Raw genomic sequence first — 57131 nt, 5'->3', positions numbered from 1 at the left:
TATTTTACTATTGTGCCAAAGCATGGTCGCAAAAAAAGAAAGAAGAAAAAATCGTCATAATATTATTCTAATTGCTTAAGTTTATGCTCTATTAGCGGGTCGTCAGGCACAATTTGCTGTGCGACCTCCAATAACTGAATCGCATCATTGGGGTGATCATCTTGATGCTTAAGCGCTACATCAATTAATGGTTGAATATCAATTTTGGCCTGATGCTCCTGCACGTGCACTTCTTTTTCATCGGCTAAAATTTTATGTGCGGTACTTAACAATGTTAAGCGGTGAGGAGAGCTTGCATTAGCCTTATTTAGGCTCTGATAATACTCTTCTTTTAAACGCAGTGTTTTGGTTTGCAGGCGAAACTGCGCAATATCAATTTGCTGGTGGCGAATAAAATCAACGGCCACTTGTTTATAAAAACCAAATTTACTCAAATAAGTAGCATGAGTACCGTGCCCCATACCAAATACACGCAAATGAGTCAGCTGCGGGTAACGCTTAGCATGTAAGCGGTCTATTTTATTGGTAGGGTCATAAATTATATACCCTTTAGCGTGGCCTAAATCGAGGTCATTATACTCACTTTGCCAATCAAACTGTTGTGCAAGCGCAGTGCTTGAGCGGTTATCCCAAGGGACTATTACGGTATTTTTGGTACTGACAGGGTGAAAGAATAGCACCTGATCGAGCTTTAATAATTTAGCAAATGCACCCACAGCAAAACCACCGCGGCTTAAGCCATAACCTAAGCGACATTTAAATGGTTCAAGTAACGTTGCTAGCTGCTCTAAAAAGAAAATCAAATTACGGCTTCTAAACCAATTACTTGTACCTAAGTGCTGAAATGAAATTACATTAACGTTTTGTTTTTGTGCTAAATGAAAACCCCAAGGGGCAAAGTTATCGGTCAGATCTTGCTCTTGTACGTTGGTACCTGCGGGGGAGAATGTAAAAAGCAGGGGCTTATTTATATCAACAAAGTCATATTTTACGTACACATCACCGAGTAAGTCACCGCCGTTTATAGGCAGCTTAGTTTGTTGTTCATCACGACAAAGCGTTAACCATTCATCTAACCAATACAGTAATTTCATTAATCCCCCAATTATATCTTAGCGGGGATCGTATCAAACCCAGCTAAAAGAGGTCAAACATAGCCAGGTTGTAAGCTAGGTAAGTGTTTTTAATTGCTCATGGCAATTATTTCGTTCCAATCGTTTTTGGTAACTGGCATAACTGAAAGGCGACCAGCTTTTTTAAGCGCAAGCTCGGTTATAGCATTGTTAGCTTTTATATCTTTTAAGCTAGCTCGTTTATTTAAATGGCTCTTATATGTTACTTCAACAACAAACCAACGTGGTTTATCATTAGTGGCCTTTGCATCGTAATAATCGCTACTTAAATCAAATTGTGTTGGATCTGGATAGGCCTCACATGTCACTGTAGCTATACCTACAACCCCTACAAGTTTGCAGCTTGAATGGTAAATCATTACTTGGTCGCCCAGTTTTATATCATCACGCATAAAATTACGCGCTTGATAATTACGTACACCTTCCCAAAGTGTCGTTTGGTTTGGTGCGTTTTTTAAATCATCAATTGAAAATGCATCGGGTTCTGTTTTAAACAACCAATAAGACATAGTGTCATTCCTAACAAAGATTTACATAGTTGTAGTCTATAGTATCATTAACTTATCAGGGGATTGAGGAAGAAATGATGAGCCAAGTATTAGATGATTTATTGTCGTTGTTAACGCTTGAAGAAATTGAGCAAGGTTTATATCGCGGACAAAGCCAAGATTTAGGTTTTGGTGCTGTATTTGGCGGTCAGGTTATGGGGCAGGCGCTTTCTGCTGCAAAAGAAACATTACCTGAAGGGCGCATAGTTCACTCATTACATTCTTACTTTTTACGCCCAGGTGATGCAGCTAAGCCCATTGTCTACGATGTAGAAACCATACGTGATGGAAAAAGCTTTAGTACGCGCCGTGTAAAAGCGATTCAATACGGTAAGCCTATTTTTTACATGACAGCGTCTTTTCAAGGTGAAGAAGAGGGTTTATCGCATCAGGCAACTATGCCAAATGTGCCGCCACCAGAAGAGCTGCGTTCATCACTTGAATTTTACCAAGAAAATGCTGCACATATTCCAGAGGTAATTCGTAATAAGTTTATTCGCGAAATGCCAATTGAAATGCGTCCGGTGACTTTTCATAACCCATTTAAGCCTGAAGCAATAGAGCCTGTAAAACATATTTGGTTTAAAGCCAATGGTGAAATGCCGGACGATCAGCGCATTCATAATTACTTACTTGCTTATGCTTCAGATTTTGAGTTTTTGCCTACTGCGCTTCAGCCACACGGCGTATCGTTTATGCAACCAAATATGCAAGTCGCGACAATTGACCACGCTATGTGGTTTCATCGCTCGTTTAGATTAGATGATTGGATTTTATATACAATCGACAGCCCAAGCGCTAGCTCAGGCCGAGGATTAGTTAGAGGGCAGTTTTTTGACCGACAGGGCAACTTAGTTGCCTCAACAATACAAGAAGGGGTTATGCGCCAGCGCTAACCTTTACACAGCGATAAAGTGCTAGTTACACTGACCTTGCACTATATCGCTGATTGATTGCCAAATACGAGCTGGCAATAACGTTTTAAGGTGCATGTAAGTTTCACAAAGTTGCGTGCTACCCACTAAACCGTTTTCACCTTCTGTTATTAAAAACTCACCGCGTAAGTTATCAATAAAGCCAACTAACACTTTTTTGTCAAAAAACTCAGGTGTTTTAATACCATGAAGAGTCCCTAAGCGCTCTGCAAGTACTTGGCTTTCACGTTCTAGTTCAGCCTTTTCTATACCATTGCTGGTTTGGATAAAGCCAATAACAATAGCGTAGCGTTGCAGCGTAAAGCTAAGTGCTCTGCCTAGCATTTCTAGTTTGGCTAAACAGTCATTTGTGTTGGTGATGTGAATATTATCCCCATCAATTTCTATTAAGTTTTGATCTGCAAAGTTAGCTAAAATGCGCGTAATGTAGTTTTCATCCAGCTTTTGCAAGTACCACTCTTTAGCAAATAAAGGATAAAACGCTTTTACTAATTGCTCGCATTGTTGAATGGTTGTGGTGTGTTGCTTAAATAAATGCAGTGCAAGTAAGCTTGGTACGGCAAACAAGTGTAAAATGTTATTACGATAGTAGTTGAATAAGATTTTTTCTTTTTCACTAATCGCAATGATTTCACCAAATTCATCGCTAATCACTTCAAACTTATTAAGCTTTAAAGCATGCGTTAATAGCTGCTCAGGTGATTCATCCGGTGCGGTTACTTTTTCGCTATAGCTGGCATCGCGTTGTAGGCGTAAATAAAAATCTAGCTGAGCTAAAAGCTTTGGTTTACTCAGTGCGTGCTTATCGTTAACTAGTAATATCATTGCTAGCAAGTTAACGGCATTAAGTGCAGCTGCATTGTTTATTTTAACCATTACCTGATCGGCAAGGGCGGCTACTTGTGGGCCTAACCATTGTGGTTTTTGTACATCAGTTGGATGGATTGCATCGCGCCAATCTGGTTGGTTCTCATTTAAATATTGGTTTACAGAAATTGGATCGCCAAAGTTTAAATAACCACGCCCATAGTTTTTAAGATTTTTAATGGCTTTAAATATGCCAAAAATAGACTCACCTTTTTTGTCTTTACCGGCCAGCTCTTTAAGGTATGTATTTATTTCCATTACGTGCTCGTAGCCAATGTAAACAGGTACAATAGAAACAGGGCGGTCTATGCCACGTAACATAGCTTGTAGAGTCATAGCGAGCATGCCAGTTTTAGGCGGAAGTAGTCGCCCAGTTCGGCTGCGTCCACCCTCAGTGTAAAACTTAACTGAGTAGCCTTTAATAAATAGCTGACTTAAATATTCTTTAAATACGGCCGAATATAGTTTATTACCAGCAAACGAACGGCGAATAAAAAATGCTCCCGAGCGACGAAAAATCCCCCCGGCAGGGAAAAAGTTAAGATTAATACCCGCTGCAATGTGAGGTGGCACTAAACCTTGATGGTAAATCGCATAAGTAAGAAGCAGATAATCCATGTGGCTGCGGTGGCACGGCATATAAATAATTTCGTGGCCTTTATTAGTTAGCTCGTGGATTTGCTCTGTGTATTTTACGTCAATACCATTATATAGCTTGTTCCATAACCATGTTAAAAAGCGCTCTGCCACACGTATCATTGCTTCAGAGTAATTTGCGGCTATTTCATCAAGTAACTTAAGTGCATTTTGGCGCGCTTCTGTTTGGCTTATATTTTTAGATTTAGCTTCATCTTGAATGGCTTTTTTTATTGTTGGTGAAGCAAGAAGAGAGTTAAATAATTGCTCGCGAGAAGGCATTTTAGGGCCAGTTGCCGCCAGTTTCTGGCGCTTAAAATGTACGCGTGCAACACGCAGTAGTTTATGTGGCAGCTCACTTACGTCAGCTTTTTCATTAACTAATAATGATAAATCGAGTGGTTGGCTAAATTTAATAAAGTTATCTCGTCCAGAAAACAACACGACAAAAAACTTTCTAAACCAACTTGGTGTAAGTGAGTGTGTTATTAATGTACGCAGCCCTGGCTTTTCCTTACCTGGATCGCGCCCCCACAAAATAGTAACAGGCACTACTTGCACATTCTTTTGCCCACTATTTAATAAGTGCTCAACAATCTCTTTGCCTTGTGCAAGCGCATTGGTTGGTTTTGCTTCGTCACCAAATAATGGCGGTGGATTTTTAATGCCAATAAAACGATCGAGCTGTTTATTACCTAACACCTGCTCTTCGGTTGGACTAGGTAAACCATGTTTTTTACACACACGTGCAAGTGCCGCTAAATCAAAACGTGAATTTAGTCGCACTATATAAAATGTAGGATATTGAGGATTTAGCTCATACTGCTCAATCGGGTTCTCAGGAAGCACTTTGCTTTTAACTAGTAAGCGGCTTACTCCAGCAGAAAGAACATTTAAACAATAATTAAAAATACGCATCGCCTCACCATATTGAGAGTATTAAAAGCAAAATAAGCCCATAGGATACCATAATATCTGCTAAATCCGTTATTTTGCGTAATTGGTTATAAGCTAATAATTGACTGCATGCGGCAGTATAGGTTCAAGTATAGTTATTTATTATCTAGCACATAACGGGCTGTAGCTTATTTAATCGAATACTCGACTTTAATTCTTTTCTAATTAGTTGTTGCATTTATCACCAATATCACTATAATACGCAGGCTTTCAAAATTCCCCCGGGAACTTGGAAGGATAAATTAAGCTTGGATTTCAAGCTAATAAACAGGAGTTCCGATTTGGAACTCAACGTAGATATAGATTAACAACCGGCATCTTAATTATTAAGATTGTTTCGGTCGTTTTTTTATGCTCTTTAAATGCTCTTTATATTGAGGTTTAAGAATGTCAAATCAACGCATTCGTATTCGCCTAAAAGCTTTTGACCACCGTTTGATTGACCAATCAACGGCGGAAATCGTGGAAACTGCGAAACGCACTGGCGCACAAGTACGTGGTCCAATTCCACTACCTACACGCTTTGAACGTTTTACTGTACTTACATCACCGCACGTTAATAAAGACGCGCGTGATCAGTACGAGATCCGCACCCATAAACGTCTGATCGACATCGTAGAACCAACTGACAAGACTGTAGACGCTCTAATGCGTTTAGACCTTGCTGCTGGTGTTGATGTTCAAATCAGCCTGGGTTAATCGAAAGATTAGAGAGGTTATAGGAAAATGGCATTAGGTCTAGTCGGTCGTAAAGTGGGTATGACACGTATCTTCACTGAAGATGGTGTATCTATCCCTGTGACAGTTATTGAAGCGACTCCTAACCGCATTGCTCAGATCAAATCTGACGCAACAGACGGTTATAACGCGCTTCAAGTAACCGCAGGCACTAAAAAAGCAAGCCGTGTAAACAAAGCTTCAGCGGGTCATTTCGCTAAAGCTGGTGTTGAAGCGGGTCGCGGTCTGTGGGAATTCCGCCTAAATGGTGGTGAAGGCGATTTTGAAGTAGGCGCAGAGCTTACTGTTGAATTATTCAACGAAATCAACAAAGTTGACGTAACCGGTACTTCTAAAGGTAAAGGTTTCCAAGGTGGTGTTAAGCGCTGGAATTTCAGCATGCAAGACGCTACACATGGTAACTCTCTATCTCACCGTGCTCCTGGTTCAATCGGTCAAAACCAATCACCTGGTAAGGTGTTTAAAGGTAAGAAAATGGCCGGTCATATGGGTGCTGAGCGTGTAACGACTCAAAACTTAGAACTAGTTCGCGTTGACGCTGAGCGTAACTTGCTATTAGTTAAAGGTGCTGTACCTGGAGCTATCGGCGGTGACGTTATCGTTAAACCAGCTGTTAAAGCATAAGTCCTGGAGATTTAGTGATGGAATTAGCAATTAAAGACGCTTCTGGCGCTCTTGAAGTTTCTGAAGCTACTTTTGGACGTGAGTTTAACGAAGCATTAGTACATCAAGTAGTTGTTGCATACGCAGCAGGTGCTCGTCAAGGTACTCGTGCTCAGAAGACACGTTCTGAAGTAAGCGGTGGTGGTAAAAAACCATGGGCTCAAAAAGGTACTGGCCGTGCACGTGCTGGTACAATCCGTAGTCCAATTTGGCGTTCAGGTGGCGTTAGCTTCGCAGCTAAACCACAAGACCACAGCCAAAAAGTAAACCGTAAAATGTACCGCGGTGCGATCAAAAGCATCTTATCTGAATTAGTTCGTCAAGAGCGTTTAATCGTTGTTGAAAGCTTTGGTTTAGAAGCACCAAAGACAAAAGAATTAGTTTCTAAGCTTAAAGAACTTGAGCTTAAAGATGTTCTTATCGTGACTGAAGAAGTAGATGAAAATCTTTTCTTATCGGCACGTAACCTTTATAAGGTTGACACGCGTGATGTAGCTGGTATCGACCCTGTAAGCTTAATTGCTTTCGACAAGGTACTTATTACAGCCGCTGCTGTTAAGCAACTTGAGGAGGCGCTAGCATGATCCGTGAAGAACGTCTTTTAAAAGTGATCCTTGCTCCACATATCTCTGAAAAAAGCACAATTGCTGCTGAAGAAAACAACACGATTGTTTTTAAAGTAGTAAATGACGCAACTAAAGCTGAAGTTAAAGCAGCAGTTGAGAAGCTTTTTGAAGTAGAAGTAACGGGTGTTCGCACACTTAACGTTAAGGGTAAAACAAAACGTACTGGCGCACGTTTCGGTCGTCGTAGCGACTGGAAAAAAGCTTACGTTACTCTTAAAGAAGGCAGCGAGCTAGACTTTGTCGGCGGCGCCGAGTAATAAGGGGATAGAATTATGGCACTTCAAAAGTGTAAGCCTACTTCTGCGGGCCGTCGTCACCTAGTTAAAGTGGTTAACCCAGATCTACATAAGGGTAAGCCATACGCACCACTTTTAGAGAAAAACTCTAAATCAGGTGGTCGTAATAACAATGGTCGTATTACGGTTCGTCATATCGGTGGTGGTCATAAGCAGCATTACCGTTTAATCGATTTTAAACGTACTAAAGATGGCATTCCAGCCACTGTTGAGCGTTTAGAATATGATCCAAATCGTAGCGCAAACATCGCTCTTGTATTATATGCAGACGGTGAGCGTCGTTACATTATCGCACCTAAAGGCTTAAAAGCTGGTGATGCAATCCAGTCTGGTGTTGATGCACCAATCAAACCTGGTAATGCATTACCTATGCGCAATATGCCTGTAGGTTCGACTGTTCACAACGTAGAATTAAAACCAGGTAAAGGTGCTCAAATCGCACGTTCTGCTGGTGCATACGTTCAAATCCTTGCTCGTGATGGTCAATATGTAACATTACGTCTTCGTTCAGGCGAAGTTCGTAAAGTTGAATCTGATTGTCGTGCGACTCTAGGTGAAGTAGGCAATGCTGAGCATATGCTTCGTTCACTTGGTAAAGCAGGTGCAAATCGCTGGCGTGGTATTCGTCCGACAGTTCGTGGTGTTGCCATGAACCCGGTTGATCACCCACACGGTGGTGGTGAAGGTCGTACATCTGGTGGTCGTCATCCTGTGTCTCCATGGGGTAAACCGACTAAGGGTGCGAAGACGCGTAAGAACAAGCGTACGGATAAATTTATAGTACGTCGTCGTACTAAGTAATATTGAGGAATAGCCATGCCACGCTCTCTCAAGAAGGGTCCTTTTATAGACCTACACTTGCTGAAGAAGGTAGAGAAAGCTTTGGAAAGCGGTGAAAAGAAGCCAATTAAAACTTGGAGCCGTCGTTCAATGATCATACCTAACATGATCGGATTGACCATTGCTGTCCATAATGGTCGCCAGCACGTGCCAGTTTTCGTTTCTGACGAAATGATTGGTCACAAACTAGGTGAATTTGCACCAACTCGCACTTACCGTGGCCATGCTGCGGATAAGAAAGCGAAGAAACGATAAGAGGGGAAGATAAATGCAAGCATTAGCTAAACATAAATTCGCCTCTGGTTCGGCGCAAAAAGCTCGTCTAGTTGCAGACCAAATTCGCGGACTACCTGTAGACCGCGCATTAGAAATCCTGGCGTACAGCCCTAAAAAAGCGGCTGTATTAGTTAAGAAAGTACTTGAGTCTGCTATTGCTAACGCAGAGCATAACGAAGGTGCTGACATTGATGAGCTTCGTGTAACTACGATTTTTGTGGACGATGGTCCAACAATGAAACGTATTATGCCACGTGCTAAAGGACGCGCAGACCGCATCCTTAAGCGTACAAGCCACATCACTGTTGTGGTTTCAGATAGCTAGGAGTATAAGTAATGGGACAAAAAGTTCATCCTACTGGTATTCGCCTAGGTATATCTAAACCTTGGGTTTCTACCTGGTACGCGAGTTCAAAAGATTTCTCTGATCAGCTTTTTGGCGATCACAAAGTACGTACTTTCCTTACTAAGGAATTAAAAGCGGCTTCTGTGTCTAAAATCGTTATTGAGCGTCCAGCTAAATCTATCCGTGTAACAATTCATACGGCTCGTCCGGGTGTTGTTATCGGTAAAAAAGGCGAAGACGTAGAGAAATTACGTCAAGCGGTAACTAAGATTGCTGGTGTACCTGCTCAGATTAATATTTCTGAAGTACGTAAACCAGAACTTGATGCACAACTAGTAGCAGACGGCATTGCCTCTCAACTAGAGCGTCGTGTAATGTTCCGTCGCGCTATGAAGCGTTCGGTACAAAATGCAATGCGCATCGGTTCTAAAGGGATCAAAGTTGAAGTTAGCGGTCGTCTTGGCGGCGCAGAAATCGCACGTTCAGAATGGTATCGTGAAGGTCGTGTACCTCTACATACTCTTCGTGCTGATATCGACTACGCAACTTCTGAAGCCTTAACCACTTATGGTATCATTGGTGTTAAAGTTTGGATCTTCAAAGGCGAAGTTATTGGTGGTTTACCACTAGTACAAGAGCAAGAGAAGCCAGCTAAACGCGCACCAAAGAAAGCCAAGAAAAGTGCTAAGTAGAGGTAGCGAGTAATGTTACAGCCAAAACGTACAAAATTCCGTAAAATGCACAAAGGCCGCAACCGCGGTTTAGCGCAAAACGGTAACAAAGTAAGCTTCGGTACTTTCGGTTTGAAAGCTACTGGTCGTGGCCGCATGACTGCTCGTCAAATCGAAGCAGCTCGTCGTGCTATGACGCGTCACGTGAAACGTCAAGGTAAAATCTGGATCCGTGTCTTCCCTGACAAGCCGATCACAGAAAAACCTCTTGAAGTTCGTATGGGTAAAGGTAAAGGTTCTGTTGAATATTGGGTTGCTGAAATTCAGCCTGGTAAAGTACTTTACGAAATGGAAGGTGTTTCAGAAGAGCTTGCTCGTGAAGCGTTTGACCTTGCAGCTCGTAAACTGCCATTCAAAACAACTTTCGTAACTCGGACGGTAATGTGATGAAAGCAAGCGAACTAAAAGATAAAAGCGTAGAAGAGCTTAATGCTGAACTTCTAGGACTTCTTCGTGAGCAGTTTAACCTGCGCATGCAAGCAAGCACTGGTCAGTTAGCTCAGACACACACGCTAAGAACAGTACGTCGCGATATCGCGCGTGTAAAAACAATTATTAACCAGAAGGCAGGTCAATAATGAGCGATAAAATTCGTACTCTTCAAGGCCGTGTAGTTAGCGACAAGATGGAAAAATCTTTCACTATCGCAATCGCACGTTACGTGAAGCACCCAATCTATGGGAAATTCATTAAACGTACAACTAAGCTACACGTACATGACGAAAACAACACAGCAAAAGCGGGTGACGTAGTTACTATCCGTGAATGTGCACCAATTTCTAAGAATAAATCTTGGACTTTAGTAGACGTTGTTTCTAGTCCAAAACAAGCTTAATTTTTAATTAAGTTGGTTTTGTAAAAAAGCCCTGGCATTAGCCGGGGCTTTTTTTGTTTGGGGCTATAAGTTTTAAGTGGTAGGTTTTCAGCTATCAGCAACTCGCAGTGGGGCTGAACGCCGTAGCTTGGATTGAGTCTAGGACACCCGAAGAGAAAAGAACGCAAAGAATATACTGGCATTAAGTTTATACCACCATAAAAGAATGCTACCAACATATGCTAATGGGAGATTAATTTCCAAATTATTTCTTTAGAGGATTTGTGGGAGGGTGAGTTTTATTATGTTTGTGGTTTATTGGGCTATTGTTTAGTTTATGGTTCTGCTCAACTGTGTATTACCATACAGTAAGTTTTTTATAAGCCAATTTTCTGTAAAGAATTTATCAACTATAAACTATCTACCCATTTGATAGTTAGTAAGGTTTTGTTAACTCATAAGTCTCTAATCTATTATTATAAAAAGAATGTGCCGATTGAGATGAGAATAAGCCCTTGCAAGCGCAAAGGCTTCTCTTTTTTATGCTGACTTAGTTACCAAATCATTTCTACAAATTCAGGGTGGTCGATATATGGGTTACGATTCCCTTGAAACTCATAAGCGGCTTGGTTTCGGTCCAGCTCCATTTGGCTAACAGGGTCGGCGTTATGCCAGTTAAGTAGCATAGTTACAACCCAGCTCTCGAATACCTTATTACTTGTACCATTAAGCACTGCATTACTTGCAGTTGTGTTATTTTGCCACGAGCTTATAACGTTTTCGTAGCGCGTAGCCATATAAAAATAAGCACGAGCAAAGTCCCCTTTAAACTCATCAATTGGCTCAAATACAGTACCAGAGTAATTTAGTGAGCTTATGGCTGAACCTAATTTGCTGCCGTTAGTTGAAGTAAATGAAGCACTTGATACTTCACCAAACGGAAAATTACTACGCTTTGAGTTTACGTACCCATCTGTGGCATAAATATGATGAACATCGGAATTCATAGGTTCTTTAGTGCCGCCAAACCAGCTTTTAGGAAATGCATGTTCACGATTATAGCAATCTGCCTCACTATTGTATGAACCACACTGATCACTTACAGCACTATAGCTGTAACTGTCTGAACCATTTGGCTTTTCACTGTACATATCGACGATACTGTTATCGCGTTCAAAATATTTATCGCGAGACGAAGAGTCGTAAAAATTCCAAATAGCGCTGTAACCTTGTGAATTATGGTTGTTTATAATGTTATACAGTTCTGTTTTTAATGCATAGCCTGTAAGGCTTTGCGCTGTTACATAATAGCCTGTGGGGGTTGAGGCTGTTTGCTCATTACTATTTTTTTCTGAGTTGCTGTCGGTATTGGGTAAAAAGTTATCTACATAAACTGTTTCTTTACCATCAAACCCGCTTACATCATAAAAGCGCAAGCCTACTTTAATTGTTTTGCTGCTACTTGCTTTATAGCTGTGGCTTATCGTTTGCCACTGATTAGTTTTTGCTTGGTTTGAATAGCCTTGATAGCCATCTATATACAAGCGTGCTTTAACTTTTCCTTCGGTGTGGTAAACATCAACAGAAAATTCATATGTTTTACCTGCTTCAACACTTATTATTTGCAGCAGATCAGTGTTGCTTTGCGTAGCTGTCGTTACATTTATAGCAGCGGCGCTACTACCACTTTTAACTTTACTGGTTGTGCGTGTTAAGCTGATTCCGTTATCGATAGTGCTCCAAGAACTAGGTGTATTGCTTGTCCACTGTTCAAAGCTGCCGTTAGTTACATTTGCGATTGTCGGTAATGCGCTTAATAGTAATGCGGTACCAAGTAATGTATTTGTATATGTCCCGAGTGACATGATCGTTCCTATTTTTTTTGTGAGGCGGTAATATACCTTATATTAAGCGGGTTACAAAATTGTTAATGCATAGTTTCATAAAAAACAACAATTAGTCTTTAAGCTGTTTTTGAAGGTCTTTATATAAATTAATAACTAAATGGAATAACAAAGCAGATTCTATTCTTTTTTTATAAACACATAGCCCGTTATCCTTCATACTTAGAAAACCTCAACAGAGACGCTCTGCAAGAGGGAAACTCATTTTTAACAATGCTTATATTGCATTGTGTTTAATTTTTCAGGGTTATGGGGAATAGATTCATGTTGTTAGGTCAACTAAACGCTGCGGCAAGCCCGCTAACGCAAGAGCAAGTACAGAAGCTGCAAGGCTTAGTGGCTGAACTCAATCCAATTCAACAAGCGTGGGTAAGTGGTTACTTAGCCGCTAATGCTAACTCTGCTGCTTTGGGCGGCCCAGTGGCAAATGCACCTGCTGCTAGCGATGCTGCACCGTTAACAATTTTATATGGCTCACAAACAGGTAACGCAAAAGGCGTAGCAACTAAGCTAAAAGAACAAGCGGAGTCTCGCGGACTCGCTGTTAAGTTAGTAAGTATGTCGGATTACAAACCAACAGCCCTGAAAAAAGAAAAGTTTTTAACCATTGTGGTATCTACTTACGGTGAAGGCGAGCCACCAGAAGATGCCGAAACACTGTACGAATTTTTAACGACTAAAAAAGCGCCTAAATTAGATGGTGTAAAAGTAGCAGTACTTGGTTTAGGTGATTCTAGCTATGAATTTTTCTGCCAAACAGCAAAAGACTTTGAAGAGCGTTTAAATAAACTTGGCGCAGAAACCATTTTTCAGCGTGCTGACCTAGATGTTGACTACGATGATGAAGCTGCAATATGGATCACGGGTGCACTAAATGCATTTGAACCTGATATAAAAGCGCAGCAAGATGCTGCTGGCGGTCAAGTTGTATCAATGCCATTTGGCGCGCCAACGACTGCTGCCAGCCAATACACCAAACAGAATCCGTTTGAAGCAGAGCTTTTAACTGTTCAAAAAATTACTGGCCGCGACTCTACTAAAGACGTACGCCATGTTGAGATTTCGCTTGAAGGTTCAGACATTACTTATACTCCAGGTGATTCGTTAGGTGTGTACTTTTTAAATGACGACGTGTTAGTTGATGAAGTGCTTGAGCTTACTCAAATAGCGGCAACTAGTATTGTAAAAGTAGGTGATGAAGAGCTAAACGTACGCGATGCTCTAATTGAAAAGCTAGAGCTGACTCAGTCATACCCAGGTTTTGTAGAAAAATACGCTACAGCAACAGGTACGCCTGAATTATTAAAGCTTGTAGAAGATAAAGCTGCAATGCGCGCATACATCGAGCCTCGCCAAATATATGATGTCATTCGTCAAAACCCAGCAAAGCTTGATGCGCAAACGCTAGTAGATTGCTTACGTAAATTACAAGCGCGTTTATATTCAATTGCTTCTAGCCAAAGTGAGGTGGAAGACGAAGTACATTTAACACTTGGTTTAGTGCAGTTTGACTCATTTGATAGTGAGCACTTAGGTGGCTGTTCTGGTTATTTAACTCGCCGCGCAGAAGAAGGCTGTAAGGTTAAGGTATTTAGCGAACATAACGACAACTTCCGTTTACCTACTAATGATGAAACACCAATTATTATGGTTGGCCCAGGTACCGGTATTGCACCGTTCCGCGCATTTCTACAAGAACGTGACTCGCGTGAAGCACAAGGTAAAAACTGGCTGTTTTTCGGCAACCCACACTTTACCCAAGACTTTTTATATCAAGTAGAAATACAAGGTTATTTAAAGTCAGGTTTACTTAGTAAAGTAGATGTTGCATTTAGCCGTGACCAGGCTGAAAAAGTATATGTACAAGACAAATTACGCAGTAACAGCAAAGACGTATTTGCATGGTTAGAAGCAGGCGCGCACTTGTATATTTGTGGCGATGCAAACCGCATGGCAAAAGATGTACACAATGCCCTTGTTGATATCATTAAAGAAAACACAGGCAAGAGCAACGAAGACGCAGAGCAATACTTAAAAGACTTACGTAGCGCTAACCGCTATCAGAAAGACGTGTATTAATCACGTTTCTTATTTTATTAACAGCTAGCAGCCGTCACTGTAACAAATTTAGGATTTAAAATGAGCGAACAAGATAAAAACGTAAAACTTTCTGATAATGAGCGTTTGAAAAGAGAAAGTAACTTTTTACGTGGCACCATAGAGCAAGATTTAAAAGATGAAATTACCGGTGGTTTTACAGCCGATAATTTTCAGTTAATACGTTTTCACGGTATGTATCAACAAGATGACCGTGATATTCGTGGTGAGCGTGCAAAGCAAAAGCTAGAACCGCTTCATAACGTAATGTTACGTGCGCGTATGCCTGGCGGTATTATTAAGCCAGAGCAGTGGTTAGCAATCGATAAATTTGCTGATGACAAAACAAGCTACGGCAGCATTCGTTTGACTACACGTCAAACGTTTCAGTTTCATGGTGTATTAAAGCCTAATATTAAAGGTATGCACCAAATGCTTGATAGCGTAGGTATAGACTCTATTGCTACAGCGGGTGACGTCAACCGTAACGTACTGTGTACTACTAACCCTGTTGAATCTGAGCTACATCAAGAAGCTTACGACTGGGCTGCAAAAATTTCTGAGCATTTGCTACCAAAAACGAAAGCGTATGCTGAAATTTGGCTAAATGGCGAAAAAGCAGAAACGACAGAAGAGCCAATTTTAGGCTCTAACTACTTACCACGTAAGTTTAAAACAACGGTAACTATTCCGCCTAACAACGAAGTTGATGTGCATGCAAATGACTTAAATTTTGTAGCAATTGCTGAAAATGGCAAGCTTGTAGGTTTTAACGTCCTTGTTGGTGGTGGCCTTGCCATGACTCATGGCGATACTGCAACGTATCCGCGTAAGGCTGATGACTTTGGTTTTATTACCTTAGACGACACGCTAAAAATTGCAGAACATGTTGTATCTGTGCAGCGCGATTGGGGTAATCGTTCAAACCGTAAAAATGCAAAAACTAAATACACATTAGACCGTGTAGGTGTTGATGTATTTAAAGCAGAAGTAGAAAAACGCTCAGGCGTTACATTTGCACCAAGCCGTCCGTATGAGTTTACTCATCGCGGCGATCGTATTGGTTGGGTTGAAGGCATTGATGGTAAGCACCACTTAACGCTATTTATTCAAAGCGGCCGTATTTTAGACTACCCAGGTAAGCCGCTTAAAACAGGGTGTCGTAAAATTGCAGAAGTTCACCAAGGTGATATGCGTATGACGGCAAACCAAAACCTAATTATTGCGGGTGTACCTGCAGATCAAAAAGCAGTGATTGAAGAAATTGCCCGTAATCACGGCCTAATTGATGATAAAGATACCGAGCAACGTAAAAACTCTATGGCATGTGTAGCATTACCAACATGTCCGCTTGCTATGGCTGAGGCTGAGCGTTACTTGCCAAGCTTAATTGAAAAAACCGAAGCACTGCTAGCTAAACACGGTATTCCGGATGACAGCATTATTATGCGTGTTGTTGGTTGTCCTAATGGTTGTGGCCGCGCAATGCTTGCAGAAGCCGGTTTAGTAGGTAAAGGCCCAGGTAAATACAACGTTTACTTAGGCGGTAACCTTGAAGGTACGCGCATTCCTAAATTGTACCTAGAAAACGTAGGTGAAGATGTTTACCTAGAGGCGTTTGATAAGCTAATTGGCCAATGGGCAAGCGAGCGCAAAGACGGTGAATGTTTTGGTGACTTTGTTATTCGCAAAGGCATTGTTTCTGAAGTTAAAGTGTCAGTAACTGATTTTCACGCATAATTAAATACCAGCGCTTTAGCGCTGGTGAGGCTTGGAATTTTCCATGAGTGAATTTAAAAATATTTTACAGCTAGATAAACAAAGCCAAGCGGCTATGTTAGCTGATGCTAATGGTTTACTAGCGAATATGAGCGCTGAGGAGCGTGTTGCATGGGCGCTTGATAACTTGCCAGAAACGGCATTTTTATCATCTAGCTTTGGTATTCAAGCAGCGGTAATGCTGCATTTAATGACCTCACAACGCCCAGATATACCAGTTGTTTTAACCGATACGGGCTACTTGTTTCCTGAAACCTATCAGTTTATTGAGCAAATGAGCGAGCGACTATCACTTAACTTAAAAGTGTATAGAGCGCAGTTAAGCCCAGCATGGCAAGAAGCTAAATTTGGAAAGCTATGGGAGCAAGGTGAAGACGGTATTAAGCAATACAACCAACTTAATAAAGTTGAGCCGATGACTCGCGCACTTAAAGAAATTAAAGCAGGCACTTGGTTTAGCGGTTTACGACGCGATCAATCATCTACTCGTGCTGATAAACCGTTTGTAGAAATAAGTCGAGGTACAGTAAAAGTGTACCCGATTATTGAATGGTCAAACCGCGATGTGTATCAATATCTTACTAAGCACGACTTACCTTATCATCCGTTATGGGAGCAAGGTTATGTGTCGATGGGAGATGTGCATACAACACGTAAGTTAGAGCCAGGTATGAGCGAAGAAGAAACTCGCTTTTTTGGTTTAAACCGTGAATGTGGCTTGCACATGGATGGTGATGGTATTTAACCTTTAATACTAAAAAGTGTACATTTTTAAGCGCAGCTCAGGCTGCGTTTTTATTACAAAAAAATTGCCTGTTTAAGAATTTTTTATTAGACTCATTATGATAAAGGATTAATTAAAGCAGGAGCCTATGAAATACTTTACCTACCTAGCAATATCAGTCATGGTTATTGCTGTCATCTCTTTGTTTTATTTAAAAAAGCCCGATGGACAAACATGGCTTTCTACTTCTTCAATTAGCAACAAATCTCTACAAATTAAAGAGAAAATGGTTACGCTTTCTACCGATACGCTCGACCAAGCAGTGCAAGGTGTAAAGCAAGCTGGCGATAAAATAGCGAGCAGTATTTCAGACGAACCCATTCCTTCCACTATATCAAGTAGTAAAATTTATAAGTGGCAAGATGAAAGTGGCCAATGGCATTTTTCAGATACGCCAAATCCAGATGTAACAAGTATTGAGGTAAAGTTAGACCCTAAAGATATTACAGTTATTGCTGCTGAAGATACGTCTATTTTAAACGCTACCTCTAATACAAATAAAATGACAGCAACCCCTGAAACGCCCTCAATATTAAATCCAAATTCGGTAAAAAAGTTGTTTAATGATGCCGAAAACGTAAAAGAAAAACTCGAAAAACGTAATAAAGAAATAAACAACTTAAGTGCGCTTTAATTAGTATGAGCTAGGTAAATCGCTACAACTCAATACTGATCTAGTGCCACACACTATACCAATAGAAAGCCCAGCTTATTACTAAGCTGGGCTTTTAAATACATTAGTCAAGGCGCGTATTAATCAAGCATGTTACGCAGTACATATTGCAAAATACCGCCGTGTTTGTAGTAATCCCACTCTTTAGGGGTATCAATACGTACATCGGCACTAAAGCTTACCTTTTTACCTTCAGCATTAGTGGCGATTACACTTACTTCGTCAGTTTTATCGTAAAGGCCTTCAATATCAAATTGCTCTTGCCCTGTTAATCCTAACGACTCATAGCTTTCGCCATCTTTAAATTGCAGAGGTAAAACCCCCATGCCAATTAAGTTAGAGCGGTGTATACGCTCATAGCTTTGTGCGACAACTGCTTTTACACCAAGTAACAATGAACCTTTAGCTGCCCAGTCACGTGATGAGCCTGTACCGTACTCTTTACCGGCCAAAACAATGAGTGGTGTTTCATTTTTTTGATACTCCATAGCTGCATCATAAATACTTGCTAGCTCGTTTTCTGGCTGCATGCGTGTAACACCACCCTCGGTACCCGGTGCAAGCAAGTTTTTAAGCCTTACATTGGCAAATGTACCGCGCATCATCACTTCGTGATTACCACGGCGTGAGCCGTATGAGTTAAACTGCGCTTTTCCTACGTCTTTGTCTTGCAAGTACAAGCCAGCAGGGGCTTCTGCTTTTATCGCACCGGCGGGCGAAATATGATCGGTAGTTACCGAGTCGCCTAATTTAGCTAAACAGCGTGCACCTTCAATTGTTGGAACGCCTGGCGGTTCTACTTTCATGCCATCAAAGAATGGGGCTTTTTTGATATAAGTTGATTCATCATTCCAATCATAAAGTTTACCATTTGGAATTTGAATTTTTTGCCAGCGGCTATCGCCTTCATATACATTGGCATAGCTTTTTTCAAACATTTCTTTAGTTACCGTTTTTTGTACTAACTTATTTACTTCACTTACACTTGGCCAGATATTTTTAAGGTAAATATCGTTACCGTTTTTATCTTGCGCAAGGGGTTCGTTATATACATCTATGTCTGTTCGGCCAGCAATTGCATAGGCAACAACCAGGGGTGGTGATGCTAAAAAGTTCATTTTGACATCTTGGTGAATTCGCCCTTCAAAGTTACGGTTACCCGATAAAATTGAGCTTACAACCAGCTTATGCTTTTGGATCGCATCTGATATCTCTGTTGCTAGTGGACCTGAATTACCAATACAGGTTGTACAGCCATAACCGACTAAATTGAATCCTAGTGCTTCTAGATCATCCATTAAGTCAGCTTTTTCCAGGTAGTCTGTTACAACTTGAGAGCCCGGAGCAAGTGATGTTTTAACCCAAGGTTTTACATCAATGCCGAGTTGTTTAGCTTTTCTTGCTACTAAACCCGCTGCTAAAATTACACTTGGGTTTGAGGTATTTGTACAGCTTGTTATGGCAGCGATAACACAGGCGCCATCGTTAAGTTCAAACTCTTGTCCTTTGAACTTAACTTTTGCGGCCCCCATAAACTGCGCTTCTTCAACTGGCTCATCTGGGTTTGTGGCAGGGCCTTCGCTTTCAATGCGAGCTTGCTCTATATCACTTTTATCGCGGCGCTCCATGCGCTCATCTTGAAAGCCTTTTAAGTGCTGGCCAATAACATCGCCGGCTTTATCTAATGCTATTCTGTCTTGCGGACGTTTAGGCCCAGCAAGGCTTGGCACGACATCATCAAGTTTAAGTTCAAGGGTATCTGTATAATTAGCGTCGTCGCCATCGTTTCGCCATAAACCTTGGTGCTTGGCGTAATCTTCAATTACTTTGAGGTGTTTTTCATCACGGTTTGTTAAGCGTAAATAATTAATGGTTTCATCATCAATAGGGAAAATACCACATGTGGCGCCGTACTCGGGTGCCATATTAGCAATCGTTGCTCTATCTGCCAGAGGTAGGTCGGCTAGGCCGTCACCATAAAATTCTACAAACTTACCTACAACACCATGATTACGTAGCATCTCGGTCACTGTTAATACCAAATCGGTTGCTGTTGTTCCCTCAGGAAGGCGACCATTTAGCTTCATACCAACCACCTGTGGGATGAGTAAGCTAATGGGTTGGCCAAGCATTGCAGCTTCGGCTTCAATGCCGCCTACGCCCCAACCAAGAACACCTAAGCCATTAATCATAGTGGTGTGTGAGTCGGTGCCTACTAAGGTATCTGGGTAAGCGAACTTTTTACCTTTGCTGTCTTCATTAAACACAACACGTGCTAGGTATTCTAAATTTACTTGGTGAACAATCCCGGTTGCGGGTGGCACCACTTTTAAGTTATCGAATGCTGTTTGCCCCCAACGTAAAAACTCATAACGTTCTTTATTACGTTCGTATTCTAGCTTTGCATTTAAATCAAATGCGCCATCATCGCCATAGCCATCTACTTGCACAGAATGATCTATTACAAGTTCAGCAGGAGATAGTGGATTTATTTTTGCAGGATCGCCACCTAGTTTCTCCATAGCGTCACGCATAGCGGCTAAATCTACAATGGCTGGTACACCTGTAAAATCTTGCATAACAACGCGTGCTGGTGTGAAAGCGACCTCAGATGATGGTTTAGCTTTAGAATCCCAGTTCAAGAGGGCTTGAATGTCTTGTTCTTTTATATTTACGCCATCTTCGTTGCGTAGCAGGTTTTCGAGTAATACTTTGAGGGAAAAGGGCAGTCGCTTAGCTTTATCGCCTAATCCTTTAAGTGAGTGAATATGATATTGCTCGCCATTAATAGTTAGTTGATGTTCTGTTTCGAAACTATTCATTTTTTGCCCCTTTGGTAATTAGGTAAATTTCCTTGAAAAGATGACCTCTTTTATTTTCTTAATTGCAAAGTACATACCAGCATAATTAATGTGGTAAAAAGTGCGAAATTTGTACAGCAATAAGTATAGAGGTAATGGTGAAGAATAGTTTTTCAAGGGTGATAAAGGGCCAAATAATATTGGCCTTAATCTTAATTAGCCTAACCAGCTTTGTTGTTTGCCTTTGATACTTATATAAAGCAGGCCTATGGCAATAATAATAACTAAAATAGGCATAAATACAGCGCTTAAACCTAATAGCTCAATGCTATTTATAACAACAAAATTATAGTATTGCTGTAGCAAAATAGCGCTTAAAGACACTGCAAATATGGGTATGGCGAGCGCCTTTTTCATCAATAAAAGAATACACCCTAGTAAGCCTCCAAATACAGCTATAGCAAAAGCAATGGTAGACCAAAGAGGAATATTAGAATAGGCAGCTTGTTGATCTGTAGGCAGTTTACTTATCATTTCTGGGGTCATCATCACTTGCATCGCAAATGCGAACACACCTAATAAGTTCCAAATAAGCGCAGCCCAAGCAAGCGATTTTAACCAAGTGGGGGTAGACATGTTATTACCTTGTTTTTATTGTTATTTACGAGGTAATTAAAGAACATAAAAGCCAGCATTACAAGCTGGCTTTTATGTTTAGAGGCTGCGAATAACCTTGAAGGCTAGCCAAATGAAATTGGACGACGCCCTGTATTTTCATCTCTTTTAGGCTTTTTAGTGCGCTTACGCTTACTTTTTGCCGGTTGATTAGCAGTGCTTTGGGGGGTGGTTTTTGCCTCTGGTGTACTTTGCACTACTGCTCGCTCTGCAGGGATTGCATCTTCACTTAATGATAATTGAAAAAACTCACCATCAAATTCTAATACGTCGCCACTGTATAATTTTTTCCGTTTTATTGTACAAATTTCATGGTTAACACCCACGTAGCCTTCAGCGATTAGGTTTTTTGCTTGGCCGCCACCTTCAACTAAATCGAGTACTTTTAATAATTTACAAAGCTCTATGGGTTCTTCTTCTAATTCAATTTCTATGTATTCTTCGTTCATGTTAGTTCCAGTGGGGTAACGCATAGTCCCCTAGTATAAAGGCTTGTAGAGCATTTTGCACCAAAGCAAATACAAAACTGAGAAGGTAGTCGTTAATCAAGTTGAAACTTTTTAGCCTTTTCCTCTGTCTTTAAGAAAACTGAAGCAATTGCAGGTTAAGCTTTGCAATGACTGATTTTTATAGATGGCTCGCTAATTGCTAAAACTCTGGCGGATTAACTGATGTGTAATGTGTACATATAAACGGAGTAGAAAATGGGCGTAAGATTAGCAATGAAAAAAGAGCTGATGGGTTTAGATAATTCCGACATGTTAACTGCTGACGACGTAAGATCGCATCTAGCGAATTTAGTAAAGGAACAGGCACAACTTAGTGATAGCGGGTTTTCAGTTATTTCAAAATTTAATGATACGCACAGCCGTTTAATTAGTGGCGATCCGCTTAGAAAATCAAAGCTTGAATTTGAACGTCACCGTTTGTTTAATGAAGTTTTATACACTCGACAAAGTGTTGATGCATGGTTAGATAGCCAAACCAGTCATATCAATCAGTGACATTATTTAATTAAGTGCATTGCGATTAATAGTGCCTCCTAATAGACTACAGGTGTAAATATTGGAGTGTAACTACGAAAAATGGAATTTTAATATGTGCGTTGGCATTACTATTAGCTGCGTGCCAACAACCTACCGTGTATGTATTTAGGGAAAACTTGCAAGATGAGCAGCGTAATCAACTCGATGCTGCGCTCAGCGCACAAAACCTTCCTTATGAATACGTAGCGCTGGCAATTCCATCTAATTTTGGTGAAGCCACATTGCTCTTATCAAGCGATAAAATTTACCAAGAAGAGAGTGAGCAGTTAGCTATTATTATGCAAGAGCCAGGGCGTGTTGACCTTTGTGGATTGAAATTTGTTCAATCTAGGGGCGATTTAATTGCGGCGCGAGGTTTGTAACTTAGTGGGCTAAGTAAAAGCCGAGCAACAAAGAGTCAATCGTCCCTAGAAAGAACCCTTTGGGCAGCGCATGTTTGGTCTTTATGCTGCGTTATCGCCTATTTATGGGGAACAACCACACTACATAGGCTCTGCCTTGCTTAAATACCAAACAGTCTGCTGCAAATTCAACCACGAAAGGTCAACACGCCCTAGTTTATCAACCCGAAATTAACTACACCACACGATCAAATCACTTTTATGGTGATGGTAATATCGGTTTTTATTTAAAGAATGCTGATGGGGAAGACGCGTTCACTATGCCCCCTCGGTTACGAACAACCCATTGCAGCGACGATAGGTATAATGATTTATTGGTTAAATTTGCAAATGAAGATGTTGAATTTACATTACCAAGTGATGCAGTTGTGAGGCTCAGTTGGGAGTACTTGTATGGGTATGTTGTTATTTATTATAAAACCTATTCCCAGACATATAGCGATTCACAGCCACTTGTAAATACCCCCTTTGGTGCCAAGCCTTCAGATACTTACACGTATACTGCACACGTAAATAATCCCAGCTGGTTTGGCTGCTCATTACCAACTGTTTATATGGACTGAGCTAACCGTGAGTTTCTATGTGTTCACTAAGTTTAGCAATGCGCAGGCTCATACCTTCAATAATTCGGTCTTTAATTTTTTCGCGTATTACATTAGGCAAGCGAGTAAGTGCCTCTGGGGTAATGGCAAGTACTATGGTGTCGGTTTTAGCGCGAGCGCTGGTGCTACGCTCTCGGTTATTAATAAAAGCCCCTTCACCTATAAACTCACCCGGCTCAATAGTACCTAGCTCTAATAAGTGGTTATGCTTAAACACTAATAACGCACCACTTAATACAATATATAAACGTTTATCGTTATCGAACTGTTTAAACAAAAACTGATTTTGATTAACTAAATATAAAAGGCCAAACGATTCTAAAAGCACTTGGCGTTCACCAAGAGTGAAATCTTTAAAAAAGTGCAGCCTATTTATAATTTCCATTTGTTTAAACAAAGGAATATGTTCAATTAACTTCATTAATAACCAAAATTAACAAGGAGTGTTAGTTAATATTGCGCTCTTTTAATTTACGGGTCAACGTGTTGCGCCCCCAGCCTATTTTTATGGCTGCATCCTGTTTATGGCCAGAGCAATTAGCGAGGGCTGTTTTTATTAAGCGAGTTTCAAGTTGAGCTTGAATATCAGGCCATATGTTTTCTTTGCCTTGTTTAAGCTCTTGATTAAGCCATTGTTGAAATGCATCAAGCCAATCACCTTCTTGTTGAGTAGGTGAAGCATCAAGTATTTCAGGTGGTAAGTCTTGCTCACTTACAAGCTCTCCCGGTGCCATAACAGTAAGCCATCGGCATGTATTTTCTAATTGACGAACATTACCCGGCCAGTTAAATAAACGTAATTGTTCAGTGGCTTTTGGGCTTAAAATTTTGCTGTCTACTTGCAGGTCTTTAGCGCTTTTATGTAAAAAGTGCTGTGCAAGGCGCTCAATGTCTTCAGTACGTTCTCGAAGCGCAGGTAAGCGTAGGCGAACTACATTTAAGCGATGAAATAAATCATCCCTAAATTTACCTTGTTTTACTAAGTCTTCTAAATTTTGATGTGTTGCTGCAATAATACGTACATCTACTTTTATGCTTTGATGACCGCCAACACGATAAAACTCCCCATCGGCCAGTACGCGCAATAAACGTGTTTGTACATCAAGTGGCATATCACCAATTTCATCTAGAAACAGTGTGCCGCCGTTTGCTTGTTCAAAGCGGCCTTTACGAACGCTATCGGCACCGGTAAATGCGCCTTTTTCGTGGCCAAATAATTCAGACTCAACGAGCTCTTTTGGAATTGCGGCCATGTTAAGAGCAATAAATTGGTTTTCTTTACGCGGACTGTGATTATGCAATGCGCTGGCTACCAGCTCTTTACCAGTACCTGATTCACCATTAATAAGCACACTCATACTAGAGGCTGAAAGCTTACCTATGGCTCTAAACACTTCTTGCATAGCAGGTGCTTCACCAATAATGTGCGCGCTTTTAGGTGGAGCTTGCTTACGTTTTGTTTTTTTAGTGGAGTTTGCTCTGCATGCACTTTCTACCAAAGCTACGGCTTCGTTTAAATCAAATGGTTTTGCTAGGTATTCAAATGCACCTTTTTGAAACGCATTAACTGCTGAGTCTAAATCTGAATGGGCGGTCATTATAATAACCGGCAACCCAGGATTTTGCTCTGCAATAAGTTCAAGCAATGCCATACCATCCATGCCTGGCATTCTAACGTCAGATACTAAAACAGTTGGTTGGCTAAACTTTAATGCGCTCAATACATCTTGCGCATTAGCAAAGCTTTCCGTGGTAAACCCTGAGCGGGTAAGTGCTTTTTCGAGTACAAATCGAATTGATGCATCATCATCTACAAGCCAAACTGTTTTCATGAAAACTCCAAACATTAATCTGCAAAAGGCAGATAGATATTAAATTCAGTATGGCCAGGCCAGCTATCACATTCAATATAGCCATCATGCTGATCTATGAGTGTTTGCGCTATTGAGAGCCCTAAACCCGATCCACCTTCTTTGTTGGTGATCATAGGGTAGAAGAGCGTTTCACGTACACTAGGATCAATGCCTGGTCCGTTATCAGATATTTGGATCATCAAGGCTTTTTTAGGTGCTTTACCAGGGCGACGATGTTGATGATTAATGCGGGTTTTTATTTTTATTTCACCGCCATCTACAAGCGCCTGTTGAGCATTACGAACAATGTTTAATACAACTTGTTGTATTTTACCTTGATCAATGAATACATCAGGAATGCTCGGGTCGTAATCTTTAACCAAACTAATGTTAGAGCAATTGTCTAACGTACTGAGCTTAACAACCGACTCAAGCGATTGATGTATGTTGCCGTAAGATTTCTGCGGAAGTTGGTTTGGCCCTAAAAGCCTATCTACTAATTCGCGCAATCTATCTGCTTGCTCAATAATGAGCTCGGCACATTGATCTCTTTCTTGCTGATCAACCTCATACTGCAATAACTGCGCCGCTCCGCGAATTCCGCCTAAAGGATTTTTAATTTCGTGAGCCAGACCTCTAATTAAATTACGAGCAGCTTGATATTGATGCATTTGATTAGAGGCTTGGTCGTGTTTTATTTCGTCATCGGTTTGACGCCATTCAAATAAAATATATAAGGTATTGTTGAACTTGATTTGCCTTGTACTTACAGCAACCTTGGCATGACGAGAATCGCTGAAAACCACGTCAGCTCTATGTTGCTGGCAATCTAAACCCTCAATTAATGAATATTGTTCAATACGTTGTAAATCAATTGAATGGTAATTAAAAAGGCTATCAAAAGGTTGATCTAGTAAGCGTTTATTACCAAGCCCAAGTAGCTCGCTGGTACTTGTATTGGCATAAACAACCTTAAACTTTTTATCAAGAAGCATGATAGCTGTTGTTTGGTTTTGCCAAATAGCGTCGAGTAGCTCAGGGCTAAAATTTTTGTTATCAATCATGAATGCACCACTTTAGTGCGTTGGTATGTAAAAGCAAGTCATTTCACTCAAATACCTACAGCACCTATTAAGTAAAGCCACAGTTTACTTGCCAAGGTTTAACCCTTTTCGATGCATAAAAAATATACATGGCTGGCTAGTGGCAATAATTTGGTTTTTACTGTTAAACAGTTTTAGTTGAAGTGTGTGCTCGCCTCTTTCTACATTTCTGATTGCAAAGGTTGAGCTATCACTCGAGGGACCACTCGCTTTGCCATCAATAAAAAGTTGAATAGTAAAACCACTTTCAAAGCGTGGAGTTATTCGGCTAGTAACATAAACACTACCGGTATTTTCACGTATAGTTTGGTTATGCTCAGGCGAGGAAATGGCAATTTTAAACGCCGCTTGCTGAGGTTGGGTTGGCTCGTTAAAAACGTTATTACTAGGTGCAGGCATATTAAGATTTTGACTTGTGAGCTTTACCTCAGTAGCGCCTTTGTGGGGTGTGTCAGAGAACACTAATACGCCATTTTTATCTTTCCATGCGTATATTTTCTTTTCACCCGCATAACTATAATCACTTAATCCTAAAGAAATTAATAGTGATAAAATCTTGTTATTCACTCTGCAGCCCTGCATTTTTATCGGTAACTTAACTCTAGTGGAGTTTATAAATTTTACCATTAAAAAAGCCCGCAAAGCGGGCTTGAGAACACACATTTTTTAACAGCTAAATTAGCAGCTGTAGTACATTTCGAACTCAACTGGGTGAGTTGTCATGTTAAGCTTTTCAACTTCTTGAGACTTAAGACCAATGTAAGCGTCAATTAAGTCATCAGTGAATACACCACCTTGCGTTAAGAATTCACGGTCTGCGCTAAGTGCAGATAGTGCTTCGTCAAGTGACGCTGCAACAGTTGGGATCTCTGCCGCTTCTTCAGCTGGCAGGTCGTATAAATCTTTATCCATTGCATCGCCAGGGTGGATCTTGTTTTTGATACCGTCAAGGCCAGCCATAAGCATTGCTGAGAAAGCAAGGTATGGGTTAGCTGTTGGATCTGGGAAGCGTACTTCAATACGACGACCTTTTTCAGAAGGAACCACTGGAATACGGATTGAAGCAGAACGGTTACGTGCAGAGTATGCAAGCATTACTGGTGCTTCAAAGCCTGGTACTAAACGTTTGTACGAGTTAGTAGAGGCGTTTGCAAAAGCGTTAATTGCTTTAGCATGTTTAATAATACCGCCAATGTAGTAAAGCGCGTCTTCTGAAAGACCACCGTACTTGTCGCCAGCAAATAAGTTTACACCGTCTTTAGCTAAAGACTGGTGACAGTGCATACCAGAACCATTATCACCGACAACAGGTTTAGGCATAAATGTAGCTGTTTTTCCGTAAAGGTGAGCCATGTTATGAATAACATATTTCATCTCTTGGATTTCATCTGCTTTTAATACCATTGTATTAAAGCGAGTAGCGATTTCGTTTTGACCTGCTGTTGCTACTTCATGGTGATGTGCTTCTACCACTTGGCCTAATTCTTCAAGAACTAAACAGGTAGCTGAGCGCCAATCTTGTGAAGAATCAACTGGTGAACAAGGGAAGTAACCGCCTTTAACACCAGGACGGTGGCCAGTATTGCCGCCTTCGTAATCTTTATCTGAGTTCCATGCTGCTTCTACAGCATCAATTTTGTACATAGAACCTGACATGTCTGATTTGTATTTAACATCGTCAAATAAGAAAAACTCTGGCTCTGGGCCAAATAATACAGTATCTGCAATACCAGTAGAGCGCATGTAGTCTTCAGCGCGTTTTGCAACAGAACGTGGATCACGCTCATAACCTTGTAGTGTAGAAGGCTCTACAACATCACAACGAACGATTAGTGTTGTTTCTTCTGTGAATGGGTCTAATTTTACAGACTCAGGTACAGGCATTAGCACCATGTCTGATTCGTTAATGCCTTTCCAGCCTGCAATTGAAGAACCGTCGAACATTTTACCGTCTTCAAAAAAGTCTTCATCAACTTGGTGATGAGGAATAGATACATGTTGTTCTTTACCCTTAGTGTCAGTAAAGCGTAAATCAATGAACTTAACGTCATTTTCTTTAATAAAATCTAAAACCGATTGTGACATGTGTCCTCCAACTATTGGGTTTTATTATTGCTGCATAATTGCTTTGGTAATTAGTAAGCTGATTTTGTGCCATGATTGTAACTAGCTGTTTATGAATTGAAAAATTATAGTTGCATCAAAATGGAATATGCAAAAGCACCAAGTTGGTGCGTAAAAAATCCCTTTTGGTGCAAAATTTACAGGGTGTAATTTGCTGCTAATTTAATCGCTTGGAATTAGCATAACCTAAATGCAAAAGAGTGCCAAAAATATCTCTCAAATAGCAAAAAATGCTGTTTTTTAAAAAATAACTGAAATTTAATTCATATAATTGTCATATAAAAAACAGATACTTAGTAAAATTATTGAGAAAGTTTTCAAATTTATATTGGATAAACTTTCATCCATACCATTAATGAGGGATAATATGCGCCCTTTTAAATCCTATGCTGGGACATCTCGCGAAAGCGTGGATGAGTGCGTAGATCTTGCAGGATCAATGAGAATTTAATTTCTCTGAGTAAAAATATGAGCATCGAACAGTTAAGAAATATAGCGATTATCGCGCACGTTGACCACGGTAAAACAACATTGGTTGACAAACTACTTGAGCAATCAGGTACATTAGAAACACGCGGCGGTAACGAAGAGCGTGTGATGGACTCAAACGACATTGAGAAAGAACGTGGTATTACCATTTTAGCTAAAAACACAGCTATCTCTTGGAAAGACTACCATATCAATATCGTAGATACCCCGGGACACGCCGATTTCGGTGGTGAAGTTGAACGCGTACTTTCGATGGCTGACTCAGTATTATTACTTGTTGATGCTCAAGAAGGTCCAATGCCACAAACGCGTTTCGTTACGCAAAAGGCATTCGCGCAAGGCTTAAAGCCAATCGTCGTTATCAATAAAATTGATAAGCCAGGTGCACGCCCAGATTGGGTTATGGATCAAATCTTTGATTTATTCGACAATCTTGGTGCAACTGACGAACAGTTAGACTTTAAAGTAATCTACGCATCAGCTATTAATGGTTGGGCAACGCTAGATTTAGACGAGCCATCAGATAACATGGAACCTATGTTTAAGATGATCGTTGACGAAGTATCACCACCGGATGCAGATCCTGAAGGTGACTTCCAAATGCAAATCTCTCAGCTTGATTACAACTCGTATAAAGGTGTAATTGGTATTGGCCGTATTAAACGCGGTTCTGTTGAGACTAACCAACAAGTTACGGTTATCAGTGCTGATGGCACAACTCGTAACGGTAAAATTGGTTCAGTACAAAGCTACTTAGGCCTTGAGCGTATCGATACTGATAAAGCTTATGCTGGTAACATCGTTACTGTAACAGGTCTAGGCGAGCTTAAGATTTCAGATACGCTTTGTTGTCCTAACAACGTTGAAGCATTGCCACCACTAAGTGTTGATGAGCCGACAGTAACAATGACGTTCTCTGTAAACAACTCTCCTTTTTGTGGTAAAGAAGGTAAGTTTGTAACATCACGTAATATTCGTGAGCGTTTAGACAAAGAATTAGTGCACAACGTAGCACTTCGTGTTGCAGATACTGACAACCCAGATAGCTTCCGCGTATCAGGTCGTGGTGAATTACACCTAGGTATCTTAATCGAGAACATGCGTCGTGAAGGTTACGAGTTAGCTGTATCTCGTCCAGAAGTAATCTTACGTACTGTTGATGGCGTGTTAGAAGAACCATATGAAACACTAACTATTGACTGTGAAGAAGAGCACCAAGGTTCTATCATGGAGCAAATTGGTCTTCGTAAAGGTGAGCTTACTGACATGGCACCAGATGGTAAAGGCCGTATGCGTATGGACTTTATGATCCCAAGCCGTGGCTTAATCGGTTTCCAAACTGAGTTCATGACATTAACGTCTGGTTCTGGCTTACTTTACCACACGTTCGATCACTACGGTCCGCACAAAGGTGGTGAGCTAGGTGTTCGTAAGAACGGCGTAATGATTGCAAATGCAACAGGTAAAGCACTTACTAACGCATTATTTAACTTACAAGAGCGCGGCCGTTTATTCATCGGTCACGGTGTTGAAGTTTATGAAGGTATGGTTATCGGTATTCATAGCCGTGATAACGACCTTACAGTTAACGCACTTAAAGGTAAGCAACTTACTAACGTTCGTGCATCTGGTACAGATGAAGCACAAACACTTACACCGCATCTGAACTATTCACTTGAGCAAGCGCTTGAGTTTATTGCTGATGATGAGCTAGTAGAAGTTACACCTGAGAACATTCGTATTCGTAAACGTCATTTAACTGAGAATGAGCGTAAACGTGCGGGTCGTGCTCCTAAGTCATAATCTATTAATTTAGAAAAATGATTTTAAAAGCCGCTGTATTGCAAAATACAGCGGCTTTTTTGTGTTTGATAAAACATCTCGAAACTTTAAAGTCAAGGCTAGAGTCGCTTTTAGAAACAAAGTATTATTTCTAAGAATACGCTGCTAAATTGCTATGGGAGTTATTATGGAACTTGATGAAATAGTTTTAGGTGATAGAGCTATTGCAGGTTTTAAATCTGATTTTGAGATTGATGTAATTCAGATTTTGAAACATTTAAATACTTGTGAGACCGCTTTTAAAAATTTCATACTAACAAATGAGAACCCTAAATTTAAGTGGGTTCAAGAATATGTATTCTTGTCTTTAGAGACTTCTGTTACTTCATTGAGATTATTAGCCGAAGGACATATTAATGCCGCTGGGAATACGATGAGAATATCTTATGAATCTCTCTGTATGTCTATCTTGCTTTCATCCCCAGTAAGATTAAAAGTTGGTCGTGGTAAACAACAAAAAGAAATAGATTTTTATTCTGGCTATTTAAATAAAGATGCCTTCACTAAAGCACACTTATCAATTGATTTAGTAGTAAAAAATGCAAGCGTGTTAGGCGTTACATCGGGAAAAGGTTGGCTGAAACAAGCTAAAGATTTCTATAATGGTTATAGCCATGCTTCTGAAATTGTATTTTCTTCTTTAGTACTTAAGTCCGGTAAATCGATTATAGGTGGTGGTTATAATGAAGAGAAACGAGAAATAATTTCAGCTCATTTAAAGCAAATTCATAAATTAGCCACACAACTTCCAGAACTTATTAAGAAAATTTCTTTGCGTAACCAATTAAAATAATAAATAAAGTTATTCTTTGATAGGGTGTTTTTTCGTTGGGTTTCGCTGTGCTCAACCCAACCTACTTAATTATTTATTGGTGTGGGCTACTTACTTTTTGGCAGCAGGGTGATTTTGCCAAATACGTCGGCGTCTATAAATCCACGGTTTCTGTCGCCATTTACTGGCTGTACTTCGTGCGAACCCATAAAGTGCTCGCGCACGTCGCTACCATCGTTATCGCAATACGCTAGCATAAAGCCAATAACTTGTTTTTCTCTAAGCGTAAGTGGGGTGTTTACAGCGCCTTCTTTATAATCATTTGGGTAGAGCTTTATGGCTACTTCCCATGTGATGTTGTAAGGCGCGGTGGTATTGCGCTTCCAGTTACTGACTAGGTGGTCAGTATACAAGTGCGCTTTTTTATCAGGGCCATAATCGGCGGCTTGGTTATCAAGGCCGATATGGTACGCCAAAGCAGTGTGATTAAATTGATGGTTTCCACCGGATGCATCACTGTCTATAAATATTTCTAGCGCGTCGTCATCCCAGTATTTTACAGTTGGGTCTGGGTGCGTATCTATTAATACATCATCACTAATATCGGCTTGTAGATATAAATAGTTTTCATCCCATAATAAGCGATAGCGGCCTTTAAAGTCGGCGTCTGATGATGGCAGTGTACCATCCATTAAATATGGCATGTCATGCCAAGCTGCTTTATCCCAGGCGCTTTCTGATACACCATCTATAGTAATAGGGGTTGTAGTGTATTCAACATCAATAGCCATTACCGGAGCACTTAATAAACAGCTTATCGCTAATGCTTGTTTTTTCATGAATTTCTCAATTTATTATTTATATTGATATAACAATCATCCTAAAGCAGTTAAGCAAGGAGTTACAGTGAAATACTTTCGCCTTCGTTTAAAATATACAAGGGTGTTTTAGCATCCATTTTTTCTACCATATGTAATAGGCGTAGTAAGGCAGAGTGGCTAGTATGGTCGCCCATTTTCCAACTCGAGTTACCATATCCCCACGGTATCATTACTCTACAGTTAAGATCGTTTGCGGCGTTTAGTGCATCCTCTGGCGTTGTGTGCACGTATCGATACCAATCAGGGCTCTCTTCACTGTAATAAGACGCTATTGGCATTAAGCATATGTCCACATCACCATATTTTTGTTGAATGTCTTTAAAGTGCTTTGAGTAGCCGGTATCGCCGGCAAAAAATAAGGTTTTGTTATTTTGCTCAAGCAACCAGCCATTCCACAGATCTTTATCGTTGTCTTCGTAAATAAAGGGCACTATTACTCGGCTACTAAAGTGGTGAGCAGGTAAGGCATGAATAGTTAAATCGTTAATATTTGTTTTTGCATACCAAGCCATTTCGCTAATATTAAACCCGCCAGTAGGGAAGTTGTCGGCCATACCCAGTGGGGTTAAATAGCGGGGTTTATTACCGAGCTCCTCTATATCGGCTTTATTAAAATGATCGTAATGAATATGCGAGTACATCACAGCGTCTAAGTTTTCAAGTTCACTTTTTGTTAGCCAATCGCCGGGCTGCCTGTAAAACCCTGAAGCTAATCTAAAGGCTAAATCAACAGGTGAGTCATACTGCTCCTTAACCGGGTCAAATACTATTTGTTCCCCGTTAGGCGTGCGGATCATAAATCCGGCATGGCCAAGCCAGCGCACTGTGTATCCGGTATTTAATTGTGGCGCTACTTGCTCAGCGATATATTGGCAGTTTTCACTGCCTGTTTCGCACTGTAGTTTAGGACTCATTGGATAGCAGTCGGCTTCGCAGGTAGTCGGGTAAGTTTTTTTACCAGGATAAAGATTATGAAAGCGTCCTTTACGCTTGCCATCTTGATGCAGTGGAGTAATAGTATCTTCCCCTGCAATTACTTCAATTTGATTGGGTGTGTGGCACGCGCTCAGCAGCATACAGGTAGTGATGAGGCTAAAAGTGGTTAGTTTCATTGTCATAATTTAATTATTATTTTGTAAAAGTATAACAACAACAGCAGATTAACGAATAATTCAAAGGTAACAAAAAGTAACAACAAAAAAGCCTGCAATGGTGCAGGCTTAGTAAGCGGGTTTAAAGTAATTAGCCAGCGCTATTCATTTGCTCTATAAACTTGTTTGAATCGGCAATCGATTTGTTCATGTCATTCATGAGTACTTGAATATCACGTTTAAGGTTGGTGAACTCACCTTTTATTGCCGCTACTGCTTGAGCATTTAAGTTATGTTTTAAATATAAAACGTTGTCATGTAGCGACGTTAATACCGGCTCCATTTTGCTCTCTGCACTGCGCATTGAGCTAAGTAACTGGCCAAATTGACGCTGAGTAGCGGCTAGCTTTTTACTGCTTTCACGTTTAAGTGAGGCACTTTTATATTGCTCTAGCTCGTCGCTCCACTCGTCAAATAGTGCCTCAGCTACGTCTTCTACTTTATCAATGTTGTTTGATACGTCATTTGCCGCTGCTAAGCTCGACTCATAGTCGTCATTTAACTGGTTATAAGTGTCTTGCAGTTCGCCGCCATTAAAGTCAATAAGTGTCGTTAAGCGTTCAAGCGCAGATTTAAATTCTTCTTGCGACTCTTCTTGTGAGTCCTTAGTTTCTTCTACGCGGTCAATAAGGATGTCACGTTTGTGAACACCTACTTTTTCCATTGCAGAGTAGTAAGCTGATTGGCAGCCCGATAATGCCAACGTAAGTGCAAGCATAGACGCGCTGAGTAGTGTTTGTTTTTTCATTTGGATCCCTATTTACGTGTAAGTGCTGTAAATTGTGGTACTGATTGCTATTATAATCAAAACTCGATAAGCACAAGTCAATTGTATGAATGATAAGCTCTCCTATTACAAACAGCAAGTTAAGTCCTTTATGCGCCAGCAACCCGGCTGGTGGATGCAATATATAAATCGATGTATAGACGATCAAATAACGGTTAATGCAGGTTACCTTGCTTACGTAACGCTACTTTCTTTAATACCGCTAATTGCAGTAGGTGTCGCTATCTTTTCGGCGTTTCCTGGGTTTGAATCGACTCGCATGGAAATAGAGAGTTTTTTGTTTACTAACTTTGTGCCTACTTCGTCCGATGTCATTAAAGAGCATATTAGTTCTTTTGCGGGTAATGCTAATCAAATGACCGCAGTAGGTATTGGCTTTTTAGCGGCTATTGCATTGCTGCTTATCCGTAATGTTGATGCCACGCTAAACCGGATTTGGCGAATTAAGAAAAAGCGCCCAATGATGATCTCTTTTGCAGTGTATTGGATGGTATTAAGCCTAGGACCTGTACTACTTGGCGCAAGTATCGGTGTTACTTCGTATATTGTATCTTTAGTGTCGTTTGCTGATCAGGGAATACCTGGGTTTAGCGGCTTTTTGTTAAAGCTGGTGCCTTATGGTTTTTCGATGATTGGTTTTTTAATGCTATACACCTTAGTACCTAATACACCTGTTTCTATTAAAGCGGCTATACCCGGCGCTCTTTTTGCGGCTATATTATTTGAGTTAACTAAAAAAGGGTTTGCGCTTTATATAAGCCACTTTCCTTCTTATGAAGTAATTTACGGTGCAGTAGCAACTATTCCAATATTGTTTGTATGGGTTTATTTATCTTGGATTGTTGTGCTGTTAGGCGCCGAATTTACAGCGTGTATTAGCCCAAATGATATTGAAGATACTCCAGACATTGAACTGGAAGAAGAGCCACACTTAAAGGATACGCACTAAATGCAAGGGTTAATACAACGTGTAAAAAATGCCAAAGTAGAAGTTAATGACCAAGTTATAGGTGAAATTAGCCAAGGTATTTTATTGTTATTAGGTGTAGAAAAACCAGATGATGAGCAAGCAGCCGATAAACTATTGCATAAGGTTAGTAATTATCGAATTTTTACTGACGAAAACGACAAAATGAATTTGAGCCTAAAAGATATAGGTGGTGAGTTATTAGTGGTTTCGCAATTTACATTGGCAGCTAATACCAAAAAAGGCATGCGCCCTAGTTTTTCATCGGCGGCTACGCCAAGCCAAGCTAACGCGCTTTACGAGTACTTTGTAACTCAAGCTAAAGCACAGGGTATTAGCGTTGCAACCGGTGAGTTTGGCGCCGATATGCAAGTGAGTCTATGTAACGATGGACCTGTTACTTTTAACTTATCGGTTTAATTACCTCGTTTAGTCACAATAACGATATGATTAACAAAGCCTGCTATTTTATGCGGGCTTACTTTTACCCCAAACACATCCAATAGTAACTGCTGTAACTGGATTAATTGCGACTCATGTTGTGATAAAAAGTTAATAAATAGCATGCCATCACCGTTGAGCGCGTTATATATTTTTTGATAAAACGCATGTTCAAATAAGAATCGTGGTGCATCTATTTGGCTGAATAAATCAAGAATAATCCAGTCATTGTTATGCGCTTTGCTAAGCACATTTTGCGCGTCATCACACTGCACATCACTTTGGCTTTTAAGAGCAAAAAAATCTGTGTAGCAGGCAATTATATCAGCATTTTTTTCAACTGATGTTACCTGCGCTCGCGGGTAGGTGTGTTGTAGGTAATTACGTATGGCACCGCCGCCAAGGCCGAGTTCTAATACGCGTTTTGGCGGCGCTAAGGTTTGCCACTGCTTAGCCAAATAGGTTAAATGTGGAAATAGCAGCTGCTGTGGATTGTTTAGTTCTATCACCGATTGCAAAGTATCGTTAATCAGCAGCCAACGCAGCTGTTCATACTGGCGCACTTGTATGTGATCGCCTGCGTATTTATGCCAATAAACTAGTTGCCCAATATCTTGACTGTGGCTAATAAAGTGGCTACTAACTACACCCGTTGAAGGGTTTATAAAATCGCTCATAACGTTTAGCATAAACTAGCTGCCCCAAAGGGTAAAACAGTTATTTTTGTATTCGCTTACCAAAGTCGTATTGGCAGTGTTTAAAAGATGGAGTATGGTATTTGCCATAATAACCCCAATCAACTTAACCTTTAATTTTTGAATGTAAAAATATCCAGAACACACATTTAAGGGTTTTTCAGTTGGATTTCATGCCGTAGCCTTTATTTTTATTTACGGCTAACAACAGGAGTAAATATGTTTCAGGTAAGTACACCGCAAAGTAGTGAAGATTGGCAAGCGTATTATCAATTGCGTTGGGAAGTATTACGTGCGCCTTGGGGTGAACCTCGTGGTTCTGAACAAGACGATATGGAACAAGACTCTGAGCATCGCTTTATAAAAAATAACGAGGGTGATGTACTCGGTGTTGCGCGTTTACACTTTAATAACCACGAGCAAGCACAGGTACGTTACATGGCTGTTGCTGAGGGGAATCGTAATCAGCATATTGGTAGCCGCTTACTTCATGAACTAGAAAAAATAGCGTGGACACAAAACGCAGGCGAACTTGTTTTATTTGCACGTGAGCGTGCGCTGGAGTTTTATAAACGCCATGGGTATGAATTGCAAGAGAAAGCCCACCTAGCATATGGGGATGTGCAGCATTACAAAATGGTTAAACAAAAGCCCAGTGAGCCGGGCTGGTTTCGCCACCCAGATTGGACTCAAGTGCTACAAAATATTTGGCGTGAGTCAATTCCGATTAGTGATGCGATGGGGATTAAGGTAGAAAGTTATACAGATTGGCAGTTTACAACAAGTGCAGATTTAGATGCTAATTTAAACCTTCACAACACGATGTTTGCAGGCTCTATTTATAGTTTAGCTACATTAACGGGTTGGGGAGCAACTTATTTAGCACTTAAAGAGGCTGGAATTGAAGGTAATATTGTACTAGCTGATGCGAGCATTAAGTACTTAAAACCGCTTAATATCGACCCTAGAGGATGCGTAGATTTGCAGGCATGTAAAGGTAAACTTAGCGACTTAGAAAACGATGGTAAAACAAGTTACGTTGTGCCAGTTACTATTTTTGATGGCGACAACGTTGTTGCAGAGTTTGAAGGTGTGTTTGCCATTAAAAAGTAATAGCGAGCCTTTAATTACAAAAAAGCCAAGCACTTAAAAATTAAGGCTTGGCTTTTTTATAGGCTGATTTTATAACAAATCAGTTAATAATATACCTACACCTATTCGCTCAATATCAGCATTGTAATCAATTAAGCTCTCACCGTAGCCATTAAAGTATTGGGCATAACCACGTAAACGCCCCCACATTGGAAAAGACCAATCTAGCTGAATAGCCCCACGATTATCTGAATTTAAGTTATTACGAGTCATAAAGCTAAACTCATGATCGTGATAACGATACGCACCGCTAAATTCAAAGTAACCCATGTATTTGTAAATATCTGGGTTATCATCGCCATCGGCTTCTAATGGATCTTCTTTTTCATCTTCAGCTATTCGGTACCAAGGCTTAAAGCTAAATACAAAGCCGCGATTTTCCCAAACAAAGTTGGCGTAAATGCGGTTCCATGAACGAGAGTTAGGTTGGCTACGGCCATTTGATTGATGTGAAAGGCCAAGAGTAATAGCCATTTCATCACCCCAAAGTACATTTTCTTCGTCGAGGTAATTTACCCAAAAAATTTCTGGTTCGTAATTCGTTTCACGAAATGGAGAAGAAATTTCTGAGTTATATATTTGCCAATATGATTGTAAAGTAAAGCCAAAAAAGATGGATTGATCGTCGTCGGCAAAATCATCATAAAGCGGCACTTTAATAGAAAGCTGATATTTGGCTTCTAGATTATCAAGTGGTTCGCCATCTTGCTCATCGGTTAATTCGTCAAAGCCATCAAACGGGCGGTCGTTAGGGTGCGATACGTAAGACAGAGGTAAAATATAGTTACGTTTGTGTGGTGTAATTACATTGCGATTTTTTTTGCTAACTTCCTCGCGAGCTTGGCGTTTATCTAGTGCGGTAAGTTGTTTGTCTTCTTCAAGAGATGAGCATTTATTACGTAGTTGATCTAAGGTTTGTTCACCGTCGCCACCTATTACTTCGTTTAAAATACATTGTTTAACAAGCTCGATGTCGTCTGTTTGCTCATTTTCAGTTACTTCTTCTTGGGCAAAAGAGGGAGTGCTGAGTAAAGCCGTAAGTGTGATCCAGTAGCGCCAGCTCATTGTATTTCCTTTGTAAGTGTTGTGGATAGGTACGTTAATTTAAGTATAACGTCTTTTTACATATGTAACGGTGAACTTTTACTGAATTCATTACATAACAGGGTTTTTACGTTAGTTAATAATGGATCGATCAAAAGAAAAGCGGCCTAGGCCGCTTTTCTAATGTAAATTAATTTTAAAATTAATCTACTCTCACGCAATGAGAAGTGAAGAGCAATAACGTCTGCCGCTATAGCTCAAATGTGTTGGTGAAAAACTTATACAGTTCAGTTCCTTGGTTCACACTTGCCGAGGCAAAATGCAATATTGCAATAGCATCGCAATCTAAGCTTAATGTTTGCAGTGGCTGCTCGCTTAGGTAGCGCTCCATACGTAAAACATGTGCAATTGGCTCGCCTGCTTTAATATGCCCACCTAGTGGCGCTACATATTCAACCATGCCACCAATAGGCGCATAGTAGGCAAAATAGTCATCCAAATGACACGCATGACGGGTCATTTTCTCAGGTTGATGCGGTGCGTTAACCAATACATTTTTATGATTTAAGTAGCTTAAAATACTGTTTGCATCGTTGTGTGCTTCTTTTAAGTCTATTTTCTCTTGGCTACCTAGCTCTACTGTAAAGGCTTCCACCTGTACTTTAAAGTCTCTGCCTTTTGCTTCAAGTGCTTCACTTAGGTGCCACCATGGGCAAAAGCTTGCTTCATCCATTGCACCATCAAAGTCGCTTGGAATCAGCAGCACATGTTCAATATTAAAATAGCGGGCACTGTCGGTTGCATAGGTTGGGCAATATAAATGCTTGCTTGAAATTGGGCCCGTGTGTAAATCAAGTACTATATCGGCTTGGTGGGCTAGCTTTTGCAGGTTAAGCGCAATGCGTTTACCCGTATTGAGTAAATACGCGGGGCCGCTGAGTTTAGTATCTATTTCATCAAGTAAGGCTTGTTTAAAGTGATTTTTTAAAGCTGCGTCGTCGTACTGGCTATGATCTTTGGCAAACTGGGTCACTAAATCATTGTTGTAGTGATACATGCGGTTCCAGTTAGTGCCAGTAATTGGATCGAACCGTCCAAGGGTAAATTCCCCTGATTTTTGATTACAACCAATAGGGTTAGCGTAAGGTACTAAGGTAATATCACCTTTTAAATTTAGCTTCTTTAACTGCTCTAGCAACTGAAATATAACCGCGTTACCTTGTACTTCAGCGCCGTGCATATTGGCTTGAATATAAACGCTTGGCCCGCTGCCATCGCCTTTTAAGCGATACACAGGAATAGTAAGAGGTAAGCCGTTTGCTACTTCCCCGACTACAATGTTTTCTTGGCTGATGGGTGTTGTTATGCTCATATTTATTACCTTAGGTAGTGGCTGGCATCTTCAGCTTGGCGTACACACGTGAGCTCATCATTTTGTAAAATGTATTCTGCTGCCAGCTCATGGCATAAAAAATAAGGCATGCTTTCGGTAAAACCATAGGCGCCACATTGGCTAAACACCAGCCAGTCTTGCTCGTTTAAATCGCTTGGTAGGGTGTGCTCACCTAAGCAATCAAGGGCCGTACATAATGGGCCATATAGACTCATTGCCTGTTCTGGGGCAGTTGATTCGCGCAGTAACGCTGCAGGAAAGTCTTGGCTTGTAACTGCAGGGCGTAATAAGTGGTTAATACCACCGCTTAAAATAACTTGCTGCTGACCATAGTTTTGTTTGCTCTCAACGATGGGGTTAGCGTAATGACCGCATTCGCCCACAGCGTAACGACCAAGCTCCATCCAAAGCTCTTCAACACCTGCGTCTTTTTTAATTTTGGCAAGCGCGGTGATTAATCCATCCCATTCAAGAGTTGTCTCGTTTTGTGTATAAGGAATGCCTAAACCGCCGCCTAAATCGAGAATTTTAAGGTTTATATTTAAGTTATTAGCAAGAGTGGTAAGCGGTGCAATCATTTGCGACCACAGCGCGCTTAGCTTTTGCGTGCTAAGCATGTTGCCCCACTGAAATATATGTAGACCATCAAAATTGAGTGCTGGGTAATCGCCAGTATTTAATGCTTGCCATTCATCGCAGCCCAAACCAAATGGTGTAAGGCTGTCGCCGCCCAGTGGGTTTTTTTCACCTTCAGGCCAGCGTAATTGCACACGCAGTAAAACTTGCAGCTGCGTATTTTGCAGCTGCGCTTGTTGGTTTAACCAACGCACTTGGTTGAGACTTTCGGCAACAAAAATACGTACGCCGCGCTCAATAAAGTGTTTAATTTGTTTAGGGCTCTTTGCAGGCCCTGTGTTGAGCACGCGCTGCGAACTAATACCTTGTGCAAGGACTTGTTCAAGTTCACCTTTACTTGCTACGTCAAAGTTAAAGCCTGCGCTATCTAAGCTTTGAATAATCTTAGAAAGCGGGTTCGCTTTTACTGCATACCAAAGTTTTACATCGGTTTGCGCAACTAAACGCGCAAGATGTGCGTTTAGTTTATCTAAGTCGTAAACAAAAAAAGGTGTATCAAGTTGCTGTGTAAGCGTATTAACAGCGGTTTTGATTGGCGTGCTCAAAAAGCTCATTATCGTAAAACCTCTTCTAGCAATAATGATGCATCGCTTTGTTCGTCGCGGTATTTAACAATTAACGCACACGACATACTTAAGCCTTGCTCACGTGCCCACTCGTTAGACGCAGGGCGAGAGCCCGGTATTACAATTGCGTATTCTGGAATTGGCTCGCCTTTATCTAGCTGACGCTCGTTTACGCAGTCGTATACCGGAATGGTTGCAGATAAGCGCACGCCGGGTGCAAGTACAGCGCCTTTTTTAACGACTACGCCTTCAACAATGACACAACCTGCGCCAATAAACGCATCGTCCTCAACCACAACTGGGCTTGCACCAATTGGCTCAAGTACACCGCCAAGTTGAACGGCTGCGCTCAAATGTACGTTTTTACCTACTTGTGCACACGAGCCCACTAACGCGTGGCTATCAACCATAGTGCCTTCGTCGATGTATGCGCCAATGTTTACGTACGCTGGTGGCATAATAATAGTGCCTTTAGCTACGTAAGCACCACGGCGAACACTTGAGCCACCGGGTACCATACGCACGCCATCATCAGTGCTAAATTCTTGTGGTGCGAGATTGTGCTTATCTACAAAACCACCTGCAAACTCAGTATTTGAGCCATTTTTAAAGGCTTCTAAAATGCCTTGTTTTACTTCTACGTTAGCTTCCCATTGGCCGCTTTCGTTTTGTGATGCTGCGCGTACTGCGCCCGATTCTAAATTATTTAGTAGTTCTAACCAGCTCATTATAAAAACCTGTATTTAATGCCAAGATAAAATGGTGTCGTTTGCAGTGGTAATGCAATCGGTTTGCGTTAACTCAAGATGTGTTAAAGGTGGGCGCAGCAAAGGGCTACTTAAGCGGCCTTGTTGGTGCATTAACACTTTAACGGGAATGGGATTTGCAACAGCAAAAAGGCTATTAATAGCGCCAGTCCACTGAGCAAATAAATTAGGGTGTTGGCCACTTAGGCTGCGTTTTACAAACTCGTGCGTTTGCAAAGGCCATGCATTGGCCGCAACCGATACTAAGCCTTTTGCGCCAGCTTGTGCGAAATAGGGCATGAGTGCATCGTCGCCACTGTATAGCGCTAAATTAGGCGCGGCTTGTCGATATGCTTCAAATTGGGTGATGTTGCCACTGGCTTCTTTTAACGCCCACAGCTGTGGATGCGCTTGTAAATTTTCGATGGTTTGCACCGGAATACTTACACCGCTACGCCCAGGTACGTTGTATAACATACACGGGTGTGCGCTTTCGTTTAATAAGCTTTCGTACCAATGCGTTTGACCGATAGCCCCTGGTTTTGCATAAAGAGGCGAGCCCAGTAAGTAACTGTGAACAGGTAACTGATTACAATAGCTAACCCACTCTTTCTGTTGGGCTAAATTGCTACCGCCTACAGCCACCATAAGCGGTACGCTGGGCTTTAACTGGCACACGTGCTCAACAATGGCTTGTTGCTCTTTAAGTGTTAGCGCTAAGCCTTCACCTGTACTACCGAGTAGTAAAATACCGTTACGCGCGGCTTCTTGTTCGCGAACGAGAATTGTGAGCGTGTCGTAGTCAACATTACCTTGTTGATCAAACGGCGTAACAAGCGCTGTCCACAGTGCGTAGTTGTTTAAGTTGAAATTGTTGATCATCTCTTACGAACCTATAAGGTGTTCGAGATATTAAAGGGGCTTTATGATGTGAGCCGCATTAACGTCGTTCGAACAGTATTCGAAGAGCGAATGGGCTTAAAATAATAGGGCGCACGGCCTTATTATTTAAGACCAGAAGCTCTCCACCAAACTAATAAGCTGCTTAAAAAACAGCTCTTGGTGACAGTCGCTAGGATTCAACCTAGTCGCCCGAAGTAATTGCTTCGCAAAAGCGTTTACCTCTCGGCGGTATTCCCCTGGCGTATGCTCACTGGAGTTTGCGCTCCTAACATACGCTACCTGAATAACGCACCTCTTCTAGCCCTTTGTATTCGCTTAAAAGTAAAAACAAATACAATTTAAATAGGGTAATTGAGGCGATTAAAACATTTTAGCCATCTAGGTGTCAAGCTGCTAAATACAGATTAGTTCATCGATAATGGGGGTGGTTACGTATTGGCTGCTTTTCTCGTACACTAGACTCAAAGCAGAAGTAAGGCATTAATCAGATGGAAAAATTTAGCGATATTTATAAGCGAGCGGTAGAGCGAAAAGGCTCTGAAAAAATGCTTAAGTTATTACTCGCAAAACCTTTATCTAAAAAAGCGTTAAGCACGTTAAGTGATGACGACTGGCTTGAGGAATTTACTCGAAAAGTATTTCAAAGTGGCTTTTATTGGTCGGTGATAAACAGTAAATGGCCAGGCTTTAGAGAGGTTTTTTGGGAGTTTAGTGTTGATAAATTATTAATGATGCCGCCCGATATGCTAGAGCAAAAGGCAACGGATGATCGCATTATTCGTAATTATAAAAAAGTGAAAACGATTCCTGAAAATGCTTACATGATCCACGAAATAGCACAGGAACATGGCAGTTTTAGCAAGTTTATTGCTGACTGGCCAAGTAGCGATATTATTGGCTTGTGGGCGCATTTAAAAAAACAGGGCGCTCGATTGGGCGGCAATACAGGCCCGTATGCCTTAAGAGCGCTCGGTAAAGATACATTTTTACTTTCGCGCGATGTAGAAAGTTACCTAAGAGCGCATAAAATAATTGATGGTGGGCTGCAAACTAAAAAATCACTCACTGCTGCGCAGGCGTTTTTTAACGAAATGCAAAAGCAAAGTGGTTTAAGCCTGCAAGAACTTAGTTTAATTGTGGCCTATAGCGTTGGCGATAACCGAGTTGGCATACGGCAAAAGGCAGAGGATTAATAATGAAATTAGTGCCTAGATACACAGACATAGCAGATAACTTTGCGATAGAGGATAACCCATCGAGTGTTGCTGCTCCGCAGTTGCTATTGTGGAATGCATCGTTAGCTGAGCAGTTTAATATAGATATTGAGCCGCAGCTGCGTGCTAGCACTTTTGCAGGCAACGAGCCGCAATCTGTAAAGGCAGTGGCATTGGGTTATTCTGGGCATCAGTTTGGACACTTTTCACCACGTTTAGGTGATGGGCGAGCGCATTTGCTTGGTGCTATTAGCGACGATAAAAATCAGCTATGGGATATTCAACTAAAAGGCTCCGGCGCTACGCCTTACTCTAGAGGGGGCGATGGACGCTGTGCATTAGGCCCTGCAATTCGTGAATATATTATGAGTGAGGCCTTACATGCGTTAGGTATTAAAACCACGCGCTGCTTAGCTGTTGTAGGCACTGGGGAAGCGGTTTACCGTAATCCCCCTCAGCCAGGTGCAATAGTTACTCGTTTAGCAAGTAGTCACATTCGAGTTGGCTCGTTTCAATATTTAGCTACCCAGGGGGATACTGAAGGCCTTAAAAAGCTTGCTGATTTAGCTCTTGAACGCCATTACCCTGATATTAGCGCAACCGGTCCTGAGCGTTATTTAGCTTTTTTAGATGCAGTAATAAAAAATCAATTAGCGTTAATAATTAGTTGGATGAGGGTAGGGTTTATTCATGGTGTTATGAACACCGATAATACCTTAGTCAGCGGTGAAACTATCGATTATGGCCCGTGTGCGATGATGAACGTATTTGATTTTGATACTGTATTTAGCTCAATCGATAAGCAAGGGCGCTACGCCTTTGGTAATCAACCCAACATAGCCAGCTGGAACTGTGCACGGCTAGCTGAAAGCCTTATACCGCTCATTAATGAAGACGATGAGCAAGCCGTAAGCTTAATGACGCCAATAATCAGTCAGTTCTCAATGTTATTTAACGAGCAATACAACCAAATGTGGGCGCAAAAGTTAGGGTTAGTTGGCCACGATGATAATGACGTAGAGCTGGTAAGTAAGTTATTACTTGTACTTCAAGAGCATAAGCTTGATTACACTAATACTTTTGATGCCCTCACTGAGTCATTTAAAGATGAATCTGTAATACCTGAGCCATTAACGCAATGGGCACAGCTTTGGAAAAGCCGAACAAATAACGACTCTTATAAAATTATGCGAGCTGCTAATCCTCGAGTGATCCCACGTAATCATATTGTTGAAACAATCTTAGATGACTATGCAAACATGGGAGCTAGTGAATTACTAAAACCGTTCATGGAAGTGCTTAGCGATCCATACTTCACTAGCAAGAACATAGCACAGTATCAGGAAGCACCTAAAGAGGATAAAGGTTACCGTACATTTTGCGGTACTTAAGTGCGGGGTTAACCTATAAGTATATGATTATAAATGGCCATATTTGTTTATACAGTACTATTTTTGACGTTAAATAGTGTTCATTGATTGAGCAATGCATGTTCAAGTGCTAGTATTCGCGACCGTAAAGCCAAGTAAGTTTTTGTGTATATGCAGTGCATATAGTTTGAATTCTCTTGTATTAGCTTACAAGTGAGCGATTTTAAATAAAACCACTATATTTATTGTCTTCAGGCTAGGTAAAGCATTTAATCTCACCTACAATAAACGATTGGATGTCGTCATAGACCGTTGAAAAAATTTATAAACTTTATTTTTCGTTAAGTATCGATTAACAAAGGCTCAGGTAGTCTGTAAAACACTGGTTGAGCTAGAATTGATTAGCTACAATTTATTGGTTGTTAAAATGGGAAGAAAACAATGAAATTAAAATCACTTACAATTGCAATCGCGTTGGCTGCAACTAGCGCATCTACTTTCGCTGCTGATAAAGAAGAAGGTTTCTACCTTGGCGCGTTTGGCGATTACTACGACGCATCTTGGAAAAACATGCGTGCTCAAGCTGGTCTTGATGTAAACGAGTCAACTGGCTGGGGTGTAGAAGCAGGTTACCGTTTCAGCGATTACTGGAGCGCACGCCTTGAGTATGCAGACATGGACTTTAACGCGTTTGATAAAGTTGCTGGCAACCGTAATAATATTGACGGTGAGCGTTACGGTATTGATGCGCTTTACCACCTTGACGGCGGTCCTTTCTACGGTCTATTCGGTATTAAAGAAATGGACGTAGTAGATGACAACACATTCTTAAATGCAGGTGTTGGTTACCAACACTTCATTACAGACGGTTTATTCGTAAACGCTGAAACTTCTGTATATCAAGGTCTTGATAAAGGTTACACCGATGTTGGTGCTAAAATTGGTATCAACTACCTGTTCGGTCAAAATTCTGCACCTGTTGAGCCAGTGCAACCAGCTCCTGACGTTGTTGAAGTAGCTGTTGCGCCTGCTGATAGCGATAATGACAATATTTTAGATGCCGATGATAAGTGTCCAAATACACCGATGGAAGATGCGGTAGACGGCACTGGTTGTACTTTATACGAAGATCGTGAAGTAACAACAAGCTTATTAGTTACTTTCCCGCATGATTCTGCTGAAGTAGGTTCACAATACTTCACAGATATTGCATCAGTATCTGAGTTCTTAAAAGAACATACTGACACAACTGTACTGCTTGAAGGTCATGCTTCAGCTGTAGGTGATGCAAACTACAACAAAACGCTTTCTAAAAAGCGTGCTGATGATGTAGCTGCAGAACTTGTTAAAGACGGCATTGCTGAAGACCGTATTACTACTGTAGGTCTAGGTGAAGAGCGTCTTAAAAACACAGCTAACACTAAAGCTGCACACGCAGAAAACCGTCGTGTAGAAGCACATGTAAAATCTATTGAACGTGTAAAAGTTAAGCGTTAATAGAAATTTACTAAATCTTGAAACCCAGCCATGTGCTGGGTTTTTTTATGGATAGGATAAAGTAGACGCTTAATCAAATGGTAATGATTATTACTTAACAAGTATTCACGAAAATAGATTTTATCAAAGCCACTATTCATAATATTTATAGTCGGTATAATCAGTTGCTTAGTTGGATGGATTTTCATCTAATCATAAAAGCTTTATAATCACGCGTTAGAATACTATAAGTATTGGGTAACTTATTTGCGCATGAAGAGCTACCGAATACTTTCACGTCACCAAGAGGGCAATATTGTGCTACAAGAATATCGTAAACACGTAGAAGAGCGTGCCGCGTTAGGTATCGTACCAGCGCCACTAGATGCTCAGCAAACGGCTGATCTAATTGAACTAATCAAAACGCCACCGGCAGATGAAGAAGAGTTCATCCTAGATTTATTAATCAACCGTGTACCGCCAGGTGTTGATGATGCCGCGTATATTAAAGCAGGCTTTTTAGCGGCAGTTGCAAAAGGTGAAGCTCAGTCTCCACTAATCTCAAAAGAAAAAGCAGCTGAGTTATTAGGTACAATGTTAGGTGGCTACAATATCGCTCCTATGATTGAACTTCTTGATGACGAAGCACTTGCGCCAATCGTAGCAAAAGGTCTTTCAAACACATTATTAATGTTTGATGCTTTCTATGATGTAGAAGAAAAAGCAAAAGCAGGCAATGCATATGCTAAACAAATCATCGAGTCTTGGGCTGCAGCTGAGTGGTTTACTAATAAACCAGCAGTAGCTGAAAAAATCTCAGTTACTGTATTTAAAGTAACTGGCGAGACAAACACAGATGATTTATCTCCTGCACCAGATGCATGGTCACGTCCTGATATCCCACTACATGCTTTAGCAATGCTAAAAAATGAGCGTGATGGTATTGTTCCTGATAAAGCGGGTGAAGTAGGTCCAATCACTAAATTAGAAGAGTTAAAAACTCAAGGCTTACCACTTGCTTACGTAGGTGACGTTGTAGGTACTGGTTCTTCTCGTAAATCTGCGACTAACTCTGTACTTTGGTTTATGGGTGATGATATCCCATTTGTACCAAACAAGCGCGTTGGTGGTGTATGTTTAGGTAACAAAATAGCGCCTATCTTCTTCAATACAATGGAAGATTCTGGTGCATTACCAATCGAATTAAATGTTGATGAGTTCAACATGGGTGATCAAATTGATATTTACCCATACGAAGGTGTTGTTAAGCGTCACGGTACTGATGACGTTATCTCTACTTTTGAACTTAAATCAGACGTAATTTTAGATGAAGTACGTGCCGGCGGCCGTATTCCACTAATCATTGGTCGTGGTTTAACAGACAAAGCACGTACATCTCTAGGCTTAGGTGCAACTGACGTATTTAAAGTACCAGCGGTAACTGAAGCGTCTGATAAAGGCTTCACACTAGCGCAAAAAATGGTTGGTAAAGCATGTAACGTTGAAGGTATTCGCCCAGGCCAATACTGTGAGCCTAAAATGACCACTGTAGGTTCGCAAGATACTACAGGTCCTATGACACGTGATGAGCTTAAAGACTTAGCATGTTTAGGTTTCTCTGCAGATTTAACAATGCAGTCATTCTGTCATACTTCTGCTTACCCTAAACCAATTGACGTAAACACTCACCATACGCTTCCTGATTTCATCATGAACCGTGGCGGCGTTTCACTTCGCCCTGGTGACGGTGTAATTCACTCTTGGTTAAACCGTATGTTATTACCAGATACTGTAGGTACTGGTGGTGATTCACATACACGTTTCCCATTAGGTATTTCGTTCCCAGCGGGTTCAGGTGCAGTAGCGTTTGCAGCAGCAACAGGTGTTATGCCGCTTGATATGCCTGAGTCTATTTTGGTTCGCTTTAAAGGTGAAATGCAACCAGGTATAACTTTACGTGACCTAGTACATGCAATCCCTTACTACGGTATTAAGCAAGGCTTATTAACAGTAGAGAAAAAAGGTAAAATCAACGAGTTCTCTGGTCGCGTACTAGAAATTGAAGGTGTTGAGCACTTAACTGTTGAGCAAGCGTTTGAATTATCAGATGCATCAGCAGAGCGTTCAGCAGCAGGTTGTACTGTTAAGCTTTCTAAAGAGTCTATCAGTGAATACCTTGAGTCAAACATTGTTATGCTTAAGTGGATGATCTCTGAAGGTTACGGCGATGTACGTACTATTGAGCGTCGTATTACTGCAATGCAAGAATGGTTAGCTAACCCTGAACTTATGGAAGCTGACGCTGACGCAGAATACAAACACGTTGTAGAAATTGACCTTGCAGAGATTAAAGAGCCAATCCTTTGTGCTCCAAATGACCCTGATGACGCACGTTTACTTTCTGATGTTACTGGCGAGAAAATTGATGAAGTATTCATCGGCTCTTGTATGACTAACATTGGTCACTTCCGTGCTGCTGGTAAATTACTAGATGGCTTTACAGGTCGTATCCCAACACAGCTTTGGGTTGCTCCACCAACTAAGATGGATAAAGATCAGCTTACTGACGAAGGTTACTACGGTATCTTTGGTCGTGTTGGTGCACGTATCGAAACTCCAGGTTGTTCACTATGTATGGGTAACCAAGCACGTGTTGCAGATAAAGCAACGGTTGTTTCAACCTCTACACGTAACTTCCCTAACCGTTTAGGTACAGGCGCAAACGTATTCTTAGCATCAGCAGAGCTTGCAGCAATTGCTGCTATTTTAGGTAAACTACCTACACCAGCTGAGTACCAGGAATATGCTGCGAAAATCAATGCAACGGCTGCAGATACATACCGTTACTTGAATTTCCACCGTATGCCTCAGTACACTAAAAAAGCAGACAACATAATTATTCAGCAAGCTGTATAATTTAAACCTGTTTTAAAAAAACCCGCTTAGGCGGGTTTTTTATTAGGTTTATTTAATTTGAATAGTTCATGTTTTAATAAAGTTATATTGAATTAAATATAGCCACCAGTAACTTTTTAGATGAATAATAAAGCAAATATTCCTCCCCACATGCATTAAAATCTCTTTTAATATTCTCATTATTTTAAGCGAGATTTTATGACTGCATTAAACAACCAGAATTTACTGCAACTACGTTTTGTTAACCAAGCAAATATTGATTTGGTTAAGCCTTCTTTTGATAACCTGCCTGCTAACCCTTATGCAGATGGTGAATTTCGTAAACGTCGTTACTCAGTAATTAAGTTTCAAAATGGTGAGCTTAAACTACAAGCTGCCAAAGCATTTGTTCAAGACGATTCTATTAACACCTTTCAGGGTAATGTTGAGCGTACTTACGAAAACCTAGAGCAAAGCTTACTAGAGTCTCAAGGTATGCAAAGTATTGTAAGTGAGTTTTGTGAGCTTACCGGTATAGATGAAGACCGTGATATTGAAATACACCAATTTAGAATGCTAGCAATTGATAGCGACACGCCAGCCGCGCCTGAAGGTGTGCATCAAGATGGTTTTGACCATGTATGTATATGCGGTGTTTCGCACGAAAACCTGGAAGGTGGCGAGCTACTTGTATATGAAAACAAGCAAGCTGAACCATGTTTTAAAATGGAAATTAAAGACGGAATGTTTGCGCTTATAAACGACCGTCAAGTGTGGCATAACGCCACACCAATGAATAAAATTGATGCCAGCAAATCAGGTTACCTTGATTGCTTTGTACTTACTTCTTAAGGAATAAGCATGAACATAGCGCAATTACGTGAGCAGTTTCCGGCATTAATGCAAAGCGTTAATGGTAAATCGCCGATATTTTTAGATGGTCCAGGTGGCTCTCAAGTGCCGCAGTCAGTGCTTAATGCAATGTCTGCTTATTTAGGGCATTACAACTCAAACCTAGGTGGCGCATTTTTTTCAAGCGATAAAACGGTAGAGCTAATGGCAAATGCTCGCCAAGCCGCAGCAGATTTACTCAATGCACCAAGCGCACAAAATATTGTGTTTGGCCCTAACATGACAAGCCTTACCTTTAGCTTTAGCCGAGCTATTTCGCGCGATTGGCAGGTAGATGATGAGATCATTGTTACTAACGCGGATCACTTCTCAAACGTATCATCTTGGCAGCAAGCCGCAGAAGATAAAGGCGTTAAAGTTAATACGGCTTTAATTAACGAAGCTGATTGCAGCTTAGATATGGCTCAATTTGAAAGCTTGCTTAACAGTAATACTAAACTAGTGGCTGTTACTTACGCTTCAAATACCACAGGCTCTATAAACGATATAAAACGTATTATAGAGCTTGCTCACGCTGTAGGCGCTCTAGTTTATGTTGATGCCGTACATTACGCACCGCATGAGCTAGTTGATGTGCAAGCGCTTGATTGCGACTTTTTAGCCTGCTCGGCGTATAAGTTTTTTGGCCCACACTTAGGTATGGTTTACGGTAAAAAGGAGCACCTTGAAGGGTTTACTCCTTATAAAGTTGAACCTGCTAAAGATGTAGCGCCTGGTCGCTGGGAAACTGGAACGCAAAGCTTTGAAGCAATGGCTGGCTTTATTGCCGCTGTTGATTACATTGCTGCAATTAGTGAGCTTGATGACAGCCACACTCGCCGTGAAAAGCTAACCGTGGCTTTTGCTAAAACTAAGCAACACGAAATGGCGCTCAGCGAGCACTTTTTAACACGCTTGGTCAATTACCCGCGTATTAAATTGTTTGGTATTGACGATTTTGACCGCTTAAACGAGCGTACACCTACGTTTGCTTTAACCTTTGAGGGTTTAGAGCCTCGCCAAGTATCTGAGTTTTTAGGTAAGCAGCATATTTGTGCATGGGATGGTAATTTTTACGCGCAAGGCTTATGTAAGCAGCTTGATGTTCTAGATAAAGGCGGTGTGGTACGCATTGGATGTATGCATTACAACACAGTTGAAGAGCTTGATAAGCTGTTTGATATGTTTGACGAGCTACTTGGTTAAAGTACTCGCCTACTAAATATATAAAAAGCCATAAGTGTTACTTATGGCTTTTTTATTAGCTTAGCTTTTAGGTGTACCATATATTTGCTCTGCACGGTTAAACAATACCCAAGAAGTTAAAATATACTTATCGTTTGATATTGGCTTATTGCCTCTATGTGTATGCGTAAAGTAGCCAGGGGCTATCACCAGTGTGCCTTTTTTAGGGGCTATTTTTCGGTTTTGGTAGTAGAACTCCGTTTCACCACCTTCTTCTACATCGTTTAAGTAAAACATAAACAATAATACCCGGTGCAGCGCATCATTATGTTGTAGCTGTGGATATACCTCACTGTGCCAATAAGGATAACCTCCCTTATTTACCTCGTATTTTTGAGCCTGAATATTACCCAACCTAAAAATTTGCTGTACTAGAAGTGGCAGTTGCGGTTTACCCACTTCTTCGAAATTTTCTTGCGTTAAATCTACAATTTCTCCCGTTTTAGGATGATAAACCTTTAAGCCAAACGCACCAATCATCATAAAAATATGTTCTTCAATATAGTTAAAAACATGCTGTGCAGTCGTTTGTTGTATATGTTTTAATTGTTGTTCGTACTCAAGGTGGCTATTTAAATGTAGATCGTGGCTGTCTTTCTTTTTTAGATCGACACCGCCGGATGTTACCCCTTGTTTTATATGCGGGCTTTGCGCAAAAGTAGTAATAAAGCTATCGCAAAAGTCATCGCTTAATGCGTTGTTGTATACGCGAATAAAGTCCGTCATGGTTAACCTTTATATAATTATTATTGGATTGATATGTTTATTGAAAAAGTGATGCCGCGATTTAGCGAAACAGATGCACTCGGACACATTAACAATACCGTACTCCCCGTTTGGTTTGAAGCTGCTCGTGTCCCTATTTTTAAATTTTTTACACCAGATCTAAACCCACACGATTGGAAGCTAATTATTGCTAAAATAGAAGTATCGTTTGTAGGTGAGCTATTTTATGGCCACGAGATCACTATTAAAACGTCTGTAGAGCATATAGGCAATAGCTCTTTTGTACTTAAACAAGAGGTATTTCAGCACGGTAAGTGCTGCGCAATAGGGAAAGCTGTTATGGTCAGGTATGACTTTGCAGCTAAAACTAAGCAAGCACTAAATAAAGATGAAAAAGCATTATTGGTCCAGCATATAACTTCAGAGTAATAACTTAGCACAAGGCTAATTTTTAGTAATAATCGCCTGATTCGTCATATTTTTAGCATAATAGAATGATAGATTACCTCTTTTAAGGACAACGGCTAGTCTACGGTCGTTTTTTACTTCGATATGAAGAGGTTATGAAAGGCATTTTATGATCGTCGAATCTATTTTTGAAAAGTTATATACCGAGCACAAAATTGAACTAAATCGCAAAGTACGTAACTTTTTTGGCGAGAGTCTTAGTGATCACGAAGACTTAGTGCACGAAGCATTTAGTAATATACTATCGCATCAGGATATTGATAAAATAGAGTTTCCAAAAGCTTATCTGCTTCGTTCAGCGATTAACATTGGTTTGAATTATCGTTCCCGCTTTAAAAACACCCAAAACTTTTTAGACGATACCCGAGATAATATTGATGAACCACTGTGTACGCAAAGTAACCCTGAAGATCTATGTAGCATGCATTTACGAATAGAATATATTTCAGATGCGATGAATACGCTTACAGATAAGCAGCGAGACCTGGTAGTGCGTAATCGAATTCATGGTGAAACATACCAGCAAATACACATAGCTACAGGGTTCAGCCTTGGAGATATAAGTCGGCAAATGCAGCGTGCGACTGAGCAGTTACATCAGTATATAAATACAAAAAATGCTTAACTAGCATACGCTGGCGAGTATAGGTATTTGCTAATAGTTTTAAATTGCCCAGTAGGGTTAAATATTACTTTGTATCGCAAAGATGTAGCAACTAAATTCGACGTGCTTAGCGCTGAAATAGTTGCTTTTAATAGGTAGGTTACATGTCGTATAAGCTAATTAATAGGCAGAACCATTGAAGGTTGCCTGCCCTGGCCATTAATGACAAGCTGATTAGGTGAAAACTCAATGGTACTAAATGCTGTCGAGTCTGTATCAAGCATGGCATGAAAAGTCACAAAATGAACACCGTCTTTTTGCGCATAATTACCTACGTGATTATGGCCATTAAACCATGCTTTTACTGTCGAATACTGGCTGATAAGGGTAAGCACTTCTTGAGCATTCCAAAGATTGTGGTTGTTTTCAGGGTAAATCGGAAAATGGCTTAACAACACCACAGGCTGTTTTTGTGTTTGTGCGGTGTTTAGTTTTCTTTCTAACCACTTTAACTGCTTTGCTCCAATGGCGCCGTTCCAGTCTTCATGGCCTTTATATTTAGTGTTAAATAGGGCGATATTTCGCTTATGCCTTTTACTGGTTTTAGGCCACCCATATGTACTCACGTCGTTACCATCTAGTGCGATGAAGAGCCAATTGTTTATTTCAAAACTATAATAGCGCGCGGGCATGTGTAAAGTCTCAGGAACACGCATTTTCAAGCTATCATCAATGGAAAATTCATGGTTACCTAATACATGATAAAGCGGAGTGTTTAGATCGGAAGATATTGTATTTAATACGGTAAAATTTTGAAAGTCGCGGTCAATAAAATCACCTAAATGCAGCACACCCGATAAAGGTAGCGTATTAAACTGCTCAACAGCAGTGCTTAACTTATCAGGGCAAGATGTATAATAACGAGTGCCTTTATTGGCTTGTTCAGCGTATTGGCAATCGGCAATTACACCTAAAGTAAACGAGTCGTTTGCAGCTGCAGATGAATAATTAGCCAGAAGCAGTAAAAAATTAATGAGTAATAATACGGTATATTTTTGCATGGTATTTATCTTTTTATTTAAATAGTGAGGTAACTAAACTAGTCACCTCACGTTTAGGTTAGTTGCTAGAACGGCACTCACGTAAAGCGGATTTCCAATTAAAAAAAGATGAATAAGCATATTGTGCACCTAAGTACGCAATTAATTGCCCGTTTTCATTTACTCTAAACCCGCTCGCGCCATCAGCACCGGGATCGGTTGGCCCTGCTGCGCTACCTAGCGTAGTTTGTACTGCTGGTTCTAAAGTAGACACACTAAAAGCGGTATTGTCGTTAAAGCTTACTGGGTAAGCGCTAAGCTGATTATTTCCAATGTTTGCCCCACAAATATTACCTCCTGTATAAGAATGCACAACGTACCAATTATTTGCATTATCTTGAATTAGCTGAGCATTTTGACCAACACTATTACAAGGGGTATTTTGAGCTGTTTGATAGCTATTAACACGTTCAAAAGCATTTATATCAATATTGCCCTCTTGTGGTGTGTTGTATTGGAATAAGCGTTTGGAATCAGCTTTATAAGCGACCCCTTTTGCTTCACCCATATGGTGAAGTATGAGCCAGGTGGTGTCATCTACTTGAGCAAGCCATACATCAGTAATTTTATTTAACTCCGTTTGTATTAATTCAGCGCTTTGCCCTAAATCACTTGTTGAATTAAATCTTCTTACGCGAACTTTTATTTCGTTTTCTGAGGCAATGAATAAATAACCTTCGTCTTTATTATTGGGGGCTGGAAGCCATGCAATACCCGATGGATGTTGCTCAGAAATGCGTATTTTATCGCGCAGAGGCAGTGTAGTGTCACTTTTAATAACATCGTTATTATTAAAGACAGACTGTTTTGCATCAAAGGTTAATATTTGTCCTAAATCACCACTACTGGTTTCTGAGTGTGCAATGAAGGCGGTATGCGAACCATTACTCCATTTATGTGATAGTTCAAATGCTTGATGATGATCACTGATTTCGAATACATGATCGTTTTGTGTATCCGCTTTAAAATCCTGACAGTCATTAGCCAAGGAGTTAAAGGCTTGTGATATTGAGGAGTTTAATTTTGGCTGTACATAAAAGTCGTTAGCTGAACAGTACCCCGTATTGGTTAAGCCACATACAAATGATATCGCGAAGACTTTTCTATTCATGATTGTTCCTTTTACTGGTTAAGCACAGGCTGCTATAGCAGCCTGTATTGGTAGTTGAACTAGAATTTATACGACACACCTAGCGCAAAATTACGGCCACTTTGTGAGTAGGATTGGGTTCTGTGATCGAGGAATTGACGAATGACTTCGTCTGTTAAGTTCGTCGCTTCAAAAGTCACTTTTACTTGCTCTGTAATATTCATAAATGATTTGAAGTCAACAAATGTTGTTTCATCGTATCCGGCAACAATATTTTGCTCTGAGCCTTCGCCTGTAATGTATTCATCGCGGTAAGAGCTTGATAAGCGCATTCCCCAAAGAGGAGTTTCATAATAGAGGGTAAAATTATGAGACAGTTCAGATAAACCCGGCGGAGTTACGCTGATACGCTCGCCCTCGTTAAACAAAATGGTTTCGCCATCAGCAATGGTTACATTACCGAGCATACCTAAGTAATTAAAGGGTTCGGGTAAAAAGTCAAAGTCCATTTGAAACGCAACTTCTAAACCCGTTACATCGGCTGAATCGCCATTAATGGGTTGCGATACAGTAAATTCAGATTGGGCATTAATACGAGGATCAAAGTCTAAAAATTCTAAAGGGTAACCAGTTTGCTCATAAGGTAACGTTACCGATTGTTGAACAATAAATGACTCCATATCTTTATAAAACAAGGCAATAGCCAAGCTTGACGAGTCGCCATAAAATTCAAAGGATGTTTCAAATGAATCGGCAACAAAGCGTTCTAAATTGGGATTACCCGCACTAATAAACTGATCGGCCACACCGACTTGTCCGGCAGCCTTTAGTTGGTCTAAATTAGGGCGCGAAATATTACGATTAGCCCCAAACCTTACAAGCCATTGCTCAGAAATATCCATAACTACATTTAGACTTGGCAGGATATCGGAGTAAGTATTGTTAAATGTTATTTGCTCAAATCCAGAGCCGTTGTTCACTTCACCGCTGGAGGTTTGATCTGTTTCGTACCAGCGCACACCAATGTTACCTCTAATTGGTAAATCGTTTAGTTGTGTATTGAAAAGATATTGTGCATAAAGACCAAGGGTATCCTCTTCTATTTGATACACAGTACCTGGACGATTATGTGAAGCGTCAAGTTCTCGGCTTATCAAGCTTGTCGCTACAACACGGTCAAATGTTGCTTGGTTATCAGCAATTGCATAGTCGTGTAATACCGGTATATCGGTTATTTGAAATACAGCCTCTGGTGCATTGGGGTCATTTTCCCAATCGACTCGGTCTCTGCGCTCAAAGCCATCTGACTGGTAGTTTTTAGATTGCGCACCAAATTTAA

Annotated in this window: 56 protein-coding genes, 2 pseudogenes and 1 riboswitch (2 of these 59 cut by a window edge); of the genes and pseudogenes, 33 read left to right on the top strand and 25 right to left on the bottom strand. The window is 40.7% G+C overall.

Features of this window, described 5'->3' with window-relative positions:
* Positions 1 to 60 carry the final stretch of a hypothetical protein gene (locus J8L71_RS13495; protein ID WP_211000979.1) on the top strand. The gene continues 147 nt to the left of window position 1, outside the view, so the window shows 60 of its 207 coding nt (coding positions 148-207); its start codon lies off the left edge, out of view; its stop codon occupies positions 58 to 60.
* Positions 61 to 62: 2 nt separating this feature from the next.
* Here the strand turns inward: J8L71_RS13495 and J8L71_RS13490 are convergent, their stop codons facing one another.
* Positions 63 to 1094, bottom strand: a complete 1032-nt coding sequence (locus J8L71_RS13490; protein WP_211000978.1) for a cytosolic protein — start codon at positions 1092 to 1094, stop codon at positions 63 to 65.
* 89 nt (positions 1095 to 1183) lie between these two features.
* Positions 1184 to 1642 (bottom strand): EVE domain-containing protein, encoded by a 459-nt coding sequence (locus J8L71_RS13485; RefSeq protein ID WP_211000977.1) that lies wholly within the window; start codon positions 1640 to 1642, stop codon positions 1184 to 1186.
* A gap of 77 nt (positions 1643 to 1719) precedes the next feature.
* Here J8L71_RS13485 and tesB point away from each other — a divergent pair, with 77 nt between their 5' ends.
* Entirely contained in the window at positions 1720 to 2577 is an 858-nt protein-coding gene (gene tesB / locus J8L71_RS13480; RefSeq protein WP_058549199.1) for an acyl-CoA thioesterase II, read from the top strand.
* A 21-nt stretch (positions 2578 to 2598) separates the two neighbouring features.
* On the opposite strand, the gene plsB is transcribed toward tesB, so the two are convergent.
* Positions 2599 to 5037, bottom strand: coding sequence for a glycerol-3-phosphate 1-O-acyltransferase PlsB (gene plsB, locus J8L71_RS13475; RefSeq protein WP_211000976.1), 2439 nt, complete (start codon positions 5035 to 5037; stop codon positions 2599 to 2601).
* Positions 5038 to 5463: 426 nt separating this feature from the next.
* On the opposite strand from plsB, the gene rpsJ reads away from it, so the two are divergent.
* From rpsJ to rpsQ, 11 genes are read left to right on the top strand one after another with little or no spacing between them, the layout of a single operon-like run.
* Positions 5464 to 5775, top strand: a complete 312-nt coding sequence (gene rpsJ, locus J8L71_RS13470) for a 30S ribosomal protein S10 (protein WP_002957900.1) — start codon at positions 5464 to 5466, stop codon at positions 5773 to 5775.
* 27 nt (positions 5776 to 5802) lie between these two features.
* Positions 5803 to 6438 (top strand): 50S ribosomal protein L3, encoded by a 636-nt coding sequence (gene rplC / locus J8L71_RS13465; RefSeq protein WP_016709048.1) that lies wholly within the window; start codon positions 5803 to 5805, stop codon positions 6436 to 6438.
* A gap of 17 nt (positions 6439 to 6455) precedes the next feature.
* Positions 6456 to 7061, top strand: a complete 606-nt coding sequence (rplD, locus tag J8L71_RS13460) for a 50S ribosomal protein L4 (protein ID WP_004588686.1) — start codon at positions 6456 to 6458, stop codon at positions 7059 to 7061.
* On the top strand, positions 7058 to 7360 hold the full coding sequence (gene rplW / locus J8L71_RS13455; protein ID WP_054206127.1) for a 50S ribosomal protein L23: 303 nt from the start codon (positions 7058 to 7060) through the stop codon (positions 7358 to 7360). The genes rplD and rplW overlap by 4 nt, the downstream gene beginning before the upstream one ends.
* A 15-nt stretch (positions 7361 to 7375) precedes the next feature.
* A complete protein-coding gene (gene rplB / locus J8L71_RS13450) occupies positions 7376 to 8200 on the top strand; it encodes a 50S ribosomal protein L2 (protein ID WP_007376192.1) in 825 nt (274 codons plus the stop codon).
* A 15-nt stretch (positions 8201 to 8215) separates the two neighbouring features.
* A complete protein-coding gene (gene rpsS, locus J8L71_RS13445) occupies positions 8216 to 8494 on the top strand; it encodes a 30S ribosomal protein S19 (protein ID WP_004588689.1) in 279 nt (92 codons plus the stop codon).
* A 13-nt stretch (positions 8495 to 8507) separates the two neighbouring features.
* The gene (rplV, locus tag J8L71_RS13440; RefSeq protein ID WP_004588690.1) at positions 8508 to 8840 is read left to right on the top strand and encodes a 50S ribosomal protein L22; all 333 of its coding nucleotides are present in this window, start codon (positions 8508 to 8510) and stop codon (positions 8838 to 8840) included.
* Between the two features lie 11 nt (positions 8841 to 8851).
* Complete coding sequence (rpsC, locus tag J8L71_RS13435) at positions 8852 to 9553, top strand: 30S ribosomal protein S3 (RefSeq protein ID WP_004588691.1); 702 nt, start codon at positions 8852 to 8854, stop codon at positions 9551 to 9553.
* Between the two features lie 12 nt (positions 9554 to 9565).
* Positions 9566 to 9979 carry a 50S ribosomal protein L16 gene (gene rplP / locus J8L71_RS13430; protein ID WP_002957890.1) on the top strand — a complete coding sequence of 138 codons (414 nt, stop codon included), beginning with the start codon at positions 9566 to 9568 and terminating at the stop codon, positions 9977 to 9979.
* The gene (gene rpmC, locus J8L71_RS13425; RefSeq protein WP_004588692.1) at positions 9979 to 10170 is read left to right on the top strand and encodes a 50S ribosomal protein L29; all 192 of its coding nucleotides are present in this window, start codon (positions 9979 to 9981) and stop codon (positions 10168 to 10170) included. The genes rplP and rpmC overlap by 1 nt, the downstream gene beginning before the upstream one ends.
* Entirely contained in the window at positions 10170 to 10427 is a 258-nt protein-coding gene (gene rpsQ / locus J8L71_RS13420) for a 30S ribosomal protein S17 (protein WP_006791355.1), read from the top strand. The genes rpmC and rpsQ overlap by 1 nt, the downstream gene beginning before the upstream one ends.
* A gap of 533 nt (positions 10428 to 10960) precedes the next feature.
* On the opposite strand, the gene J8L71_RS13415 is transcribed toward rpsQ, so the two are convergent.
* The gene (locus J8L71_RS13415) at positions 10961 to 12271 is read right to left on the bottom strand and encodes an endonuclease (RefSeq protein WP_211000975.1); all 1311 of its coding nucleotides are present in this window, start codon (positions 12269 to 12271) and stop codon (positions 10961 to 10963) included.
* A 303-nt stretch (positions 12272 to 12574) separates the two neighbouring features.
* Between J8L71_RS13415 and J8L71_RS13410 the strand changes: the two genes are divergently transcribed.
* From J8L71_RS13410 to J8L71_RS13395, 4 genes are all read left to right on the top strand, one after another.
* The gene (locus J8L71_RS13410) at positions 12575 to 14389 is read left to right on the top strand and encodes an assimilatory sulfite reductase (NADPH) flavoprotein subunit (protein ID WP_211000974.1); all 1815 of its coding nucleotides are present in this window, start codon (positions 12575 to 12577) and stop codon (positions 14387 to 14389) included.
* Between the two features lie 60 nt (positions 14390 to 14449).
* Positions 14450 to 16147, top strand: coding sequence for an assimilatory sulfite reductase (NADPH) hemoprotein subunit (cysI, locus tag J8L71_RS13405; protein ID WP_211000973.1), 1698 nt, complete (start codon positions 14450 to 14452; stop codon positions 16145 to 16147).
* Between the two features lie 43 nt (positions 16148 to 16190).
* On the top strand, positions 16191 to 16931 hold the full coding sequence (locus J8L71_RS13400; protein WP_211000972.1) for a phosphoadenylyl-sulfate reductase: 741 nt from the start codon (positions 16191 to 16193) through the stop codon (positions 16929 to 16931).
* 127 nt (positions 16932 to 17058) lie between these two features.
* The gene (locus J8L71_RS13395; protein ID WP_211000971.1) at positions 17059 to 17604 is read left to right on the top strand and encodes a DUF4124 domain-containing protein; all 546 of its coding nucleotides are present in this window, start codon (positions 17059 to 17061) and stop codon (positions 17602 to 17604) included.
* Positions 17605 to 17723: 119 nt separating this feature from the next.
* Here the strand turns inward: J8L71_RS13395 and acnA are convergent, their stop codons facing one another.
* The 3 genes from acnA to J8L71_RS13380 all read right to left on the bottom strand — a co-directional run bounded on the left by acnA (position 17724) and on the right by J8L71_RS13380 (position 21568).
* The gene (acnA, locus tag J8L71_RS13390) at positions 17724 to 20465 is read right to left on the bottom strand and encodes an aconitate hydratase AcnA (RefSeq protein WP_211000970.1); all 2742 of its coding nucleotides are present in this window, start codon (positions 20463 to 20465) and stop codon (positions 17724 to 17726) included.
* Between the two features lie 195 nt (positions 20466 to 20660).
* Positions 20661 to 21080, bottom strand: coding sequence for a hypothetical protein (locus tag J8L71_RS13385; RefSeq protein WP_211000969.1), 420 nt, complete (start codon positions 21078 to 21080; stop codon positions 20661 to 20663).
* Between the two features lie 104 nt (positions 21081 to 21184).
* Positions 21185 to 21568, bottom strand: a complete 384-nt coding sequence (locus tag J8L71_RS13380) for an RNA-binding S4 domain-containing protein (RefSeq protein ID WP_211000968.1) — start codon at positions 21566 to 21568, stop codon at positions 21185 to 21187.
* Positions 21569 to 21823: 255 nt separating this feature from the next.
* Here J8L71_RS13380 and J8L71_RS13375 point away from each other — a divergent pair, with 255 nt between their 5' ends.
* The 3 genes and pseudogenes from J8L71_RS13375 to J8L71_RS13365 form a co-directional block, all read left to right on the top strand.
* A complete protein-coding gene (locus J8L71_RS13375; RefSeq protein ID WP_211000967.1) occupies positions 21824 to 22123 on the top strand; it encodes a hypothetical protein in 300 nt (99 codons plus the stop codon).
* 92 nt (positions 22124 to 22215) lie between these two features.
* Positions 22216 to 22449: pseudogene (locus J8L71_RS13370) on the top strand (hypothetical protein); the annotation flags it as partial.
* Positions 22450 to 22718: 269 nt separating this feature from the next.
* Positions 22719 to 23129 (top strand): annotated as a pseudogene (locus tag J8L71_RS13365) (hypothetical protein); the annotation flags it as partial.
* 1 nt (position 23130) lies between these two features.
* On the opposite strand, the gene J8L71_RS13360 reads toward J8L71_RS13365, so the two are convergent.
* The 5 genes from J8L71_RS13360 to glnA form a co-directional block, all read right to left on the bottom strand.
* A complete protein-coding gene (locus tag J8L71_RS13360) occupies positions 23131 to 23589 on the bottom strand; it encodes a cyclic nucleotide-binding domain-containing protein (protein WP_211000966.1) in 459 nt (152 codons plus the stop codon).
* 25 nt (positions 23590 to 23614) lie between these two features.
* On the bottom strand, positions 23615 to 25000 hold the full coding sequence (ntrC, locus tag J8L71_RS13355; RefSeq protein WP_211000965.1) for a nitrogen regulation protein NR(I): 1386 nt from the start codon (positions 24998 to 25000) through the stop codon (positions 23615 to 23617).
* 14 nt (positions 25001 to 25014) lie between these two features.
* Positions 25015 to 26085 carry a nitrogen regulation protein NR(II) gene (gene glnL, locus J8L71_RS13350; RefSeq protein ID WP_211000964.1) on the bottom strand — a complete coding sequence of 357 codons (1071 nt, stop codon included), beginning with the start codon at positions 26083 to 26085 and terminating at the stop codon, positions 25015 to 25017.
* An 84-nt stretch (positions 26086 to 26169) separates the two neighbouring features.
* Entirely contained in the window at positions 26170 to 26691 is a 522-nt protein-coding gene (locus J8L71_RS13345; protein WP_211000963.1) for a DUF4124 domain-containing protein, read from the bottom strand.
* Positions 26692 to 26802: 111 nt separating this feature from the next.
* Positions 26803 to 28209 carry a glutamate--ammonia ligase gene (gene glnA / locus J8L71_RS13340; RefSeq protein WP_211000962.1) on the bottom strand — a complete coding sequence of 469 codons (1407 nt, stop codon included), beginning with the start codon at positions 28207 to 28209 and terminating at the stop codon, positions 26803 to 26805.
* 507 nt (positions 28210 to 28716) lie between these two features.
* Here glnA and typA point away from each other — a divergent pair.
* Together typA and J8L71_RS13330 are read left to right on the top strand one after the other, a co-directional pair.
* On the top strand, positions 28717 to 30540 hold the full coding sequence (gene typA / locus J8L71_RS13335) for a translational GTPase TypA (protein ID WP_211000961.1): 1824 nt from the start codon (positions 28717 to 28719) through the stop codon (positions 30538 to 30540).
* 166 nt (positions 30541 to 30706) lie between these two features.
* Complete coding sequence (locus J8L71_RS13330) at positions 30707 to 31372, top strand: hypothetical protein (protein WP_211000960.1); 666 nt, start codon at positions 30707 to 30709, stop codon at positions 31370 to 31372.
* 86 nt (positions 31373 to 31458) lie between these two features.
* Here J8L71_RS13330 and J8L71_RS13325 read toward each other — a convergent pair whose 3' ends face one another.
* From J8L71_RS13325 to J8L71_RS13315, 3 genes are all read right to left on the bottom strand, one after another.
* Positions 31459 to 32190 carry a CBM9 family sugar-binding protein gene (locus tag J8L71_RS13325; RefSeq protein ID WP_211000959.1) on the bottom strand — a complete coding sequence of 244 codons (732 nt, stop codon included), beginning with the start codon at positions 32188 to 32190 and terminating at the stop codon, positions 31459 to 31461.
* A 62-nt stretch (positions 32191 to 32252) separates the two neighbouring features.
* Positions 32253 to 33344: an MBL fold metallo-hydrolase gene (locus tag J8L71_RS13320; RefSeq protein ID WP_211000996.1), complete on the bottom strand. Its 1092-nt coding sequence runs from the start codon at positions 33342 to 33344 to the stop codon at positions 32253 to 32255.
* A 130-nt stretch (positions 33345 to 33474) separates the two neighbouring features.
* Positions 33475 to 34131 carry a DUF2959 domain-containing protein gene (locus J8L71_RS13315; RefSeq protein ID WP_211000958.1) on the bottom strand — a complete coding sequence of 219 codons (657 nt, stop codon included), beginning with the start codon at positions 34129 to 34131 and terminating at the stop codon, positions 33475 to 33477.
* An 85-nt stretch (positions 34132 to 34216) separates the two neighbouring features.
* On the opposite strand from J8L71_RS13315, the gene J8L71_RS13310 reads away from it, so the two are divergent.
* Complete coding sequence (locus J8L71_RS13310; protein ID WP_211000957.1) at positions 34217 to 35119, top strand: virulence factor BrkB family protein; 903 nt, start codon at positions 34217 to 34219, stop codon at positions 35117 to 35119.
* On the top strand, positions 35120 to 35557 hold the full coding sequence (dtd, locus tag J8L71_RS13305; RefSeq protein WP_211000956.1) for a D-aminoacyl-tRNA deacylase: 438 nt from the start codon (positions 35120 to 35122) through the stop codon (positions 35555 to 35557).
* On the opposite strand, the gene J8L71_RS13300 is transcribed toward dtd, so the two are convergent.
* Positions 35554 to 36267 (bottom strand): SAM-dependent methyltransferase, encoded by a 714-nt coding sequence (locus J8L71_RS13300; RefSeq protein ID WP_211000955.1) that lies wholly within the window; start codon positions 36265 to 36267, stop codon positions 35554 to 35556. The two genes, dtd and J8L71_RS13300, sit on opposite strands and share 4 nt — an antisense overlap.
* 225 nt (positions 36268 to 36492) lie before the next feature.
* Between J8L71_RS13300 and J8L71_RS13295 the strand changes: the two genes are divergently transcribed.
* Positions 36493 to 37386, top strand: coding sequence for a bifunctional GNAT family N-acetyltransferase/hotdog fold thioesterase (locus J8L71_RS13295; RefSeq protein WP_211000954.1), 894 nt, complete (start codon positions 36493 to 36495; stop codon positions 37384 to 37386).
* 69 nt (positions 37387 to 37455) lie between these two features.
* Here J8L71_RS13295 and J8L71_RS13290 read toward each other — a convergent pair whose 3' ends face one another.
* The 5 genes from J8L71_RS13290 to dapA all read right to left on the bottom strand — a co-directional run bounded on the left by J8L71_RS13290 (position 37456) and on the right by dapA (position 42692).
* Complete coding sequence (locus tag J8L71_RS13290) at positions 37456 to 38490, bottom strand: phospholipase A (RefSeq protein ID WP_211000953.1); 1035 nt, start codon at positions 38488 to 38490, stop codon at positions 37456 to 37458.
* Positions 38491 to 38719: 229 nt separating this feature from the next.
* Positions 38720 to 39841 (bottom strand): succinylglutamate desuccinylase/aspartoacylase family protein, encoded by a 1122-nt coding sequence (locus J8L71_RS13285; RefSeq protein ID WP_211000952.1) that lies wholly within the window; start codon positions 39839 to 39841, stop codon positions 38720 to 38722.
* 5 nt (positions 39842 to 39846) lie between these two features.
* Positions 39847 to 41052, bottom strand: coding sequence for a PLP-dependent decarboxylase (locus tag J8L71_RS13280; protein WP_211000951.1), 1206 nt, complete (start codon positions 41050 to 41052; stop codon positions 39847 to 39849).
* On the bottom strand, positions 41052 to 41792 hold the full coding sequence (locus J8L71_RS13275; RefSeq protein WP_211000950.1) for a 2,3,4,5-tetrahydropyridine-2,6-dicarboxylate N-succinyltransferase: 741 nt from the start codon (positions 41790 to 41792) through the stop codon (positions 41052 to 41054). Before J8L71_RS13275 ends, J8L71_RS13280 begins: the two co-directional genes overlap by 1 nt.
* Positions 41793 to 41807: 15 nt before the next feature.
* Complete coding sequence (gene dapA / locus J8L71_RS13270; RefSeq protein ID WP_211000949.1) at positions 41808 to 42692, bottom strand: 4-hydroxy-tetrahydrodipicolinate synthase; 885 nt, start codon at positions 42690 to 42692, stop codon at positions 41808 to 41810.
* Between the two features lie 128 nt (positions 42693 to 42820).
* Positions 42821 to 43018: riboswitch (Lysine riboswitch) on the bottom strand.
* Positions 43019 to 43201: 183 nt separating this feature from the next.
* Here dapA and J8L71_RS13265 point away from each other — a divergent pair.
* The 6 genes from J8L71_RS13265 to J8L71_RS13240 all read left to right on the top strand — a co-directional run bounded on the left by J8L71_RS13265 (position 43202) and on the right by J8L71_RS13240 (position 51765).
* Positions 43202 to 43906 (top strand): DNA-3-methyladenine glycosylase I, encoded by a 705-nt coding sequence (locus J8L71_RS13265; RefSeq protein ID WP_211000948.1) that lies wholly within the window; start codon positions 43202 to 43204, stop codon positions 43904 to 43906.
* 2 nt (positions 43907 to 43908) lie between these two features.
* Positions 43909 to 45318, top strand: a complete 1410-nt coding sequence (locus J8L71_RS13260; RefSeq protein ID WP_211000947.1) for a protein adenylyltransferase SelO family protein — start codon at positions 43909 to 43911, stop codon at positions 45316 to 45318.
* A gap of 420 nt (positions 45319 to 45738) precedes the next feature.
* The gene (locus J8L71_RS13255; RefSeq protein ID WP_211000946.1) at positions 45739 to 46794 is read left to right on the top strand and encodes an OmpA family protein; all 1056 of its coding nucleotides are present in this window, start codon (positions 45739 to 45741) and stop codon (positions 46792 to 46794) included.
* A 297-nt stretch (positions 46795 to 47091) separates the two neighbouring features.
* The gene (acnB, locus tag J8L71_RS13250) at positions 47092 to 49689 is read left to right on the top strand and encodes a bifunctional aconitate hydratase 2/2-methylisocitrate dehydratase (protein WP_211000995.1); all 2598 of its coding nucleotides are present in this window, start codon (positions 47092 to 47094) and stop codon (positions 49687 to 49689) included.
* A 198-nt stretch (positions 49690 to 49887) separates the two neighbouring features.
* On the top strand, positions 49888 to 50520 hold the full coding sequence (locus J8L71_RS13245) for a 2OG-Fe dioxygenase family protein (protein WP_058549237.1): 633 nt from the start codon (positions 49888 to 49890) through the stop codon (positions 50518 to 50520).
* Between the two features lie 9 nt (positions 50521 to 50529).
* Positions 50530 to 51765 (top strand): cysteine desulfurase-like protein, encoded by a 1236-nt coding sequence (locus J8L71_RS13240; RefSeq protein WP_211000945.1) that lies wholly within the window; start codon positions 50530 to 50532, stop codon positions 51763 to 51765.
* Positions 51766 to 51825: 60 nt separating this feature from the next.
* On the opposite strand, the gene J8L71_RS13235 is transcribed toward J8L71_RS13240, so the two are convergent.
* A complete protein-coding gene (locus J8L71_RS13235) occupies positions 51826 to 52530 on the bottom strand; it encodes a 2OG-Fe(II) oxygenase (protein WP_211000944.1) in 705 nt (234 codons plus the stop codon).
* 33 nt (positions 52531 to 52563) lie between these two features.
* On the opposite strand from J8L71_RS13235, the gene J8L71_RS13230 reads away from it, so the two are divergent.
* Together J8L71_RS13230 and J8L71_RS13225 are read left to right on the top strand one after the other, a co-directional pair.
* On the top strand, positions 52564 to 52959 hold the full coding sequence (locus J8L71_RS13230) for an acyl-CoA thioesterase (protein WP_211000943.1): 396 nt from the start codon (positions 52564 to 52566) through the stop codon (positions 52957 to 52959).
* Positions 52960 to 53107: 148 nt separating this feature from the next.
* Positions 53108 to 53623 carry a sigma-70 family RNA polymerase sigma factor gene (locus J8L71_RS13225; RefSeq protein ID WP_211000942.1) on the top strand — a complete coding sequence of 172 codons (516 nt, stop codon included), beginning with the start codon at positions 53108 to 53110 and terminating at the stop codon, positions 53621 to 53623.
* 155 nt (positions 53624 to 53778) lie between these two features.
* Here J8L71_RS13225 and J8L71_RS13220 read toward each other — a convergent pair whose 3' ends face one another.
* The 3 genes in view from J8L71_RS13220 to J8L71_RS13210 are tightly spaced (at most 59 nt apart) and all read right to left on the bottom strand, a layout consistent with a single transcriptional unit that may run on beyond the window.
* Positions 53779 to 54663, bottom strand: a complete 885-nt coding sequence (locus J8L71_RS13220) for a metallophosphoesterase (protein ID WP_211000941.1) — start codon at positions 54661 to 54663, stop codon at positions 53779 to 53781.
* Between the two features lie 58 nt (positions 54664 to 54721).
* Positions 54722 to 55813 carry a hypothetical protein gene (locus J8L71_RS13215; protein ID WP_211000940.1) on the bottom strand — a complete coding sequence of 364 codons (1092 nt, stop codon included), beginning with the start codon at positions 55811 to 55813 and terminating at the stop codon, positions 54722 to 54724.
* 59 nt (positions 55814 to 55872) lie between these two features.
* Positions 55873 to 57131: the 3' end of a TonB-dependent receptor gene (locus tag J8L71_RS13210; RefSeq protein WP_211000939.1), read on the bottom strand. The gene runs 1438 nt beyond the window's last position; only the last 1259 of its 2697 coding nucleotides appear in the window; the start codon falls outside the window, past its right edge — the gene reads right to left on this strand; the stop codon is at positions 55873 to 55875.

Origin of the sequence: Pseudoalteromonas sp. MMG007 (assembly GCF_018100985.1) — a bacterium.
In the GTDB taxonomy this organism is placed as follows: Bacteria; Pseudomonadota; Gammaproteobacteria; order Enterobacterales; family Alteromonadaceae; genus Pseudoalteromonas.
This window is presented reverse-complemented; position numbering and strand designations above follow the sequence as displayed.

Excerpts from the sequence above, each read along its gene's own strand:
- J8L71_RS13485 (WP_211000977.1), bottom strand. The coding sequence starts at position 1,642 with ATGTCTTATTGGTTGTTTAAAACAGAACCCGATGCATTTTCAATTGAT.
- J8L71_RS13290 (WP_211000953.1), bottom strand. The coding sequence starts at position 38,490 with ATGAGCTGGCGCTACTGGATCACACTTACGGCTTTACTCAGCACTCCC.
- J8L71_RS13315 (WP_211000958.1), bottom strand. The coding sequence starts at position 34,131 with ATGAAAAAACAAACACTACTCAGCGCGTCTATGCTTGCACTTACGTTG.
- acnA (WP_211000970.1), bottom strand. The coding sequence starts at position 20,465 with ATGAATAGTTTCGAAACAGAACATCAACTAACTATTAATGGCGAGCAA.
- rplC (WP_016709048.1), top strand. The coding sequence starts at position 5,803 with ATGGCATTAGGTCTAGTCGGTCGTAAAGTGGGTATGACACGTATCTTC.
- typA (WP_211000961.1), top strand. The coding sequence starts at position 28,717 with ATGAGCATCGAACAGTTAAGAAATATAGCGATTATCGCGCACGTTGAC.
- rpsJ (WP_002957900.1), top strand. The coding sequence starts at position 5,464 with ATGTCAAATCAACGCATTCGTATTCGCCTAAAAGCTTTTGACCACCGT.
- dtd (WP_211000956.1), top strand. The coding sequence starts at position 35,120 with ATGCAAGGGTTAATACAACGTGTAAAAAATGCCAAAGTAGAAGTTAAT.
- J8L71_RS13225 (WP_211000942.1), top strand. The coding sequence starts at position 53,108 with ATGATCGTCGAATCTATTTTTGAAAAGTTATATACCGAGCACAAAATT.
- rpsC (WP_004588691.1), top strand. The coding sequence starts at position 8,852 with ATGGGACAAAAAGTTCATCCTACTGGTATTCGCCTAGGTATATCTAAA.
- J8L71_RS13235 (WP_211000944.1), bottom strand. The coding sequence starts at position 52,530 with ATGACGGACTTTATTCGCGTATACAACAACGCATTAAGCGATGACTTT.
- J8L71_RS13385 (WP_211000969.1), bottom strand. The coding sequence starts at position 21,080 with ATGTCTACCCCCACTTGGTTAAAATCGCTTGCTTGGGCTGCGCTTATT.
- J8L71_RS13360 (WP_211000966.1), bottom strand. The coding sequence starts at position 23,589 with ATGAAGTTAATTGAACATATTCCTTTGTTTAAACAAATGGAAATTATA.
- J8L71_RS13410 (WP_211000974.1), top strand. The coding sequence starts at position 12,575 with ATGTTGTTAGGTCAACTAAACGCTGCGGCAAGCCCGCTAACGCAAGAG.
- J8L71_RS13310 (WP_211000957.1), top strand. The coding sequence starts at position 34,217 with ATGAATGATAAGCTCTCCTATTACAAACAGCAAGTTAAGTCCTTTATG.
- J8L71_RS13220 (WP_211000941.1), bottom strand. The coding sequence starts at position 54,663 with ATGCAAAAATATACCGTATTATTACTCATTAATTTTTTACTGCTTCTG.
- J8L71_RS13245 (WP_058549237.1), top strand. The coding sequence starts at position 49,888 with ATGACTGCATTAAACAACCAGAATTTACTGCAACTACGTTTTGTTAAC.
- J8L71_RS13490 (WP_211000978.1), bottom strand. The coding sequence starts at position 1,094 with ATGAAATTACTGTATTGGTTAGATGAATGGTTAACGCTTTGTCGTGAT.
- rpsS (WP_004588689.1), top strand. The coding sequence starts at position 8,216 with ATGCCACGCTCTCTCAAGAAGGGTCCTTTTATAGACCTACACTTGCTG.
- J8L71_RS13300 (WP_211000955.1), bottom strand. The coding sequence starts at position 36,267 with ATGCTAAACGTTATGAGCGATTTTATAAACCCTTCAACGGGTGTAGTT.
- J8L71_RS13275 (WP_211000950.1), bottom strand. The coding sequence starts at position 41,792 with ATGAGCTGGTTAGAACTACTAAATAATTTAGAATCGGGCGCAGTACGC.
- J8L71_RS13295 (WP_211000954.1), top strand. The coding sequence starts at position 36,493 with ATGTTTCAGGTAAGTACACCGCAAAGTAGTGAAGATTGGCAAGCGTAT.
- J8L71_RS13400 (WP_211000972.1), top strand. The coding sequence starts at position 16,191 with ATGAGTGAATTTAAAAATATTTTACAGCTAGATAAACAAAGCCAAGCG.
- rplB (WP_007376192.1), top strand. The coding sequence starts at position 7,376 with ATGGCACTTCAAAAGTGTAAGCCTACTTCTGCGGGCCGTCGTCACCTA.
- J8L71_RS13280 (WP_211000951.1), bottom strand. The coding sequence starts at position 41,052 with ATGAGCTTTTTGAGCACGCCAATCAAAACCGCTGTTAATACGCTTACA.
- J8L71_RS13380 (WP_211000968.1), bottom strand. The coding sequence starts at position 21,568 with ATGAACGAAGAATACATAGAAATTGAATTAGAAGAAGAACCCATAGAG.
- J8L71_RS13395 (WP_211000971.1), top strand. The coding sequence starts at position 17,059 with ATGAAATACTTTACCTACCTAGCAATATCAGTCATGGTTATTGCTGTC.
- glnL (WP_211000964.1), bottom strand. The coding sequence starts at position 26,085 with ATGATTGATAACAAAAATTTTAGCCCTGAGCTACTCGACGCTATTTGG.
- rpmC (WP_004588692.1), top strand. The coding sequence starts at position 9,979 with ATGAAAGCAAGCGAACTAAAAGATAAAAGCGTAGAAGAGCTTAATGCT.
- J8L71_RS13265 (WP_211000948.1), top strand. The coding sequence starts at position 43,202 with ATGGAAAAATTTAGCGATATTTATAAGCGAGCGGTAGAGCGAAAAGGC.
- rplW (WP_054206127.1), top strand. The coding sequence starts at position 7,058 with ATGATCCGTGAAGAACGTCTTTTAAAAGTGATCCTTGCTCCACATATC.
- rplD (WP_004588686.1), top strand. The coding sequence starts at position 6,456 with ATGGAATTAGCAATTAAAGACGCTTCTGGCGCTCTTGAAGTTTCTGAA.
- J8L71_RS13260 (WP_211000947.1), top strand. The coding sequence starts at position 43,909 with ATGAAATTAGTGCCTAGATACACAGACATAGCAGATAACTTTGCGATA.
- rplP (WP_002957890.1), top strand. The coding sequence starts at position 9,566 with ATGTTACAGCCAAAACGTACAAAATTCCGTAAAATGCACAAAGGCCGC.
- J8L71_RS13230 (WP_211000943.1), top strand. The coding sequence starts at position 52,564 with ATGTTTATTGAAAAAGTGATGCCGCGATTTAGCGAAACAGATGCACTC.
- dapA (WP_211000949.1), bottom strand. The coding sequence starts at position 42,692 with ATGATCAACAATTTCAACTTAAACAACTACGCACTGTGGACAGCGCTT.
- J8L71_RS13215 (WP_211000940.1), bottom strand. The coding sequence starts at position 55,813 with ATGAATAGAAAAGTCTTCGCGATATCATTTGTATGTGGCTTAACCAAT.
- ntrC (WP_211000965.1), bottom strand. The coding sequence starts at position 25,000 with ATGAAAACAGTTTGGCTTGTAGATGATGATGCATCAATTCGATTTGTA.
- rplV (WP_004588690.1), top strand. The coding sequence starts at position 8,508 with ATGCAAGCATTAGCTAAACATAAATTCGCCTCTGGTTCGGCGCAAAAA.
- tesB (WP_058549199.1), top strand. The coding sequence starts at position 1,720 with ATGAGCCAAGTATTAGATGATTTATTGTCGTTGTTAACGCTTGAAGAA.
- J8L71_RS13320 (WP_211000996.1), bottom strand. The coding sequence starts at position 33,344 with ATGAAACTAACCACTTTTAGCCTCATCACTACCTGTATGCTGCTGAGC.
- J8L71_RS13330 (WP_211000960.1), top strand. The coding sequence starts at position 30,707 with ATGGAACTTGATGAAATAGTTTTAGGTGATAGAGCTATTGCAGGTTTT.
- cysI (WP_211000973.1), top strand. The coding sequence starts at position 14,450 with ATGAGCGAACAAGATAAAAACGTAAAACTTTCTGATAATGAGCGTTTG.
- J8L71_RS13325 (WP_211000959.1), bottom strand. The coding sequence starts at position 32,190 with ATGAAAAAACAAGCATTAGCGATAAGCTGTTTATTAAGTGCTCCGGTA.
- glnA (WP_211000962.1), bottom strand. The coding sequence starts at position 28,209 with ATGTCACAATCGGTTTTAGATTTTATTAAAGAAAATGACGTTAAGTTC.
- J8L71_RS13255 (WP_211000946.1), top strand. The coding sequence starts at position 45,739 with ATGAAATTAAAATCACTTACAATTGCAATCGCGTTGGCTGCAACTAGC.
- J8L71_RS13240 (WP_211000945.1), top strand. The coding sequence starts at position 50,530 with ATGAACATAGCGCAATTACGTGAGCAGTTTCCGGCATTAATGCAAAGC.
- rpsQ (WP_006791355.1), top strand. The coding sequence starts at position 10,170 with ATGAGCGATAAAATTCGTACTCTTCAAGGCCGTGTAGTTAGCGACAAG.
- J8L71_RS13415 (WP_211000975.1), bottom strand. The coding sequence starts at position 12,271 with ATGTCACTCGGGACATATACAAATACATTACTTGGTACCGCATTACTA.
- plsB (WP_211000976.1), bottom strand. The coding sequence starts at position 5,037 with ATGCGTATTTTTAATTATTGTTTAAATGTTCTTTCTGCTGGAGTAAGC.
- J8L71_RS13285 (WP_211000952.1), bottom strand. The coding sequence starts at position 39,841 with ATGAGCATAACAACACCCATCAGCCAAGAAAACATTGTAGTCGGGGAA.
- J8L71_RS13375 (WP_211000967.1), top strand. The coding sequence starts at position 21,824 with ATGGGCGTAAGATTAGCAATGAAAAAAGAGCTGATGGGTTTAGATAAT.